The sequence below is a fragment of the Pseudovibrio japonicus genome (genome assembly GCF_014651595.1).
GTDB lineage: Bacteria > Pseudomonadota > Alphaproteobacteria > Rhizobiales > Stappiaceae > Pseudovibrio > Pseudovibrio japonicus.
The window spans coordinates 744482-800978 of record NZ_BMXE01000002.1 but is presented as its reverse complement, the minus strand read 5'-3'; the positions used below and the strand labels follow the sequence as shown (position 1 = coordinate 800978).

Genomic DNA, 56497 nt, shown 5'->3' with positions numbered 1-56497 from the left:
GACACCGCCCTGCGACAAATCACATACGATATGGCAGATGAAGTCGGTCCTCAGAGTTTCCTGAAACAGCAGAACGCCATCATTCACCGAAAAGACCAGCGACCATATCTGTCCGCAATCAAATGCCCGACCATGATCGTGGCAGGTGAAGAAGACAACTTACTCCCGCTGGACAGATGTCGCGAGATGCATGAAGCCATTCCACATAGCGAACTTCATATCATTCCTGACTGCGGTCACATGTCCACCCTGGAGCATCCGGCGCATACAAGCGAGCTGATTCAGGATTGGCTCGACGCCTAACAAAACGTTTAAATTTAACGAGTGTCTTCAGGAAAAAGCCGCTGAATTCCCTTAGAATCCAGAATATCCTTTTGCCAATATTAGCGCCTATAAACAGGAGGGTGTACGCGGCGTAAGTTACCGGCAAACGAGCTTCTTCCAACTTCCCTGATCGCTCGAAGAATATTGTCTCAAAACCTAAATCGCCGCCCGAGATCTTGATCAGAGTCCGGAGGAGACACAATGTTGAACATCGAAAAAGACATGAAAGAAGCAATGGACCGCTGGACCGTTGCATCAGAAGCGTTGCCTTGGCAAGGCTGGTTTTGGGCGCAGGGTGGAGACCAATTATCCAACACGGCTTTGGAGCAGGCAATCTCCAACAACAAGTCCATGCTTGAAAGCTGTCAGGCACTGATGAACGCAAACATGGCCTTCTTCAATAAACGGATGAAAGCCAACACCGAGTTCGTTCAGGACGCCATGGAATGTCCCACAGGCATCCAACTCTCAAAGCTCACCAGCGACTTCATGCAGCAAGCTTTTGAAGATTGCCGTGAGGAAGGCGCGCGTCAGATGAACCAGATGTCCTCAACTATGAAGGGCACGTTCTCCAAAACGCAAAAGGCAACCTCGGAAGCGCTGACAAGCATTGATGACCTGAAGGCGATGGCCTTGGCTGTTCCGCCTACAAACACCACGGCAAAGGCACCTGCAAAACCACGCCGCCGAGCAACACGCAAAGCAGCCAGCGCTGCGAGCAGTCGAGTGAAACCCGCTAATAAGCCTGCCCCACCACGCAAATCAGGCAGAAAAGGCGTTTCAGCCAGACCGCATTGAGGAAACAAACAAAAAAGGCGCCCTTCTGAAAGAGGCGCCTTTTTTAAGAGTACGATGGGTTTCGCCTGATCAGATCAATTCCGATCTTCAGGCAGCACCGGAAGCGGCATCAACTCAATGCCCTCCTCCATAAGCTCTTTCGCATCATCAGGAGTTGTCTCTCCATAAATCCCGCGTTCTTCGGTTTCGCCGTAATGGATCTTGCGCGCTTCCTCAGCAAACTTGTCGCCAACATACTCAGAGTTAGTGACAACCTGTTTGCGGAACTCGCGCAGAGCCTCCACCAGCTCTTTCGCTTTTTCGGGAACCTTCTGAAGCTCAGCGGCTGCCAACGGCGTTGAAACAGCCTGCTCGGCGCCAGCAGTTGGTACGGCGGTACCAGCACTCGGTGTGCTGGCAGTATTCTTGCTCGCCGTGGCTTGAGCCGCTGCCGCAGCAACCGCCTGCGCAGCCTGTTGCTCACCGCGCGCCTTTTTCTGGCTGCGCGACGTGGAAACATTCGGCGCCATCAAGCGCTTGTGCACGGAGGCACTGTCACAAACCGGGCAGACAAGCAGGCCCAGTGATTTCTGTTTGTCATAATCACCGGAGTTCCGGAACCATCCGTCAAATTCATGCCCGTTGTCGCAGGCAAGTGAATAGTTAATCAACTAACCATCTCCCCACCCAGGGAAACTCTGGCAACAGAAAATTCGCGTGCATTCGCGATTGCCGGGATGCGCCGACGCGCTTCGTCTACTCTCTTCATATCAATTTCGCCAAGCAGAACCCCCGGATCATCGTGATCCAATTCTGCAAACACTTTCCCCCACGGGTCAATCATCAAACTGTGGCCGTAGGTCTGGCGCCCATCTTCATGAGTACCCCCCTGCGCGGCTGTGATCACAAAAGCACCGTTCTCGATGGCGCGCGCTCTTTGCAACACATGCCAATGCGCCTGACCAGTCTGTTTGGTAAATGCAGCTGGAGCAGTCAAAACCTGCGCGCCCGCTTTCGATTGTGCACGGAACAAAGCTGGCTGGCGAATATCATAACAAATGGCCATACCGAGCTGTGCCACGCCCATATCAACAACAGGCGCCACAGCACCTGCAGTGTAGCTTTCAGACTCGCGCCAGCTTTCACCGTTTGGCAAATCCACGTCGAACATATGGATCTTATCATACCGAGCCGTGATCTCGCCCTGTGGAGAAATCAGGAAACTACGGTTGGCAAGCTTATCGCCCTCAAGGCGAATTGCCAGCGACCCGATGTGAATCCAGATGTTCAACTCATAAGCCAGCGCCACAAGGCGCTTCAAAAACGGATCGTTATCTTCAAAAGAAGAGGCAGCGAGTTGCGCCCTGCGGCTACGCTCCAACACATTGGTCATCTCGGGCGTTTGCACATAGCCAGCGCCTTCAGCAGCGGCTTCTTTTACCAACGCCTCACAGATATCAAGATTTTCGAGCGGGTTGCGCCCCGTTCTCATCTGGACACATGCAGCCACAAAACTAGTCATCAACTCTCTCTTTCAAAGCACGGGTCGCAGGGCGCGTCCCAGGCTTCTTTACAGACCAACGCTCAGCAGACCATCCAGATGTCCGCGACGTTCCAATGCAAACAGGTCGTCACAACCGCCAATATGCTCGGATCCAATGAAGATCTGCGGGAAGGTATTTGCACCGTTCGCCTTAGAAATCATTTCCTTACGGATGGTTGGATCTTCGCTGTAGTTCAATTCTTTATAATCAACACCCTTCTCATCAAGAAGTCTTTTTGCACGTGCACAGTAACCGCACATATCACGGGTGTAGATGGTAACTTGAGCCATATTTTTGTCCTTAGGATTCACAGCGAAAGCCGATAGAAATCAGCTGTCAAAACTGAAGTCTATATGGCTCACACCCAAATAAACCGCAAGTCCACCTCAACTCAAGTTGATCACTTGGTTATATCCGCAGGCCAAAATGGCATTTCGACGACGCTCAGCCGTTATCAGCAGAGAAATTTTCCGGATCGACCAGCGCAAAAACAAGCACATCAACCTGCCGCGCACCGGCTGCTTTCAAAACCCGCGCACATTCTTCAACGGTCGCCCCCGTTGTCAGAACATCATCGACCAGCACCACGTGAGCACCGGAAACCAACGGCAGAAAATGCTCTGCCACATGAAACGCGCCGCCCACATTTGCGGTTCTTGCCCCCCGCTTCAGCCCAACCTGCTGATGGGTTTTGCGTGTTCGCACCATACCATCCAGCAAAACCCGCCCGCCGAGATGGTGGCCAATCTCCTTCACCAGCAAGGCTGATTGATTGTAAGTGCGCTGGCGCAGCCGCGACCTATGAAGAGGCACAGGAACAAGGAAACTCTCGAGCGAAACCAGCTCTGCTCCTGCGTTGAGCATACACTTGGCGAGAAACCTCGAGAGCCTGACCTCTCCGTAAAACTTGAACCGCTTCACCAGCTCCCGTGCCGGTCCATTATAAAGGACGGCAGCACGTGCGCGGTCATAATCAGGCGGATTGACAAGAGCTGCCGCACTCCACGCATTCGGTCCCAGATCATAATGCAGCGGAACACCAAGCCGCTCACAATAGGGCGCTGAGATCAGTTCCAGCGTCTGCCAGCATGAAAGACACAAGCCCCCATCACATTGCACCAGTTCATTGCAGACAGGACAGCTGTGGGGAAACAGCGCATCCAGAACCACGGTCAGACCACGCCTCAGACTAGACAGCACCTCAAAGTTGCGCGAGCGATGTTGAACGGGCTGTTCTGTTCTATCCACTAGATCAGGCAGCCACTCCAGAGAAGAAAACTTGTCGCCCATCGGTGCTCACCGTATATATCTGCAGACGATTTAAGCTAACAAAGCCTCCGTTGGACATCACCCCATGTTCAATGGGGATATAATTTCCAATAGTGCAGCGACTGCACAGTCTGGCCAAAGGCGCCCCCATGAGCGAACACACTCTCTTTGATCGTAAACTCATTGCAAAACGGCGCATGACCGCATTGAAACAAGCCCAAGAGGGCTCTGATTTCCTGATGAAAGCAGCAGCTGCAGACCTTCAGGATCGCCTCGATTTCATCAGCAGAGAGTTCGACTGCGGAGTAGACCTTGGCGGCCACACTGGCCATGTTTTTGACGTTCTGAAAGCATCCGGCAAAGTCAAACACCTGCTGCGCGCCGATTTGTTCGAGGCAGACCCAAACCTGTCCGAGCCAGACCTGATCGTAGACGACGCCGTCCTGCCATTTGCACCAGAAAGCGTGGACCTCGTCGTATCCGCCCTCAACCTGCAAATGCTTGACGATCTGCCCGGAACACTCGTTCAGATTAAACGCGCCCTGAAACCAGACGGCCTCTTCCTAGGCCTCCTGCTGGGAACAGACACCCTCGCTGAGCTACGCGATTGTTTGATGCGCGCTGAGATGGAAGTCAGTGAAGGCGTATCCCCGCGTGTCATTCCCTTTGCAGATACAAGAGATCTGGGCGGCCTTCTGCAACGCGCCGGCTTCGCCCTGCCGGTCACCGATGTGGATCGGCTGACCGTCAGATACGACACCATGTTTGATCTGATCAGGGACCTACGCGCAATGGGAGCAACCAACCCGCTTCATGAGCGCTTGAAGACACCTACAAGCAAAAAACTCTTCATGAGAGCGGCAGAAATCTACGCTCAGGATTACTCCGACCCTGATGGCCGCATCCGCGCAACCTTCACGTTTGCATCCCTATCTGGCTGGGCACCTCATGAATCTCAGCAAAAACCACTAAAGCCCGGCTCTGCAAAGCAAAGCCTGGCCGAAGCGCTTGGTACAAAAGAGAGAAAGTCCTGAGGATCAGGAGAGAACGGCAGCAATCGTATCTGAAAGAAACTGGAAGTTATCCGAGATCGTAGTTCCGATTGCTGTCAGGCTTGCAACGATAGCAAGCACAATCAAACCAACAAGAATAGCGTACTCAACAGCGGCAACACCGCGCTCGTCTTCCGTCATATGAGCAATCGTAAAACCACTTTTCTGATTGTGATACGCTTTCTCATTCAACGCCATTATTGCCTCTTATTCTCCGTGATCTCCCGCTAATAAGACACAAGGTCAATCAAATGCGGGATCAGCGGCTCATCTGCTGGTGGCATGTCATAATCACGTAAGCGAACTGCTCGTACCCATTTCAGGTTTTGCCCCTCTGCCCCATGAGGTGTGCCCGACCAGCGCCTGCAAACGTAAAGTGGCATTAGCAGGTGAAAATCCTCGTAAGTGTGACTGGCAAAACTTAATGGAGCAAGGCACTCTTTTTTAACCGTAATTCCCAATTCCTCAGACAATTCACGGATTAAACAGTCCTCTGGCGTCTCGCTGGCCTCGAGCTTTCCACCCGGAAACTCCCAGAAACCCGCCATTGGTTTACCTTCGGGACGCTGAGCAAGCAAAATGCGGTTATCAGCATCAACCAGAGCACACGCCGCAACGATTACGATTTTCATGTATTTTCCTGTTTCACAACGGACCACTCTGGAAACCTTTTGGAAACCATACCAACGGTCCCGAGTGAAATTTTACCGATTTTCTTAAGGCTGTGGATCTCTGCAGTAGTGGTACGCATAGGCTTCGCGATACCCCATGGAACCGTAGAGCGCCACAGCAGCCTGATTATCTGCCACCACCTGAAGCCACGCCGTTTCTGCACCAAGCTCCGCACCCAGACGCTGTACTTCGCACATCAACGCATACGCCAGTCCCTGACGGCGATACTTCTCTGCGCTCACCACATCAAAGATGCCAAGCAGGTCGCCATCTACAACGCCCAGCAGTGCCGCAACTGGTGTACCGTCTTCCGTTTCTAGGACCAGACATAACAGCTCCACAGCCGCTCTGGAATGCGCGTCAAGCAGAGTTTGATGACCAGCACTGAGAGGATCACCCTGCCCGGCCCCAGAGACCTGCGCAAACTTATGGACCCACTCATCCAGCGAAACTTTCACGAGCCTGTAGCCGTCAGGCAAATCCGTATCCCCAAGCACCCAGATGGACCGCGTCAGCACCAGCGTTTCATCCACACGCACATAGTTCTGCGCGTTCAGCACCTGGTCCACATCCGTTGGCACAAGAGGCGTCCAGCGCACATGAAACTGCGTTGTAAGCCGCTTAAAGCGCGCACGAGCTGCATCCAGCCTCTGCTCGGCCTCTTCCCCGTCGCCTGCATCATAAAAATTCAGGGAATTATTCCGACGGGCACTGCTGCCCGGAGAAAGCCGGCAGATCCAGCTCCGGTCATGATGCGCCATCAGGCTGGGGAAGCAATTCAGATTTGCTTGCTCCAGCCTCAGAACCGTTTCCAGATCACAATTGGGTTGACGGGGTTGAACCCTCTTAGCTTCTGTAGTCACCATTGATCGCCACATATTCCTTGGTCAGATCACACGTCCAGACCGTCGCGCGGCCCTGTCCAATCCCAAGATCAACCTTCAGGATGATCTCGTCTTCTTTCATCACTGCAGACGCGTCTTCCTCGCTGTAATCAGGATCCCGCTCACCTTCTACAGCAACACGGATATCGCCAAACCAGATCGCCAGCTTGTCACGGTCAGCAGGCTCACCTGCCTTACCAACAGCCATTACAACGCGGCCCCAGTTGGCATCCTCACCAGCAAAGGCTGTCTTCATCAAAGGAGAGTTTGCAATCGCCAGAGCAATACGCTTCGCCGACGCATCACTCTCGGCGCCTTCCACCTGCACCTCAACAAACTTGGTCGCCCCCTCACCATCCCGAACGATCATCTGCGCCAGCTCAAGCATCATGCTGGAAAGGGCAGCTCGGAACTCCGCAAGGCGTGGGTCTGCACTGTCTTCAATCCACTCATCACCCACAGCCCCGGTCGCCGCTAGCAAAACGGTGTCAGAAGTGGACGTATCACTATCAACCGTGATGGAATTAAACGAACCACCCACACACTCTGAAAGCAGACTCTGCAAGGTAGACGCTTTGATCGGAGCATCGGTAAACAGGAAGCCAAGCATCGTCGCCATATCCGGCGCAATCATGCCCGCACCCTTGGCAATGCCATTAAGCGTAACGGTCGCCTCACCCAGCTTCACAGTCCGTGTGCTCAGCTTCGGATAGGTATCCGTTGTCATGATCGCCTTAGCCGCATCCATCCACTTGTCAGCAACAGCATCGGCCACCAGACCATCCGCCACACCCTCAAACTTCTCGGCTGGCAGAGGCTCGCCAATCACACCGGTAGACGCCAGATACAGCTCATCAGCAGCAAAACCCGTCGCTTTTGAGAGGATAGCGGCAGAAAGCTCCACAGAGGCGAGCCCCTTCTTGCCGGTAAACGCATTCGCATTGCCCGAGTTGACCATGATCGCGCGTACAACACCCTTGGCAAGGTTCTGCTTGCACCAGTCCACTGGCGCACTCGTGCATTTGGAGGTCGTGAACACGCCTGCAATCTGCGCGGGTTCATCAAACACAGCCAGAAGAACGTCAGTGCGTCCTTCGTACTTCAACCCAGCGGCTGCTGTAGCCAGACGAACGCCCGAAATCTCCGGAAGCTCAGGAAAGGACTTGGGTGCGAGTGGAGAAATGGTCGCAGACATGGAAACCTCCAGAAAATAACAATGCTGACTGCAGCACAAAAATAGCCCCGGAAGGCCTAAGCCATCCGGGGCTACAAAAACAAGATGTTTTATTTCAATAATCAGCTCAGCTAAGAGCCAAAGCCTGTTACTGGCTTTCCTCAGTTGTGGCCTCATCGGATTCTGGACCAATGATTTCCACAGTGTTGTTGGCTTTCAGCTGCTCAATCACCTCGCGGAATTTAGCAAGAACAAGGTCCTGACGGATCTGGCCTTCAGCCGCTTCAAGTGTTGGAGCTGGTTGCGTACGCTCTTCATTGTTCAAAATGACGTGGTAGCCAAACTGTGATTGCACAGGCTCTGTTGTGAACTCGCCTGGCTCAAGGTCAAAAGCAGCCGCTTCAAACTCAGGAACCATCTGGCCTCTACTAAAGAAGCCAAGCTCACCACCATTTGGACCAGATGGGCCAATGGACTTTTCTTGTGCAAGCTCAGCAAAGTCCGCACCACCCTCAAGTTCCTGGATGATTTCGCGGGCTTCCTCTTCATTTTCTACAAGAATATGTGATGCATTGATTTCCTGGCCACCCTGAAAGTTAGCATACTCAGCATCGTAAGCAGCCTGAACTTCATCATCTGTGACCGTATCCTGGATGAACTGCTGGAAGTAGGCGTTGCGCAGGGCTCGCTTTTGCTCAAACGCCATCAGACGCTTGAACTCATCGGTGTCTTCCAGGCTCTGTTCCGTAGCGGCTTCCGCTAGCAGGTTCATCTCAACAAGCACATCGGTTAAAACCGTGCGCCATTCTGCAGGCGGAACACTTTGTAATTGCTGAGCATAATCCTGAGCTGCATAGGCAAGATCTGCTTCAGTAATAACGCTGTTCCCAACCTTCGCTACTGGTGTGTCCGGATCTGGGACAGTTTCTGCGTCCTGTGCATGAGCAACATTTAAGCTCACAGCCAGTGCAGCAACAGCAACGGAGCTACTAAGAATCCCTGTAATTTTACGAAGCATAAGACCTCTTTCTTTCCTGTTTATGGAGAGTTTAAAAAGAGTTACAAACCAACAAAGCAATATGTTGCGATGCCAACTGCCGTTGACAACCTTTGAACCCACTCTTATCTCTCTGTCGCCTGCCTTTTTATACGCAGGTGCTTAATATGCTGTGACTCACGTCAGAACCACGCGGTTCTGACTGGATAGATCAGGAATGTGAAGTTTTTTAGGGCCCGGCCGCGACGTGAAACAACCGGCGCGCCCAACAGAGGAAGGACCGCCACATGGTGGGGCTCGGCGCACTCGCTCGAAAAATATTTGGTTCAGCTAACGACCGTCGGATCAAGACACTCAATCCTAAAGTAGATGCTATCAATGCTTTAGAGCCAGAAATGGAAGCTCTGACGGATGAGCAGCTAAGAGCCAAAACGGACGAGTTCCGTGAGCAGCTTGCAAACGGAGCAAAGCTGGACGACCTTCTCGTCCCTGCTTTTGCTGTCGTGCGCGAAGCGTCTCGCCGCGTTCTTGGCCTTCGTCAATACGATGTTCAGCTCATCGGCGGTATGGTTCTCCATGCTGGCCAGATCACCGAGATGCGCACCGGTGAAGGTAAAACCCTTGTTGCAACCGCGCCGGTATATCTAAATGCATTGACTGGTAAGGGTGTTCACGTCGTAACAGTGAACGATTACCTCGCCTCTCGTGACGTTGAATGGATGGGGCAGATCTATCGCTTCCTCGGCCTGACAACTGGTCTTATCGTCCATGGCGTCGACGATGGGGAACGTAAGGCTGCATATGCTGCTGACGTAACCTACGGTACCAACAACGAATTCGGCTTCGATTATCTTCGTGACAACATGAAGTATGATCGCGAGTCCATGGTGCAGCGTCCGCATCACTTTGCTATCGTGGATGAGGTCGACTCCATCCTCGTCGACGAAGCACGTACGCCTCTCATCATCTCCGGTCCTTTGGAAGATCGCACCGATTTCTACAACTCAATCGATACATTCATTCCTCACCTCACTGAGGAAGACTACGAGATCGACGAGAAAGCTCGCTCCGCAACCTTCACCGAAGCAGGAAACGAGAAGCTAGAGCAACTCTTGTCTGAAGCTGATCTCCTGAAAGGCGATTCGCTTTATGACGTGGAAAACGTCACTGCGGTGCATCACCTGCAGCAGGGTCTAAAAGCCCACAAGCTTTTCCAAGCTGACAAAGACTACATCGTGCGCAATGATGAAGTTATCATCATTGATGAATTCACGGGTCGTATGATGCAGGGTCGTCGTTTCTCTGAAGGCCTTCACCAGGCTCTGGAAGCCAAAGAAAAAGTTACCATCCAGCCAGAGAACCAGACACTCGCATCCATTACATTCCAGAACTACTTCCGCATGTACGAAAAGCTAGCCGGCATGACCGGTACAGCGTTGACCGAAGCGGAAGAATTCATGGACATCTACTCTCTGGATGTTCTCGACATTCCAACCAACGTTCCTGTGCAGCGTATTGACGACGACGATGAGGTCTACCGCACCGTCGCTGAGAAATACAACGCCATCATGGAGCTTGTAGATGACTGTCATCAGCGCGGTCAGCCGGTTCTCGTTGGTACAACCTCCATTGAAAAATCTGAACTTCTTGCAGAACTGCTGTTGAAGCACGGCTACAAGCAGATCGACGTTTCAGATCCAAAAGCTTTGGCAGAATACGCAAAGTCTGCTGGCAGCAAGAAAGTCTTTGCAGTTCTGAACGCACGCTACCATGAACAGGAAGCAAGCATTATTGCGCAGGCAGGTGTGCCGGGCGCGATCACAATTGCAACCAACATGGCAGGCCGTGGTACAGATATTCAGCTGGGCGGCAACGTTGAGATGCGTATTGCAGCCGAGCTGGGCGATATGCCTGAAAGCGCTGAGCGCACAGCCAAAGAAGACGCCATCAAAGCGGAAGTCGAAAAACTTAAGCAAAAAGCGCTTGAAGCAGGTGGCCTTTACGTTGTGGCAACCGAGCGCCACGAAAGCCGCCGCATCGATAACCAGCTGCGCGGTCGTTCTGGTCGTCAGGGTGACCCTGGACACTCCAAGTTCTTCCTGTCTCTGCAGGATGATCTGATGCGTATCTTCGGTTCCGACCGTATGGACTCCATGCTCCAGAAGCTGGGTCTGCAGGAAGGCGAGGCAATCGTCCACCCGTGGATCAACAAGGCGCTTGAAAAAGCCCAGCAGAAAGTGGAAGCGCGCAACTTCGACATTCGTAAGAACCTGCTGAAATTCGATGACGTGATGAACGACCAGCGTAAGGTGGTCTTCGATCAGCGTCTCGAAATGATGGACCCTGAAGTCACGCAGGAAGCTGTTGTGGAAATGCGCGAAGAGTTCGTCGAAGATCTCGTCTCAGCACATATTCCAGAACGCGCTTATCCTGAACAGTGGGACACTCAAGGCCTGCAGGAAGAAGTCCGCACCAAGCTGAACCTCGACTTGCCAATCGTTGAATGGGCAAACGAGGAAGGCATCGCGGATGAGGAAGTCACCGCACGCCTGAAGAAGGAAGCCAACGAGCTGATGGCAGGCAAGGCCGCAAACTACGGTCCAGACGTCATGCGTCAGATCGAACGCGCGGTCCTGCTGCAAACCATCGACAACCTGTGGCGTGAGCACTTGGCAAACCTTGACCACCTTCGCTCCGCTGTTGGTCTGCGTGGTTACGCACAGCGCGATCCACTTCAGGAATACAAGACTGAATCCTTCACGCTCTTCGAGAACATGCTGAGCAGCCTGCGCCAGACCACCACCTCGCAGCTGATGATGGTTGAGCTGGTGCAGCAACAGGCACCTGAAACACCGCAGATGCCAGCTCACATGGAAGCACATCACACCAACCCTCTGACCGGGGAAGATGAGATGGCCGAGGCAGATCGTCAGCTGGCAGAAGCACGCGCCGCATCTGCTCCAACGACCCGCAACGCCGATGACCCTGAAACATGGGGCCGCGTAGGTCGCAACGAGCCTTGCCCATGTGGCTCCGGCAAAAAGTACAAGCACTGCCACGGCGCGCTTGTCTGATCCGGCAAAACAAAATCTACAAAAAGGGCTGCTTCGGTGGCCCTTTTTTATTGCCTCTAAGCACCCAGCATCACTCCATGGAAATCTGCACCTGAAAGGCAGGAGTATTCCAAATGCCTGAGAGTGCTAATCTACAATCTTCCCGGCACCAACTGGTAAGACGCGGCAGAATATGACCACTTCAGGCACGCTCGATTTTCAAAAAGTCCTTCGGCAGATCACGCCAAAAACCAAACTCGAGAAAACACGAGCTTCTGTTAAACAGCACTTGGGCCAACACATCGAAGCGTTCTATGCGCCCGCCAAAAACAGCTATCTGGCCCAACTCTGTGACGTCTATGGTAGCGACAAAGGCACCAATTCGCCGGAAACCAGCCAATTCGATTGGGAGCCTCACACCTACACCGACTTCTACAGCATGATCTTCGACCACTGCCGCGATAAGATCACCAATGTGCTGGAATGCGGTATCGGCACCAACGACACCAGCTGCCTTTCCAACATGGGCAAGGAAGGCAAACCCGGCGCATCCCTGCGGGTCTGGCGTGACTACTTCCCCCACGCACAAATTACAGGCCTGGATATCGACGAAAAATGCCTGTTTTCTGACACCCGCATTCAGACCCATCAGATCGACCAGACGAGCCCAGAGAGCATCGCAAACTTCAAAAGCAATGCGAGGCCAGAGCCCTACGACCTGATCATTGATGACGGCCTGCATCACTTTGAGGCGGGAATTGTCTTCTTCGAGAACATTATCGACCTACTTGCAAACAACGGTGTCTACATGATCGAGGACGTGAACCGCCACGACATGCACCGCTATGCTGAATACTTCAAAAAGCGCAGCAGCGAATTCAATTGCCGTTGCCTTCTGCTCTACCGCCAACACATCAGCTTGCGCGATAACATGCTGGTGATGATCACCCGCAAGCAATAAGCACCTCCCTCACCTTGCGCTCGCCGATCTCCCGTACGGTAGCATTGCAACTTGAAGCAGGAGCGGAGGTCGCAGCTTCACTGAAAAAGACAGGCGCTCTCCAGCAGAAGTCCATAAGAAACAATCTATTACAGCTTAATAATTCCTAGGCGAAACTCCATTACAATCCGACAAAAAGCAAAAAGGCGTGGCAGCAGAACACGCAGCTTCCGTCTTTCAGGAGCAGAAAATGGCCCTAGTTTTCGTGAGGAGGATATTTTGCCAGCAACGACCGAGCGTATTGCTTGGCATCGTCTTGGTAGCCATAATCTCGCTACCAGAAGCAGCACTATCAGAAACAGCTCTCAGTCCAGACGAAGACCCAGCACAATCTTCTGAAACAAGCTCTGATCAACCCGCCTCCCTGCAACCCTTACAGGTCGACCCCGGCTACTACAGTCAGGTCAACCAAAACCTGGGCGCGGAACTCCCTATCTACGATTCCCCATCCACGAACGCCTCAGTCCTTGTGCAATTACCCGGCGACACAATCCTCGCGTCAGACGGCCAGCAAAAACAAGTTGGCGACACACTCTGGCAACACGTCAGCCTTCAGGAAATCGAAGGCTGGGTCCACGCTGACAAGTTAAAACTCGCAGAACCTATCTCATTCACGGGCACAGATCTGCCTGTGCTCGGCGTATGTGGCGGCACAGAACCATCATGGAGCATCGAATGGGATTCCAGCACAGTAACCTACTCCAACATCAGCGGCCTCATTCACCGAGTGCCGTTCCAGTCTGTCAAAGCAGACGGAGACAATGCAACCTCGCTTCAGGCAGGTGATGACAGCGTCGAGCTGAAGATGACAGTCACTAAAAAGCAATGCAGCTACACACCGTTGGATTCCTTCGTCTGGGGCGAAGCCGTAGCCACCATCACACAGCCGGGGCAAGAACCCATTGAACTCAAAGGCTGCTGCCGTCCTGTGTCCGACGGCTATCGTTAAGCAAACGGCATCAATCATGAAAAACCCGGGTCGCCCCGGGTTCATTTCGCTTTACATATCAACGTGTTTTAGTTCACGACCACTTTAGCGCCGATGTTCACCTGCTCATACAGGAAGGAGACGTCTTCATTGAACATACGGATGCAACCGGAAGAGACCGCACGACCGATACTCCAGTCCTCCGTCGTACCGTGGATACGGTAGATGGTAGACCCCAGATACAGCGCACGAGCGCCAAGTGGGTTGTCTGGACCACCCTTCATGTAAGTCGGAAGAATACGCCCCTTCTTCGCTTCTCGGCGGCGCATTTCTTCTGGCGGTGTCCAGCCCGGCCACTTAGCCTTTCGGGTGACACGTTCAGTACCTTTCCACTCAAAACCATCACGTCCAACGCCAATGCCATAACGCATAGCTTTGCCGTTTTCCTGCACGTGATAGAGATAACGCTCGTCCGTATCAATGATGATAGTCCCTGGCTTTTCGTCAGTCCGGTATGTGATCAGCTTGCGCTTGAATTTGCGACGAGCTGAACTGGATGCCACAGCAGGTGAATCCGGGAAGATATCCCATGTGCGTGTGTCAGGATTCCACAATTTGCCCGCGCTTGCAGGTGCTACAAACACGAAGCTAACTAGCGTACAAATGACAGCAAATATTCCCTTGCGAAGATGTCCCCACATCGTCACCCCCTGAAATTGGCGATAGCCCCTGCCCTTGCGGGACTTTTCGAATTTTCAAAAAAATCAGCACCGAGAAACAATAAACGCTACCAACAATTCTCTCGGGTCCGTGAATTCCATATGTTTGAAGTTGACAGTGATTATCAACATCAGAAAATCGATATCCAAGCAAAACCGCACGTTGTAGGTCATTTATTGTCGATTTGTCTCAATTCTGCGGTCCAAGCAGAATTTTCAGCCAAATTCAAAATGTCTCATGCTGCTAAAAAACTTTGCCTTAGCCAAAGTCACAGGTAAACCTCCCAATGAAAGGGGCATATAATACGCCCAACGGGAGGCCTTATATGAATATCGATAGTATCCAAGATGTAACGAGCCTGCCTTTCACCGCCTTTGGCCCTGAAAGCGCAGAACCAATTATTTTCATCCATGGCTTTGGCGGCGACGCCAGCACATGGCGCAATATTCAAATTCAATTAGAAAACAAACGCCGCACAATCGCGTTTGACCTGCCCGCTCACGGCCGCGCTCTGGCGGACTTCGAACCGTGCAATGCAGTTGGCTCAGCCAAGGCCGTCGTGAAGTCTCTCGATGCGTTAAAACTTGATCGCGTCCATCTGGTCGGCCACAGCATGGGCGGTGCCATCGCCTCCCTGATTGCCATGCGCTCTCCGGAACGGATCGCAAGCCTCACCCTGCTGGCTCCGGGAGGCTTTGGACCGGAGATCAACGCAAAGCTTCTGCGCCGTTATGCAGTTGGCCAGACAGAGGCAGAACAACGGGTGCTGCTGGAACAGTTTGTCGGCCTCGAATTTAAACTGCCAAAGAAGCTGGCAGAATATGTCGCCTCCCAACGCGCCACTCCGGGCGCAGCTGAAGCATTGCAAGCAGTTTCAGAGCTAATTTTGGAAGGGGAAAGTCAGGGCGTGCTCCCAACCGCCAAGCTCGGTGAGCTACCAATGCCGATCAAAGTGGTCTGGGGCACGCAGGATAAAGTCCTGCCAACACGTCAATGTCACAAACTGCCCGGACCAATCGCCTGTCACGTCTTCGACCGTGTCGGCCACATGGTGCACATGGAAATCCCGCAGGACGTAATCCGGCTCATTCTGGAAAACACGCGTTAGAGCGTGTTTCCGAAAAGCGTGCCGGAATATCATCTGGCACGCTTCAACATCCTTCAGTTTAAGCGGGCGGAAGCAGGCCCTCTTCCCATTTTTGTCCAATCACACGGCGCGCCATCATATGAGAGCGCGGATGGTTGATGCTGTCCACGGCGATCAGTTTGCCCTTCTCCAGATAAGCCACATAGAAGCTATCGGAACTCGTGTCCCCAACAAGCACAGCCTCATCATAACCATCAGACAAACCAGCAATTTGCAGTTTGATATGGTGCTGATCGGACCAGAACCACGGCAGCGGATCATAATCATGGCTGTGGTCCTGATCTGGGTCTGTCAAAGCACTGGCAACAGCCTTTGCCTGATCAATGGCATTTTGAACACTTTCCAGACGAATACTGCGGCCATACCGCTCTGAGAAGAAGCGAACACAATCACCACAAGCATAAACATCTTCATGTGATGTCTGCCCGGCTCCATCAACCAGAACACCGTCATCCACATCCAGACCAGCCGCACCAGCAAGTTCCGCATTGGGCACAGCACCAACAGCAGAAAGCACCAGATCACACGAGATCTCACTGCCATCAGCAAGCTTCACAGCAGCAACCCTGCCATTAGCGCCCTCAATACTGGTCACGCCAGTTCCGCAATACAGCTCCGCGCCTTTCCCGGCATGCAATTCATGGAAGAAGGAGGAAACATGCGGTGAAACCACGCGCTTTAGGAGCCGTTCCTGCGCTTCCAGCACAACAACATCAAGCCCCATGCCTTTGGCAACAGCAGTCACTTCCAGACCGATGTATCCGCCGCCAATAACAACCAGTTTCTTGCCGGGAACAAAGAGCTTTTTAATGAGCTGAACATCACCAATGGAACGCAGCGAAATAACGCCTTCCAGATCCGCTCCCGGCAACGGCAAGGCGCGTGCGCGAGTTCCGGTGGCAAGCACCAGCTTGTCCCAGTTCAACTCAGCGCCACTTGCAAGCGTCAGGTTTTTCTTGGTCAGGTCAATGCTGTCCACATGGGCATTCAGTTTCAGGTCGATGTTATTGGTCTCATAAAACGCCTCAGGACGAATAAACAGCGCATCCGGTTCCACATCTCCACTCAGAAACTTCTTGGAGAGCGGCGGGCGTTGATAAGGTGGCTGCAGCTCGTTTCCAAGCATCACAAGTTCACCTTCATATCCTTTTTGTCGAAGAGTTTGCGCGGCTTGCACACCTGCCTGTCCGGCACCCACCACAACAATCTTATTAATCATTCTCAAAACCCGTATTAGCCGCAGAAAGACAACGCAGCAGGTCTGTCCTGCCTGCTCAGTTCAGCAAACCCCAACTGCACAAGCAATGTGGCGCTTGGCTCCCATAAAAACCAGAGCCAGCGCCACATTTAAAATGATTATTTGTGAAGATGTTGAGGCGTAGCTCTCAACATCCCTCGTAGTCTTCAGATAAACCGTCCGAAAACCAATACCCCAACCAGCAAGTCGCCTTAAGCAGCTCGCACTTTCTCAAGGAATGTGGCCACCGTATTGTTGATGTGGTCAGCTTGACGGGACAGAGCATCAGCCAGATCAGACACCGTCCCACCGGTGCTGCGCGCTGTCTCAGAAGCATTTTCCACCATCTGCATGGCGTTGGCACCTTCCTGAGAGCTCTGCGTCGCATGTGCCACGTTCTCGGTAATCGCCTGCACAGCAGCATTCTGCTGCTCAACAGAGGCTGCAACAGCTGTCGCAATCTGGCTCATTTCGTTGATCACATCGCTCACATCACCAATTGCACCAACAGCCTCGGCAGAAGCTTCCTGAATAGAACCAACCTGCTGCGCAATCTCCTCAGTTGCCTGCGAAGTCTGGTTTGCCAGTATCTTCACCTCAGAGGCAACAACAGCAAAGCCTTTGCCGTGCTCACCGGCGCGAGCCGCCTCAATCGTGGCATTGAGCGCCAAAAGGTTGGTCTGGTTGGCAATATCGCGAATAAGACCAACAGCCTGCCCAATGCGATTGGCCGCCTCACTCAGCATGTTCATGGTCTCTGCAGTGGCTTTGGAGCCTTCCACCGCACGGTTGGCAACGCGAGTAGACTGATCCGCCTGTCCGGCAATTTCGTTAATAGACATGGCCAGCTCTTCTGTCGCAGCAGACGCGCTGGAAACATTCTGAGCCGCACTTTCTACCGCCTGCCCCGCAGACATCGCCTCGTTCGAAACGTTATCTGCAGCTGAACCCACATCGTTTGAGGCACGACCAAGACCATCCGCAGCACTGTGCAGGCTCTTGAGAGCTTCAGCAACGGTCTGCTCAAACCCGATAATCAGATTATCAACCTGCTCAACACGGGCCTGCTTCTCGGAGTTCTCACGGTCCTGCTGATCACGCAGTTTGTGCCGTTCTTCAATATTGTCACGGAACACCTGGAGTGCCCGCGCCATAGCGGAAATCTCTCGCCCCCCTTTGTTGAGGGGAATAACCGCAGAAAGATCGTCCTTCGCCAGCAGCGACATCGCATAACGCAGCGCAGTCAGGTTTCGCAAAAGGCCAACAATCAACAAGGTGCCAAGAAGGAACAGGGTCAACGCAATACCGCCAGTCGCAATGCCCAGATAAAGGTTGGTCTGCTCCGTTGTGGCTGTCAGCCGGGCCCGCGCATCATTGGCCCCCTGCACAGCAGAGCTCTTCAGCTCATCCAGCCGCGGCGGCAACAGATCAAACAGGTTCGCGAGCAGCTCAGAACTTCTTGCCCGCTTTTTATATGTCTCGGTGTAAGCCTCAAACGCCTTTTTATAGGCCACCATTTCGGCTTTGACCTGTTCAGCAATGGCCGCGTCAATCTTGGCCCGCGGAATCGTACGTTCAAAGCGGGAGTAGGCAACCTCAAACGCACCAAGCGAATCATCAACCCCCGTCAGCGCGTAGCCCAGCTGTGCCCGTGCCAGATCACTGAACGTCTGCATAAGCTTCAATGTGTTGGGGTCTTTGCTGCGAATGTACTTTTTCTGGAGGCCCGTTTCTGCCTGCGAAAGCCTGCTGGACATTTCCCTCTGCAAACCACGGTCTGCATCGTATCCAAGAGTGGACTGGTAGCCGTGCAGCATCTCAAAAGCACCACTAATCGCTTCGATGGTGTCCCGCGCATCGGAGATTTCAAGGAAGTAATCCAACGCAACCGGAAGCTGGCTCAGCTCCTGCAGCTCCGTCTGGGCTTCACCGATCAGCTGATCGAACCGACGTTTCAGGCTGTCGCTCGGCACATTCTCGTAATCTTTCTGAACCGATTGCAGCGTACCTGCGGTAATCGCTATGCTTTGACTCAACTCGGAAAGCTGAGTGTATTCTTTGGATTGCAGCAAGGCAGCTTCAGTTTGCTGCTGGCCCCAAAGATAAACAACCCCAACCCCACCGAAACCGATAAGTGTCAGAATACCAAGCATAATTGCCCGAAACCGAATACTGGTATTCCGGGTTAACGAAAAAATCTGCTTTCCCAAAGAAGAAATATCCAGCTTCCACCCTACTCGCATCGGAGACCCCTCAACCGATAAAATTACTAATAGTATTTTTTATTATTACTCACAGATATAGGTACAAATCGTTTAAAGATTACAAATACAGACTCGCAGGGTTAGCATTATTGCCCGTCCCACCCAGCGTCATCTGCTAAAGATGCATAAAAATAAGACAGACCATTGCGCATACTTCCCAAACTCATTCCCGTCGTTTTCGTTCTGCTCTGGTCAACAGGCTTCATCGGCGCACGCCTGGGAGCACCCTATTCAGAGCCTTTCACGCTCCTGAGCCTGCGGTTCCTGCTCGTTTTGCCCCTTATGGCCATCGTCGTCTGGTTGTCAGGCAAAAGCTTCGCGATGACACACCAGCAGATAGGCCACGCAGTCGTCACCGGTATCCTGCTCCACGGCGGCTATCTTGCCGGCGTGTTCTGGGCAATCGACAACGGCATGCCCGCAGGCGTCACCTCAGTGATCACCGGCCTGCAACCGCTTATCACAGGCACCCTCGCCTTCTTTCTTCTGAAGGAAGACGTGACTGCACGCCAATGGATCGGCCTTGCCGCTGGTTTCGTTGGTATTGTGCTGGTGATTCTTCCAAAAATGGGGACTGGTATTGCACAGATCCCCCTTTGGACCGTACCAGCTGCTCTTGGCGCAACCCTTGCCATCGCCTTTGGGACCATATGGCAGAAACGTCAACCGATGAATACGGATCTGGTCGTGGGGACATTCTACCAGTATTTCGGCGCAGCTCTGGTCATGCTGCCGCTGTCCTTCACGGAAGGCTGGGTACTCGTCTGGTCAGGCGAGTTGATCTTCGCCCTTGCATGGCTGGTCATTGTATTATCAGTGGGTGCCAACTTGCTACTCATGTACCTGCTGAAACACAAAGCAGCCTCCACGACAGCAACCTTGTTCTACCTGACGCCTGTCTCAACAGCCATTCTCAGCTACTTCCTCTTCGGAGAAACGCTTGATGTCATTCAGCTGCTCGGTATGGCGATCGTGGTGGTCGCAATCGCAGTGTGCAGACCCAAGTCGAAAGCCTAGCTCTGATCCTCACCATTATGACAAGGACCATCCTCCAGCCGCCGGTTTACACGGCGCACACGCATCAGCGCAGCATTAAACTCACCACCAAGGATAAAAATGACAGCTGTCAGATACATGAAGATGATCGCCGTCATGATACCGGCAAGGCCCGCATACAACGTCACATAGTTGGCCCACCGCGCCAGATACGCACCAAACGTCGTACCTGCGATAATCCATAGCACCATGGTCAGCACAATGCCGGGCAGCACTTCAAGCAAACGCCGCCGGCCAGCAGGCAGGTACATATGTGCCGCCAACAGCGCGAACAGCAACAAGAACGACGTAATCCCATAGCGAACAATATTCGCTTTGTAACTGAACTGCTCCATCACGGGCGCAAGATGCACCGCCCATTCCCACGCCAGCGGACCAAACACGATCAGAAACGTAGAGACCATCAGAACCACTGTTCCAATAAGAACTGCCAGTAAAGACTGCGTCCGACAGAAGAACCAACTGCGCGTGTCCTTCACCCGGTAGGCTCTGTTCAACCCAATGCGCATTGCCTCCACGCCATTGGACGAGAACCAAAGCGTAACAACCACACCGAAGGTCAACAAATCACCACGCGGCTGTGTCAGAACAGCGTTGATCTCACCAGAAACGGGACCCGCAACTTGCTCCGGCCACACGTCAAATATCAACGCTGAAGCACTTTGCGCAACAGAGTTCAGGCCAAGAAAACCAGAGAAAGCCGCAACGAAAATCAGGAAAGGAAACAAAGCCATAAGCGACGACAGAGCCACATGACTTGCCACAGCGTAGCCATCATCTGAGTTGAAGTGCCCCAGAGCATCTGCGAGCACCTGATATGATTTTCCCCAAAGGCTACGTTTCTTCATAAAACTGATCTGGTCTGTCACGCTATAAGTTTCAAGTTAGATAATAGATGGAGCTTCAAGAAATAATCATGAAGAAAGCTCCCACCTTTAGGGCATTGCACAAATATACATCCCATTTAAGTTTGCAGTGCACAATGACCGAGCGGATTGAGGGAGGCAAGCGGTGTCGGAAACGGTGAATACAATAGAACAAGCAGTCACACCATCGAAGGAAACACGTGCTCAGGCGCTACAATCCCTTGAAGCTTTGCTTGGTATCGCACGCAAAAACGTAAAACTACGCGTGCTGAAAGACGGACGCATCGCCTCCGCTCTCATGGAGCAGGAGCAACGCGCCACCCACGGTCTGGCTTGGCTTGCAACCTATGTCGAAGCCCTCAAGCAGCTTAACGCCTACGGCGAACGACTGGAAACCGAAGGCACCTTCGGCGAAGTGGAAAGCCTGATCCTGCGCATCGGTTTTGCCGAATACACCGCACAGGTCTTTGGCGGTCTGCCTATGAGCCAGGGCGAAATCCTGCGTCTCTCCGATCTCGGCATCAGCCGCAGCGAAGCAGAAAGCCATCACACCGAGGCGGTTGAAGCAGTCATTGCAGATGGCACCCAACCAGCCCTGCGCACCCGCCTTGCAGAACTCATGCAGCAAGCGGAAGGCCAATCCACCATCGGCGCGACCGGACTGGATGAGACCTACGAGCAAATTCGCGAAGAAATGCGCAAGTTTGCCGAAGCAAAGGTCACTCCGTTTGCTCACGAATGGCACCTGAAGAACGAATACATCCCTCTTGAGATCATCAACGAGATGGCAGAGATGGGCGTTTTTGGCCTGACCATCCCTGAAGAATTCGGCGGCATGGGCCTTGGCAAAGAATCCATGTGTGTGGTCTCAGAGGAACTTTCCCGCGCCTACATCGGTGTCGGCTCCCTCGGCACCCGCTCCGAAATCGCGGCAGAACTTATTCTCGGCGGCGGCACAGAAGAACAAAAAGCAAAGTGGCTGCCACGTATTGCATCCGGCGAAACTCTGCCAACAGCGGTGTTCACCGAGCCAAACACAGGCTCCGATCTCGCCTCCCTCAAAACCCGTGCGGTGAAGGATGGTGACACTTGGAAGGTCTACGGCAATAAAACCTGGATCACCCACCCGGTCCGCGCAGACATCATGACCCTGCTCACCCGCACCAAGCCGGAAGAGGCTGGTTACAAAGGCCTTTCCATGTTCATCGCGGAAAAGCCGCGCGGTACGGACGAAGAGCCATTCCCAGCAGAAGGCATGTCTGGCGGTGAAATCGAAGTGCTCGGCTATCGCGGCATGAAGGAATACGAAATCGCGTTTGATGGCTTTGAAGTCAAAGACGAAAACCTGCTCGGTCAGGTAGAAGGTCAGGGCTTCAAACAGCTTATGCAGACCTTCGAATCCGCCCGCATCCAAACCGCCGCCCGTGCAATCGGTGTAGCTCAATGTGCTCTGGACCTCGGCCTGCGTTATGCGCAAGAGCGCATCCAGTTTGGCAAATCGCTGATCAACTTCCCGCGCGTATCCGACAAGCTCGCAATTATCGCCTGCGAAACCATGATCGCCCGCCAGCTCACTTACTTCTCTGCTTGGGAAAAAGATAGTGGTCGACGCTGTGATCTGGAAGCAGGAATGGCGAAACTACTGGGCGCACGCGTGGCATGGGCAGCAGCCGACAACGCCCTGCAAATCCACGGCGGTAACGGCTTTGCGCAGGAATACCCGATCTCTCGTGTACTCTGCGATGCGCGTATTCTCTCAATCTTTGAGGGAGCAGCTGAAATTCAGGCACAAGTCATCGCACGCCGACTACTCGACGAGACCGAGCTGTAAGGCGTGCGCTGATATCTATTGTAACCGATCAGGAAGCGCGGCTATTTCCGTCGCGCTTCTTCATAAACTGAAAGCTCGTGGCGCTTGTCCATCAGCGCTTTTCTAAGCTCAACACGCTCGTGAGTTTTAGTCGTGGCGGAAAGCTTATTTTCCAACGAAGAGATCTCGCGGCGTAGGGCCAATTCACCCTGAATTCCACCGCCTGCTCCGTCCACAACGCTCATCCGTGCGCTCTGAGAAAAATTTGTCCCGGATCGTCTGGGGATAGGTTTGCCTTCGCCATGTAGTCGATCCATAGAACCATTCATCTGTGATCGGCGAATTTGTTGCTCGATTAAACGATCCATTCCCATAAACAGACCCCTATCTTTCTTTTGTTTTTCTTAGTTTATTTTCATAAAGGACTGTGGCTGCAACATGGTCATCTGCAATTTTTCTAAAATCTTTTACTGAACACCATTAACTTACCGCTACGAAAATTATCGATTTTAACTTTATGGCAATATTTAGGCCATCTTGAGTTGCAAATTGCAATCCATGCGGTACATTTAATTAAATTTTTAATTAAATTATATTTAATCGGAACAAGTAATGCTGCGACCTCTTTTTACTGCAGGTCTCCTGATGAGTTCTGCCCTAGCATTTGCACCCAACACCTGGGCCATGACTCAAACACGTGCGTTGGGTCCGGGCCTCACCCAGCTCAACGCCCCCGCTCAAAATACTTTGAAGCCAATCTCGGCAAGTGGTGAATTGAAGCCATATCCGGCAAAGTCATCGCTCAAACCGCTCAAAGCCAAATCAAAGCTCGTGCGGCTGGCACCCCAATCCAAGTTGATCCGTTACGCAGTGAAAACTGCAGCAAGTGAGACACCTGCCAAGCCTACAGCACTTAGCCAAACGCAAACGGCGATGACGCCCTACTCTGAAACTCAGCAGAAATCAGAGGAACTCCTCGCCCTGCTGAACAGCGGCATCTAAGAGCTCACAGAAACCCAGGCTGCCGCCGGTTCAATGCAGAAAACAACAGGGCGCGCAAAACCCCATAGCGATTTGTTGCATAAGGAGCCGTCCTTATGCCTGCCATAATAAAGCCATGTGCAGATTTGCAGAGGCGCACATTACCAGCGCGCCTCTTTGCTATGCCGCCAGCCCTTTATGCTGCCAGCGGGTAGCTCTCCTCCACCAGATACGGCCCACCCCCAACGGCTGCTTTTGCAGAAAACAGCACGAACCGCCCAGCGGTAAAGGCAGGGGCAGAAAAATCACCACGCGCCTCAAGCCAATGAGCCAGTTCTGCAGGTGATGTGCCCTTCAATCTGGCCAGTGTCACATGCGGCGTGTACTTACGCCGCTCCGGCTGCAAACCAAGCCGCTGCAGAATACGCTCCTGCTCGGCCTGAAGCTCGGTCAACTCCTGTGTCGGTTCGACACGCGCCCATAGCGCATGGGGTTTAGCGCCTCCAAATGCCCCAAGGCCGGTCAGTTTGATTGTTAGTGGAGCACGGTGTACCCGCGCTAGCTCGTAAGCAACTTCATCGGCAATGCGATCATCAATGTCGCCTATGAACCGCAATGTGATGTGATAGTTTTCGGGGTCGATCCAACGAGCACTGCGCAATCCCCCGCGCAATATGCTCAACATCGTACCGATGCTCGAAGGTAGCTCTAGGCCAGTAAAAAGACGAGGCATATCAGGACCCTCCGCGACTGCAGATGATAAATTAGCTCACGTTTATCGCCAGAGTACAAGCAGAAAATAACCACTCTACGAACATCTGGGGTTTTTCTGTCCCACATCTACAAAAACAAAAAATGCCGAAGCCATACATGGCTCCGGCACTTTTCAGTCACGACTAACCAGAGAAAATTATCGGCCAATCATGGGCAAGGATTGGTGTACTGCAGATGGATTTCGTTGATCCGCTTCGCGATCTCTTCTGTCATCTCAAAGTCTGCTGCACTGATATCTGTTTCCAGCTGCTCCATATTCGTTGCACCGATGATCACAGAGGTCACAAACGAACGGGAATGAACAAATGCCAACGCCATAACGGATGGATCAACACCCAGTTCTGCCGCAAGGTCGCAGTACGCATCAATCGCTTTTTGACCACCAGCGGTCTCATAACGTCCAAGACGCTTGAACAATGTCTTGCGAGCACCTTCAGGCAACGCACCATTGCGGTACTTACCGGTCAGGTAGCCCTGCGCGAGTGAAGAATAAGCCAGCAGGCCAACATCCTCACGATGGGCAATCTCTGCACCACCCACTTCAAACAAACGGTTCACCAAAGAGTACGCATTCTGCACAGACTGTACCCGCGGCAAGCCACGTGCTTCAGCTTCCTGCACAAACTTCATCGTGCCCCAAGGGCTTTCGTTGGAAAGACCGATATGGCGAACCTTACCGGCTTTCACCAGCTCCTGCAGCACCTCAAGGGTCTCATGGATCGCGTGCTCGTCTTCATCCCGCTCCACATCCTGCCAGATTGTGCCAACAGAACCAAAGCCCGCCACCTTACGGTCCGGCCAGTGCAGCTGGTAAAGATCGATGTAGTCTGTCTGCAACCGCTTCAGGCTGGCATCCACTGCCTCTATGATCTGCCCACGGGAAAGCTCGCTGGTAGACCCGTCTTCACGGTGCCAGTCCTGCACTGAACGGCCAACAACTTTAGTCGCCAGAATAACTTTGTCGCGATTGCCGGAGTTCTTGAACCATGTCCCGATGATCTCTTCGGTTCTGCCTTTGGTCTCCTTCTTTGGCGGAATGGAGTAAAGCTCTGCCGTATCGAAGAAGTTAATGCCCTTCTCCAAAGCGAAATCCATCTGAGCATGGCCTTCAGCTTCGGTATTTTGTTCACCCCATGTCATCGTACCAAGACAAATGCTGGAGGCGTTGAGGTCTGTGCGCCCCAATTTCCGAAATTCCATATATTCCCCGTTTGCAGCCCGATGCTGTCTTTTGTTTTTTACGCCCACGTTCGAGCACAAAGGACAAAGACCCAGGTTCGCCCAAAGACAAAGGATCTCGCCCGAATTTTCTTTTATTAAATCCGCCGATGGATGGAGGTCGGCAGGAGAAGTGGCCCAGCGAGCAAAACGACGGCGCACCTCCAAAAAGTAAGCCGTGTTTTTCCGACAATTAGATGCAGTTAGTCAATACTCGAAAGCAGGCTCTGCGTTCCAGCCTGCTATCAAAGTCCCGTTAGCTCTCGGAATTAGTCTGTTCAATCAGCATTTCAACAGAGGGCAGAATTTTCTCGACAATGATCGAAACACCTTCTCCCGTTGGGTGAATACCATCGCTAAGGGTTAGATTTGCATGCGTGGCAACACCATCCAGAAAGAATGGATAGAGCAGCGTATTATGTTTCTGCGCCAGGTCCCCATAGATGGAATTGAATGCCTCCCCATAGGAAGCGCCCATATTCGGCGGCGCCATCATTCCTGCCAACAGCACCGGGATATGACGAGAACCCAACTCCGTCATCATCGAATCGAGGTTTTCGCGGGTGATGGAAGGATCCACGCCGCGCAGCGCATCATTGGCGCCCAGCTCCAGAATGACCCCATCAACATCATTGCCCACAGACCAGTCCAGCCGTGAGAGACCGCCCGAGGTCGTATCACCGGACACACCAGCATTCACCACAGTGACGTTGTAGCCCTTCGCTTTCAGCGCTTTCTCCAGTTGTACGGGAAAAGCCTCGTCGGGTGGCAGCTGATACCCGGCCGTCAGACTATCTCCAAAAGCAACGAGCTTCACCGGTTCGGTTCCATCCTGCGCATATCCTGCGGAAGCAGCGGAAACAATAAGACCGAACGCTACAACAGCACCGCTAAAGAACCGCAGTACACCTGATTTCACTTCAACTTTTCGTGATCCTAACATTCAAATCCCTTAGATTCTTCACACTAAGCTGGACGATACGATACATCTTACCCATATGCTTCCCAAATGCGGCTGCTACAAGAGCGCCCAATTATTTTCTTATAGGATGTCGTTCAGGGATTTGCATCGACGACACATCAAGGTGGAAGCCTACACATCAAGGTGGAAGAATGACAGTTAATCCGGCACTAGACTTAAACGGCGTTCACCTCAGCCTGGGCCACGGCGCAGGCCGCACCCATATTCTCAAAGGCATAGATCTTTCCATCAGAACCGGCGAAAGCGTCGGCCTTGTCGGTCCATCCGGCTCAGGCAAATCCACACTGCTCATGGTGATGGCCGGCCTTGAGCGCGCCGACGAAGGCACCGTAAAGGCCGCCGGACAAGAGCTGGGTACGATGAACGAAGACGAACTCGCGCGCTTTCGGGGTCAGAACGTTGGCATTATCTTCCAGTCCTTTCACCTGGTCCCTAACATGACCGCGCTGGAAAATGTCGCTGTCCCCCTTGAGCTTTCCGGCAATCCAAAAGCCTTCGACCATGCCAGAGAAGAACTTGAAGCCGTTGGCCTTGGTCACCGCCTCAACCACTACCCTACCCAGCTTTCCGGTGGCGAACAGCAGCGCGTGGCCGTAGCCCGCGCGCTTGTCACCAACCCTGAAATCATCATTGCCGACGAGCCGACTGGCAATCTGGATGAAAGCACCGGTGAGCAAATCGTCGAGCTGATGTTCCTTGCCCAGCAGCGCAAGAACGCCACTCTGGTCCTTGTCACCCATAACCCGGCATTGGCAGACCGCTGTCAGCGTAAGATCCAGGTTCACTCCGGTACCATTGAGGAAGAAACACCCGCAGTGCGCGAGGTACGCGCCCGATGAGCCAAACCAAATCAAACGGTTATAAGCCCGGCTTCGGCCTTGCCGCCCGCTTCGCCCTGCGCGAGATGCGCGGTGGCCTTAAGGGCTTTTATGTCTTCATCGCCTGTATCGCGCTAGGTGTAGCAGCGATTGCCGGTGTCTCCTCCTTCTCCCGCGCACTAACCGAAGGCATCGCCTCGGAAGGTCAGGTCATTCTTGGCGGCGACCTCTCGTTCACGCTGGTCCACCAGGAAGCCTCACCAGACCAACTTGCCTACCTGCAAAGCACCGGCGAGGTCTCCGAGGTCGCCAACCTGCGAGCCATGGCCCGAACACAGACAGCGGGCAACCAGACACTGGTTGAACTGAAGGCAGTTGACGATCACTACCCACTCACCGGCGACTTTGAGCTCGACTCTGGCCAGAACCTGCAAACAGTCATCAACGGCAGAACCGACGGCCTGCGCAATGCAGTGGCAGAAATTGCTCTGCTAGCGCGCCTTGGACTGGAAGTTGGCGATGAAATCGCGGTCGGTCAAACCCAGTACCACATCGCAGACACCATCGAGCTGGAGCCCGACAAACTTTCCTCCGGCATGACCGTTGGGCCCCGCCTACTCGTCTCACGAGCCGCATTGCAGGAAACTGGGCTGATCCAGCCAGGCTCACTGGTCAACTACTCCTACCGCGTCCGTATAGGCGAAAACACTCCGGAAGATGAGCTCCAGCAGGTCATTGATCAGGCCAACAGCGAGTTTCCCAATGCCGGATGGCGCATCAGGTCCAAGCTGGAAGCAGCGCCAAGCCTGCAACGTAACATCCAACGCTTTGCCCAGTTCCTCACACTCATCGGCATCACCTCCCTCGTGGTCGGCGGTGTTGGTGTGGCGAACGCAGTGCGCAGCTACATGGATACCCGCCGCGAGGTCATCGCCAGCTTCAAATGCCTCGGCGCCTCGGGCAACTTTGTTTTCAAAGTCTACCTCATCCAGATGATGGTCCTCGCCACGATCGGCATTGTGATCGGTATGGTGCTGGGAGCGCTAATCCCGCTCATCGCCATGGCGGCCCTTCAAACGATCCTGCCTGTCAACGGTGTGCAGGCGATCTACCCGCTACAGCTACTCACCGGCATGGCCTATGGCTACCTCACGGCGCTGGCATTCGCCCTCTGGCCGCTTGGCAGAGCCCACGACATTGCCCCAACAGTACTGTTCCGCGATGAAGTGAGCACGCGCAGCCGCTACCCCAAACCACTGTATATCGCGGGAGCCGCACTCACGCTGGTGTTGCTCTCAGGCCTCGCGCTCGTCATGTCCTACGACAAGACCATCGCAATCATCTTCATTGGCGCCTGTGCAGCCACTTATCTGCTACTGCTGGGCGTCGCACGTCTCATCATGGCAGCCGCTCGCAGAGTACCAACGGTCCACTCCACCGAGCTGCGTCTCGCCGTCACCAACATCTACCGCCCCGGCGCACTAACGCCCTCTGTCGTCCTCTCTCTCGGCCTTGGCCTGTCCTTGCTCGTCACGCTGGCACTGATTGACGGAAACCTACGCCGCGACCTGAACCAGACCGCAGAGGAACAAGCACCAAGCTTCTTCTTCGTGGATATTCAGGACAGTGAACGGGACGCCTTCCAGTCCTTCATTGAGCAAAACGCGCCGGGCTCCGACTTCCAGTCCGTCCCCATGTTGCGTGGAACCATCGTCTCACTGAAAGGCATTCCGGCAGCTGATTACCCAGCACCTCCGGGCGCAGAATGGGTCCTGCGTGGTGACCGAGGCATCACTTATTCCGACACCCTCCCTGAGACCTCGGTGGTCACAGAAGGCGAATGGTGGCCAGCCGACTACAGCGGCGAACCGCTGGTATCCTTCGCCGACGAAAACGCCCGCGAACTGGGCTTGAATATCGGCGACATGGTCACCGTCAACGTGCTTGGACGCCAGATAAGCGCAAAGATCGCCAATTTCAGAACGGTCAACTGGGAGAGCATGTCCATCAACTTCGTGATGATATTCTCACCCAACACCTTTACAGGGGCACCACATGCCCATCTGGCAACCGTGGGCTGGCCGGGCGAAACAACCTTGCAACAAGAACTGGATCTGCTAGGCAAAGTCACTCAGGCCTTCCCAACGGTCACGTCAATCCGGGTCAAGGATGCCATTGAGCAGATAAATGAGATCGTCAATCAGCTGGCGTGGGCCATTCGCGGTGCATCCTCCATCACGCTTCTTGCAAGTGTTCTGGTACTGGCAGGCGCGCTGGCAGCAGGCCATCAAAGCCGCATCTATGATGCCGTTATTCTGAAAACGCTAGGCGCCACCCGCAGACGCCTCATCAAGGCGTATATTCTGGAATACCTGATCCTTGGTGGCTCCACCGCTATCTTCGCGCTATTTGCGGGCTCATTGGCGGCCTATTTCATCATTACCGCAGTGATGGATGGTACCTTTACACTCCTGCCGGTTACCGTGGTGACATCCATTATCGGCGCTCTCATTTTCACGGTTGGCTTCGGCCTGCTAGGCACATGGAGAGTATTAGGAGAGAAACCAGCGCCTGTTTTGCGCAATCTGTAAAACTCCGTGGGCTGCATCAAGTAAAAAGCCTCGATCAGCACTGATGCAGTCCACATCTCTCAGAATTATGAGTTAACAGATCAACCGTTCTATTCTCTAGCTAAGATCTTGCAACGCCAGCAACATTACAATTGGTTAATAATAAGATCCAGTTTTACCAAGTTTATACCAAAAGATCTTGCTTTACCGCGCTATTATACAAAAACGGCTCCGGACGCCCTTGTCTTATCCTGCATTTCCCACCATATTTGCTGATATGTAACTCGGGCCAATTGTCCGTGCTGTTTGGTATGCCCAACAGCGAACACGTGTTTAACGAGAGAGAGGATCCACATGGCGACCTTCGACCGCAATAATTCTACGCGGTATGGAATGGCTGGCACTCAAGCCAATGCAGCCGCATTTGACGCTGGTCTGCGCGCCTACATGCTTCGCGTTTACAACTACATGGCAATCGGTGTTGCAATCACCGGTGTGCTTGCTCTGCTCACCTCCATGATGGCAACAACAACTGATCCATCCATGGCGGCAACTGATCCAATGAGTAATGGTATCATGCTCACCAGCATTGGTGCTGCACTATACTTGAGCCCGCTCAAATGGGTTGTAATGCTTGCTCCACTTGGTTTCGTGTTCTTCCTGAGCGCACGGATCAATAAGATGAGCGTATCCGGTGCACAAATGGCCTTCTGGGGCTTTGCTGCACTCATGGGTATTTCTCTCTCCTCCATCTTCATCGTCTACACTGGCAACTCCATTGCGCGTGTATTCTTCATCTCCGCTGCTTCCTTTGGCGCACTGAGCCTGTACGGCTACACCACCAAGAAAGACCTCTCCGCTTGGGGCTCCTTCTTGTTCATGGGCCTGATCGGCATCATCATCGCGTCTCTGGTGAACCTCTTCATCGGTTCTACTGCACTGCAGTTCGCAATCTCCGTGATTGGCGTTCTCGTGTTTGCCGGCCTCACCGCCTACGACACCCAGCAGATCAAGGAAATGTATGCAGCTGTTGATGACAGCGACGTTGCAGGCAAGAAAGCCATTATGGGCGCGCTGCGTCTGTACCTGGACTTCATCAACCTGTTCATGATGCTTCTGTCCCTGTTCGGCAACCGCGAGTAATCGCAGTAGCCATCAGGCATACAAATCAAAGAAAGCCCGGAGCACCTGCTTCGGGCTTTTTTCTTGGCCATTTGCATCGTAATCGCGAAAGCCATCGACCTGTCTAAACTACTGATAGTCGCGGGAATTACCTATGTTTTGCATGTGGTATTGAGCCACATAATCAATCGGGCCAGAGAGAAACAAAACAGCGTTTACAGCACCGCATTCCCGAGAAAGAAAGCGCACGACAAAGCAAATCACTGGAAACCTCACCAGCTAAAATTGGCAGTCGTAAAACCTCTATGTCCTGATTATTAGCCATTAAAATGCACCCGGCACGCACAGATAACCCACAACGTAACCGCTTATTTTTCAGGGGTGCAACCAATTTTCACTAGCCAAGATCAATAAGAAGACCTATTTTCTTAACGTAGCGTATCATATGTTTTTCTAAGCAATTTTCTGCTTGTTCCAACAGCATTTGTAGGGGCAAAAAATGCCAAGACACTCGCCTTGTGCCATAGCCAACGAATTTCTGAGACGCCGAGGCAGCTCTGAATACCCATCGCAGATGTACATTCAAAAACTGGTCGCCATCGCGAACGGCTGGAACCTTGCGATCAACGGCGAACCATTGGTAAGTGCAGCCCCGCAAGCATGGAAAAACGGCCCTGTATTTCGGCAGATTTGGGATTTCATAAAAGAGGGCGGACACAAAGGTCCAAACTGCGAAATCGCCGATCCCGTAACCGGCCAGATTGTCACTGCCCAGATCAATGGCAGCGAGCAGGAAATCATCGATCACGTCTGGAAGAAGTACCGCAATTACACTCCACAGCAACTCTCAGATCTCACCCATCAAGCGAATTCTCCATGGGCGCATGCCTACTTTGAAAAAGGGAGAAACGCAGAAATCGATCCAGAGCGCACACGGCAATACTACATAAAACTCGCTCTGGCGGGCCGCTCACATGCAGAAGAAGAGCAGGCCTTACAAACAGCGGGCCGGATCAATGCCGCCTAACGAAACTTTCGATGAGACACTCGAAAGACCGCTCACCGTCGATGATATCGACGCAGCCGTCTCGAAGCTTCCGATTGAGGTCGACCCACCAGCGAAGATCGAAATGGAGCAGCTGCTGAAAGATCGGCAGGCTCTGTCTGACGATAACACACAGCTGCAGAATGAGCTGATGGAACTCAAGTCAAAACTCGCCACCAAACAGGAGCTGGACGCCCTCATCAAACCGTACGCCGGTAAAGCCTACTGGTTCATGTGCGTCTACTGCGGCACGGTCGCTATGATCCTTGTTCTGGCAGGCTTTAAGAATGTTTACGGCGTCTCATTCATTCTGGCAGACAGCGTTCTGGAATTTCTTGTTGGCAGCACCGCAACCACAGTCATCGGCCTTGTCGGCATGGTCCTTACCGGCATCTTTGTCGGCGCCAGAAAGTAGCCTCAGCTACTATCAGTGGCCGGAGAGCACCAGTGTCTTAACTGGGAAGGCCAGCGCCTGGAACCGCAGGATCAGCGCATGCATGATAGAGGTCGCATCCACCATGTGGTAGTAGAGGCCGCCCCAGAAGCCAAACTCACCCGCTTTAATCTGCTCACCATAATTGCTGTAGGCATTTGCAATGCACTTACTGCCCGGAGGAATACCTGCAGTATCCATTGCGTATAACGGTTCCATCGTCACCAGCAGTGTGCCCGGGGCCGAAACATCCTGCGCATCAATCAACTGGTCTGTTGGGCGAAACTGGCCTGAGGATACAAAGTCCTGCTTGTCGATCACCACCATCGGGATAACCTCAAATGGACGGGAGGCACACGTTATCTCAGCTGCCATACCTACACGGATGACTGAGGCTGTAATCTGCCCGAACCCGGCCTGAAAACGCCCACGCCCTGTCGAATCCGGCACGAGAATGCCTGCCGGACGCAAGATCGGGTTCACAATATCCCCTGGCTGAAGGACAAACTGCGTAACGATCCCATCCACACCCGCATAAACAAACTTCTTATTATACTCGGACTGAGCCTGATTAAGCCTTGCAATCGCACTGGCTCGCTGAGCAGGCAGGCTCACGCTAATTCTTTTTTGCACGATATCCCGGTTGGCCGTCGCCTCATCCAGCTGTCCTCTGCGCACAATCACCTGACTTTGACGCGTTTCGATTTCTCTTTCAGTCACAACGTCAGAGTTACGCCGTTGCAATTCCAACGTCCGCTCCAACTCCTGCACGGACTGATCATAGGCACCCTGCGCCTGAGTAATTGCCGCTTCAGCTGCCAGCAGCTCAGAGTCCGCCAACTCGATCTGTGCATCAATCTCCTCCACCTCGGCCTGCGCGGTATCGACCTCCGCCTGCTCAGTGGAAGCATCCATCGTGAAAATCAGATCCCCTGCCTGCACACGCTGATTGTTCTCCACCAGCACCCTTTCAACCCGACCGTTGGTCTCTGGCAGAATGGACACTGTACGGAACAATGACAGCGTATTGGATGTTGTCGGATGATAGAAAAACACCAATGTGATCAGCGCAATGGTTAGCATCAGCGCCGAGGTGATCCCCCAGCGCAGCTCATACCAGACCGTAAGAAACGTAATCTCATAGCCAAACCGCTTACCCTGCTTGTAACGGCGATAAAGGTAGTCGGGCAGGATCGTGACAAGCGAGCAGAGAAAGAACTCAATCATCCGGTTTCTTCCCCTTCACGGTCTTACGCAAGGAGGCTGCGATAGCTTTCAGCGGTGTCTCGTAATCCGGCAGGTTGATCGCAGCAAGCAACAGCGCCGCAATCCAGAAGTAGTTGTTGTGCGTGAAAAGTGCGAGAACCGCCAATATGGCCACGATCTGCATATGCGATCGCCCATACTTGTGGGCCATCTTTTCTGGCAAGGCATGCAAGGAAAAGTAAAACACGCCCGCCAGCAGCACCGCCCCAATGGCGATGATGATTGTTATGACCATCAAAACATCAGTACTGCCCGGCGGAGTGATAAAGATGGGAAGATGCCCAGCGAATTGCTCATGTTCGCCACCAGAAGCCATAGTCTGTACCGCTCATCTCTCAGGAGTTACATGATGCCAGCGCAAAACGCAGACGAAACTGAGCAGTATTTGTACCCCCCTCGTGGTTACCCTCAGTGAAATGAGCGAGGCGTAACGCGGCGAAAATGGAAGGTTTTGGGCCTTAGGGTAAAGGCATGCTAAGCAAAATTTGGCAAATTGGAATCAAACAGCGGCAAGTTCTTCCCGTGCTTTCAGAAAGAGCGGCGCCAGCGCCTGAGCCAGCACAAAGCTCTTTTCAGCATCCGCCGCTGTATAAGCATGATCGGCATCCAGCAGGTTCACGGTACCAATCACCTCACCCAAAACCAGCACCGGCAGATTCAAAACTGCCCCCAGCCCCATCTCCGCAATCCTCTCATGGTCGGGAAAGTAATCTCTCACGTCCGCGATAGTGCGCCCCAAGAACGGCTTTTGCTCAACAAACACCCGCTCATACCACTCGCCTTCTTTCTCGATAGGTTTGGTGCCAGACATGCCATAAGGCCCTTCCGCGCTGGAAAACAGCCGCACCACATGGCTCCCTTCAGGATGGGTCACCGTCAGAGTAAACAGCTTGTATCCGGGAAATCTGGAGAACAGCACGCCCGCTTTCCGCGCGGCATCCAGCAGGCTGGCACTGCCTGCCACCACCTGCACAAACTCATAATAATCAATCACCTTAAATACCTGCGATAATGAAATGCAGATACACTACCGCGAATCTTCAAGAAGTGGAGACTACACGGTGGTGTTTTGTATATGGGAAGTTCAGATTAGTCACCCCCCAGCGGTCGCATGCTCAAACAAATGCCAAATTTAGCCATAGAGATACTCCTACTTATAGTTCATTGAAATTAGCTAGCGTAAGGACACCTTCCTATGGTTGAGCCAACAGCAGCAGATATCATTCGTGAATTAGATATGGAGCCTCATGCTGAAGGAGGCAATTACTATCGGACATTCCGCGACACGGAAGGGCCGGAAGGACGTGGTAATTCTTCATCGATCTATTACCTTTTGCAAAAAGGAGAAATGTCTCGTTGGCATAAGCTTGATACACCCGAGCTCTGGCACTTTTACGCTGGTGCGCCTCTGACACTGTCAATAAGTGAGGGGGATGTTGCACCTACTGACATAATTTTAGGGGCAGATATCATGAATGGTCAGCGGCCCCAGGGTTTGGTTCCAAAGGGTCACTGGATGTCAGCACGGTCACAAGGCGCATGGACATTGGTCGGGTGTACTGTTGCTCCTGGCTTTACGTTCGACACCTGGACGCTGGCGGAAGAAGGGTGGGTGCCGGGAGGATAACCCAACGAGGCCACGAACAAACCTACGACAAGCCAGTTTACGTGGTAATCCAAGACCTAAGGATGACTTTAATGACCCAGCCAACTGCAGCAGATATCATTCGTGAACTAAATCTGGAACTCCATCACGAGGGTGGTCACTACTACCAGACATTTCGTGACCCAGAGGGTCCGGAAGGACGTGGCTTCTCCTCAGCGGTATACTACCTGTTGCAAAAGGGCGAAGTTTCTCGCTGGCATAAGATTGATGCGGTTGAGCTCTTCCACTTTTACGCTGGCGCACCTTTAATTCTGTCGATCAGTGATGGTGAAGTTCCTCCTGAAGACACAATCTTGGGCTCGAATATCATGAAAGGCGAGCGGCCTCAGGCAACAGTACCAAAAGGCTTCTGGATGTCAGCACGGTCCACAGGAGAGTGGACACTGGTGGGAGCAACAGTTGCACCCGGCTTTTCTCTTGAAGGATGGACGCAGGCGGAAGAAGGTTGGTCGCCCGGATGAGCATATTGATGAGCGCAAATAGTGGAGATGTCGCGGACAGAAGCGCAACAACCCCATCCGCACAAGTCAGCCCTGCTTCAGCTCTGTCGGATCACCGTCATCTGTCTGAAGCTTCTCGTCAATACAGCACTCATCGCGCAAAAAACACAGGACCGCGTCCAGCTGCTCATACTGCGCCACGCAATAAAGCACCCGCCCTTCGCGCCGTTGTTTGATCAACCCGGCAGACGCCAAACCTGACAAATGATGCGACAGCGTTGAGCCCGGAATCTCCAGTTCTTCCTGCAAGGTGCCCACAGCCAGCCCCTTATAGCCAGCTTTCACAAGCCGCATATAAATCGCCAACCGCGTCACATGTCCTAATTCTTTCAGAGCCTTAGCCGTTTTTTCGATATCCATCTCATTCACCATCATATCTAATATTTTGATATTACTAGAAATATCTTGACATGAAAAGCTTATATCCTATTATTTCCATAATTCTGGAAATGTAGAGACAAGGAATAAGTTCATGCCACTGTCCTCGGAAATGCTCATAAGCAGCCTACAGATGTTCGCCTTTCTTGCCGTAGAACTGACCATTCTCTTTTTGGCGATCAGCTACTTCGTTGGCATCTTGCAGGAATACATTCCGCCAAGCCGCGTCCAAAAAATCCTCAGCAGCCAGAACGGCAAAGGCTACTTCACTGCAGCAGCCCTCGGCGTCATCACCCCGTTCTGCTCCTGCGGTACAATCCCGTTCCTGAAAGGTTTATTCCGAGCACGCGCCGACTTTGGCACCATGATGGTCTTCTTGTTCGCCAGCCCACTGATAAGCCCGGTGATTATCGGCTTGTTTGCAGTGACCTTTGGCATCCAAATAGCGGTGTTCTACTTCGCCATCGCCCTAACCGTGTCCATCATTGCAGGCTATGTGCTACAAAAACTTGGCTTTGAAAAGTTCGTAAAGTCAGAGGCTTACGCTACTTTAAGCCCCTCTTCTTGTGGCAGCAGCAACGCAGGAGGTGCGCCGGTAGAAAGCAAATGGAAAAGAATCTGGGACGCGACATGGTCCGATTTCAAAAAAGTCCTGCCATACCTAATCGTCGGCATCTCCATCGGCTCCGTCATCTATGGCTTCATGCCAACAGATCTGGTGTCCTCATGGGCAGGTGAAGACAACCCACTGGCAATTCCGGTTGCCGCCGTCATTGGCATCCCGCTCTACATCAGAGCAGAAGCCGTCATCCCGCTGACGGCAGCGCTGGCCGGTAAAGGCATGGGACTGGGCGCAATCATGGCCCTCATCATCGGCAGCGCAGGTGCCAGCCTGACCGAGGTGATCCTGCTCAAATCCCTCTTCAAAGGCCAGATGATCGCCGCTTTCCTCGTGGTCGTCCTGGGAATGGCCGTCAGCGCCGGTGTGCTCTACACGCTGATTTTCTGACGTAGAAAACCGCGGAAACACGCCATCACATGCAAAACAGACCTTACTTACACCCAGGTAAGTAAGGTCTGTTTTGCTTAATCCCGAATGATCTCCAGAAACGCTGCACCAAACCGCTCCAGCTTGGCTTCCCCGACGCCGGAAATCTCCAGCATCTCTTCAAGTCGCTGCGGGCGATCCACGGCCATCTCGACCAGTGTCTTATCGTTGAAGATCACATAAGGCGGAACGTTACGCTCCCGTGCCAGCTCCATCCGCAGCGCCCGGAGCTTCTCAAACAGCTCCTGATCCGCCACATCCTCAATCTGAGTCCGCGTAGGCGCTTTGGCGCGGCGCTCGACCTTCGCAGAGTTGGCAAGCTGATCCACCTTCAGGTCGATGGTCCGGCGCTCCCGCAAAAACTCCATCCCCATCGCCGTCATCTTCAACGCCCCATGCGCATCATGGTCGGCGAAAATAAGGCCCGCCGCCAAAAGCTGCCGAGCAACAGCATTCCACTGTATCTTGTTAAACTCACCGCCAATATTGAACGTGGACAGATTGTCATGCCCGCGAGAGATAATCCGCTCATTGGCATTGCCAAGCAGAACATCAATCACATAGTTCGCCCCAAAGCTCTGCCCCGTACGAAGAATGCAGGACAGGAACTTCTGCGCCGCGATGGTTCCATCCATGGTCTTCGGCGGGTTCAGGCAGGTATCGCAGTTGCCACAGGGCTCGCACTCATCTCCGAAGTAGCGCAGCAATACAGAACGCCGACAGGTCGCCGTCTCACAGTAAGCCAGGAATGCACGCAGCTTATGCCGCTCAATCTGCTTCTGGTTCTCCGGCGCGTCACTCCGGTCAATCATCTGGTTCAGCAGTACAACGTCCTGCATCCCGTAGATCATCCAGGCCTCAGAAGGCAGCCCATCACGCCCAGCGCGGCCCGTCTCCTGATAGTAAGCCTCAATGTTCTTGGGCAAATCCAGATGCGCCACAAACCGCACATTGGGCTTATCAATGCCCATACCAAATGCGACCGTGGCAACCATGATCAGACCTTCCTCCTTAATGAAGCGGTCCTGATTGGCCTCACGCACGGAATTATCAAAACCCGCGTGGTAAGGCAGCGCATCAAAGCCCTCACTCACCAACCACGCCGCAGTCTCCTCCACCTTCTTTCGGGACAGGCAGTAGATGATGCCACTCTCCCCTTGAGGCCGGTCTTTCAAAAACCGGCGCAACTGCTGCTTGGGATTATGCTTGATACCAACCGTGTAGGTGATGTTGGGCCGATCAAACCCGGAAGAAATCAGACGCGGCAGGTTCAGGCGCTCCTGAATGTCCTTGCGCGTCGGTTCATCCGCTGTCGCCGTTACCGCAAGACACGGCACACCCTCAAGCCGCGCCCGCACATTGGTCAGCTCGCGGTATTCCGGACGGAAATCATGCCCCCACTGGCTGATACAGTGGGCCTCATCAATAGCCAGCAGCGCAATCAACCCGCGCTGGTTCAACTCTTCCAGAACATTGACGAACTCAGGCCGCACCAATCGCTCGGGCGCCACATAAAGCAGATCCAGATTCCCCGCCCGCAAATCCCGATAGGCCGCCTGCACCTCCTCACGCGAAAGCGCAGAGTTGATGGAGGTCGCCCTCACCCCAAGCTCGCGCAGGGTCGCAATCTGATCCTGCATCAGCGCAATCAGCGGAGAAACAACAATGCCAACCCCACGGCGGCATAACGCAGGCACCTGATAACAAAGAGACTTACCCGCCCCCGTCGGCATCAGCACGCAGCAGCTCTCACCAGAAAGCACGCTATCAATCACCACCTGCTGATTGCCGCGAAACGCGTCATAGCCGAATACTTTTTTCAGAACATCATTTGGTGAGGCAACAATATCTTGCGCGATAGTCATGAGCAGCAGCACTTACCTGAAGGAATTGGAGAGGCGTTTGTTAACGTCTACCCGTCTGGCCCAACTGCGCAAGACTTATCTGAGGCGAGAGCACAAAATCTTCACCGAGCCCTCTCAAGCTACCTGATCACCCCCCGCATCAGCGGTACTTCGCAGCCGAGATAAACTCACCAAAAGCCTCGCACCAGACGAGCACGGTGCTGTACTGGTCAATGTCAACGCCCTCAGGCACATTCACAACGAAGCCATCAAAGGTTTTGACATCACCAATCAGCTGCGCGTTCTCCTTGATCGGCAAGAACTCGTCTTCATGCTCAACAAACTCGGTGGTGAGATAGACTTTGTAGTCCGGCCCCGGCGCAAGACGGCCTTGATGAGCAATCGTGGTGGGAGAGACACTCACCTTGCCCTCGCCCCAATGCAGGAAATCACTTCCGCGCAGGCCGCGCTTAAACTCCGCTGTATACGTTGCGTTTTGCGCCTTCTCCTCCAGCACCGCGGTATCGGGAGATTCAGGTGCTGTCAAAATCGGCAGGAAATAAACCCCAAGCGCGAAACCGATCACAAGCACAACACCATGGGAAACAATCGATATAAGGAAACGGCGCATATGAGTTCTCTCGGTTTATGAGGTCAAAATCATGGTGAGCCCAAACGCAATCACGCCCAAAACTCCGATCAACCACGCCATCAGAAACTAATAAACCCGGACCGCCCAAACCAATCCCCAAATCTCATAGCACCGACAAAACCCCAACTGCGGCTATTTCCGCACGGACACAGCATCAAGCGGCCCAGCGGCACCTCCCAAACACCAGCAGTTTCAAGCGCTTAACAGCCACCAATCCGACCCTACCAGCAAGCAGATATAAACTTAACATTGATCAAGTAGTATTACCCAAAACCCGTTTAACATCAGTCTTTTACCTCCTAGGACAAAAGGCATAATCATGAGTGACAAAACATTATACGAGCGCCTCGGCGGCTATGACGCAATTGCAGCTGTCGTGAATGACCTGCTCCCCCGCCTGCAGAACGACGACCTGCTTGGCCGGTTCTGGCAACACCGCGGTGATGACGGGATAGCAAGAGAAAAGCAGCTCCTGATTGATTATCTGGCAAACAACGCTGGTGGCCCGATGTACTACACAGGCCGCGATATGGTGACCTCTCACACAGGCATGGGCATCACGGAAGCCGACTGGGAGGCCTTCCTCACTCACTTGAAAGCCACACTGAACGCCTTCAACCTGCCAGAAGCAGAGTTCAACGACACCGTTGGCTTTGTAACCAGCCTGAAAAACGAAATTCTGGTGTAACGGATAGCGCTTCCGGCCCTCTATCTGCCAGATCAAACACATGAGCATCTCCCGGAAAGTGAACCCGAATATCCTCCACCGGGCGATGCTTCCTCCCTCAAACCTTGTCATCCGCACTTTAGCACCAGTCAAAGCCCCGTTCTGCCAGCATGACATCTCGCAGAGCACCTTGCTCATTTGACTTGGCGCCGGCTTTACCTCAAAGTTTCAAAAAAGTTCGCCTGCTCCACCAGCTGCACAAGCCGCAAAGTTTCAGTATGACGTACTCATTAAGTGCATATCTCGTGCTTGGCCTTGCCATCATAAGCGTCCCGTTGACTGCGCATCGATGGGTGCCACTCATTTTATTCGGCGTAGCGCTCGTTCTGGCAATGCTCTCCGGCGTGCTGGACTGGACCGGTCTCCTGCTTGTTCTCAGCTGGACCGTGGTCAGCGCCTTCCTCTTTACGCAAAAGCATCCAGTCTGGCTCTTCTGCCTGATGGCAGGCCTGTTACTGCTCGCCGGTCACCTTGTGATGATCCACATGGTCCCTGGTTTTTACAATCTGCAAGTCTTATCAGACGTGAAAACCAACGCAGATGCAGTGCCTTACTCACTCTATCTGAATTTTGATAAGGCCGCTCTGGGCTTCCTGCTGTTCCTCTTCGCAGCCCCGCGCGTCAACTCCGCAAAGGAATGGCTCCGCTGCCTGCGCCTAACGCTGCTGTTCTTCATCCCGACAGCTGCCGTTCTCATCGGCATCACATACGTAGCAGGACTAGTAGTCTTCGATCCCAAACTGGTCTCCTTCCTACCCATCTGGATTTTCGCAAACCTGCTGTTCGTCAGCGTCGCTGAAGAAGCAATCTTCCGTCAGTTCATCATGGGGCAACTCATGGAAAAGCTCGGTGGCAGCCTCTGGGCCGGAGCAACAGCGCTCCTGCTCTCCTCTCTGGCATTTGCCTACTACCACCTGGATGGAGGCCTACCTTACGCCGCCTTCTCCTTCGTCGCAGGCTTATTCTACGGCGCAGCGTTCTGGAAATCAGGCCGCATAGAAGTCGCCATAGCCGTCCACTTCCTCGTAAACCTCACCCACATCCTCTTCTTCACCTACCCAATGCTAGCTAGGTAGGGTCAAAAGGAAATAGTCGTTCAAACAGGTAAGTCGTAAATGCGAGCCAGGCATAGCCTGCGGGCACAATGGTCTATTTGAGCTCTTAGCTAACATTAAGGTGTTGCTAGTATTCGCAAGCGCAGCATGTTGCAATGTGACCATTGCAAACATTCATCTGTCTTAGGGCGACGGAGTCAAAACATTCTTACTATTTCTGATTGTTGTCGTTTCAGATAGATTTTGGGATGGGAAGCAGCAGTCGGCCAAAGCCAACTGCTGCTAGTGGGAGACCAATCAACGATGTTCTTCTGGAACCCAATCTGCAGGCGATGAGTTCCAGAATCTATTTGGATTATCTTCATCCAAGCCTCGAATGTGCAGTGTTCGCAAACATGCTTCAACAAACACAACGGGCTCTTCATACGGGTGGGAAGAATAGATGGCTTCAACAACCCGAGTCACCAATGCATCATCGTCTAAAACAAAGAATGAGAGCTCAATACAAGGCACTTCTACGACAGTTTCGGTCGCAGTGTTTCGGCCCCTACCCAGTGATCTGAACTGCTGCACTCCCGTTGCCGTTTGAAATGTGACGCTGTCATAATCACCGTATTTGAGTGGCGTTTCATTAAGAATGCACTCCACAACTGTCTGTGCGCTTTGAGTAGGGATTTGCGTAGTAATTCGAAAGCCGTGCTCTGGGATAAACCGTTCTGTGGTGAGATTAGGAAGGGACATGTCATTCTCCGGTTGCTTCACACTCGGAGTATCTGACTTTCAAATATTTGTGTGACCAAACGGTTCGCTCGTGGGCGAACTGTTAAGGATAATCAGTGCCGTCGATGAGCTCCCGTGCAATGCCGAAATCGTGCTCAAACACCTCGTATCCGAGTTCAGTTATTAAAAGTGCTCTGCTTCCCGTGCGTCGTTCAAGCCAGTTCATTTTCAAGGTTTTTTCCATAAGCGCTGTCGCCAATGGCCCAGATATATGCTGCCTTCGCTCTGTCCAGTCTAGGCACAGCTTCAAAGGAGGTTTTAGAGATATACTTAGGTTTGGTACATCGATTTCCAATTTGCTAAAGAACGCCTCTCCCATTGCACCGATTTCAACGACTTCACCCTGTATGCGTAATACGCCCAAAGCAATCAGACGGTTGGTAATCAACACTCCCAGCCTGCCAGCAATGTGGTTATAGCAACTGCGGGCTCGCATTGTATTCGCTTCGGGCAAATATCGATTTTTGGCACGGTATAGATGATCGGTAGGGGATAGGCTTGCCAACGCCTCAAGCACACTTGCGACGTCTTCGCTTGCAATTCGGTGGTAGACGCAACGACCACTCCGAATAGAAGAGGTTAGTCCAGCTGCTTGAAGTTGTTTGAGATGTACACTCGCGGTTTGAGCGGAAATCTCGGCCGCGCTGGCCAACTCCTTGTTGGTATACGCACGCCCATCCATCATTTCGCAAAGGATGCGAGTGCGGCTCACGTCTGCAAGCGCTGCGCCTATGATGTCAAGTCTGGGTTCTACTGTCATGATAGAGCATTAGCACCACAATGCTGCTGAAGCGAGAGGAGACGGTCGGTTGGTGAACTACTGATTCAGGTCACAAAGGGCTCAAACTTCAGGTCGGCCTTATTCAGTTTTCTGCTGATACCGTTCGTTCAAAGAGTAGCCTCGTGTGCATCCTGTTTTTCGTACCATCTCGAATAACAGCAAAGTCCCGCACTCCAGTCTTTCACAGGCTTGCGCCCACTAAGGATGGCAGGGCTTTGGTGTTGTCGTGCGCAATCTCATACGGAGCTCTTTCCGAAAACCAGCCGATACCCTCAGGAGATATGCGGCAAACGGCCAGCCGGTCCCGCAGCCCTCACTCCACCACGCGCAGGTGCTTTTTCTTTTCTAGCACCTTGAGCACGTTTGCCAGATCGTGGCCGCGCTTGAGGATCACGCCGCCTGTGCCAACGACACAATAGGCGCCCTGCTTGCGCGCAAGCTTGGGGTCTTTCTCAATTTTGTAGAGAGGCATTTCGCTGGAGCGGCGGAAGATAGCGAAGATCGCTTTGTCCGTGCCGTGGCCGATGGCGTAATCACGCCACTCACCACTGGCAACCATTCGCCCGTAAAGCCTGAGGATCTGATCGAGTTCCGTTCGATGAAAAGCAATTATCGGTTTCGGGAGGTTCGGTTTTCGTTTAACGGCAGTGCTGTTTGAACCGCCATCAAGAGAGCGAACGCTCCCCGACCCTATTGCAATATCATCCCCTTCACTCATGAAGGCCTCCCTCGTTCTGATCCTGAGGTTGCGCATCTGCCAAAAAGCGAAGGATCGCATTCCGCATCCGCATTTGCATCGAGGCTATCAGCCGGGCACGCAGGGTGAACTAGAGAACCCGCAACGGACACGAAACCATCGATACAGGCATTTTACCACATAATCAGTCCATCCTGCGGCAAAGCCAAAAATAACGCAAGCCAGCCAACTTTTGTAACGTGGCGAATGCCTCCGTCAAAATTAGGAGTACACGCTAAAATTGTCACAGTAGTTTCTCTATTTCGCCGTAATTAGGTCATTGAGGAGCCACGAACCCAAGCGAAATTATCGTTGTTGCCCAAGCAGGTTCGGTTCTACGGAGCTTTGGTGAAGAGCTCACCCCTCCCCCATTTGCCACAGTAACCACGGCGCTGAAGTAGAACCGAACCGCTTCCCCTTACAACTTAACGCTGCGGCAAATTACTGGGTCTTAATCAGTGAGCCCAAGCGACAGCCCACCACCTCCAAGTAGTTTTGGCTGGCTGTTACAATCCCATATTCCGGCCAGAAGTCCGGCAGCATCCCGCGCCAGCTGATTGGCATTTTCGCTGGAACGCGCATCCACATAACCGATATGACAGGTCTTGCCCTGCCCAAGCTGGGTGATCACCAACACTTGCCCGCGATAAAACCCAGCCGCATCGGCTACAGCCTCGCCCGCGATGTCTGCTGGAATATCCGTATACCACCGCACAATGGTCGCCACGGGCGTCCCGTCCTCAAGCACCCACTCGATGGTGGAACCAAGACGATTCCATGGGCTCAGCCCTTGTGTCGCAGCAGTCTCTTCATGCGCAGCCTCGCCAAAGCTGACAAAGAAACGCAAATCATCTTCCGCCACATAAACCGGAATGCCGTTGTATCCCTCACACATCCACACAGCAGCACCCTCCACAAGATCAGGCGTTTCCTGAAGCGCGCAGGTCTCGCTTAGGTCCAGTGAGGAGTAAACACTCTCAGCCAATGCCATGGTGCAAACGAAAATTCCGCAGATGGCAACAATAAGCCGCTGAAAGTTCTTCAACATATAGCACCCTTTTATCCCAGAGTTATTCGCGCGGAATCGTTTGAACTAAATGCTCAACCCAATCAGGCGAAATATATCTTGCAAGACGCCGGTGCCCCTGTAATACAGGCAGCAAATGAAATTGGAGTATACTTAAATGCGTATCGATCGTATTCCCGTCGGTAAAAACCCACCTGAGGACATCAATGTAATTATTGAAGTTCCAGTTGGCGGTGAGCCGATTAAATACGAGATGGAAAAAGAATCCGGCGCAATGTACGTCGATCGCTTCCTCTACACACCTATGCGTTACCCAGGTAACTACGGCTTCGTTCCACACACCCTGTGCGGTGATGGCGACCCAATCGACGTTGTTGTTGTAAACCAGCGCCCAATCGTTCCAGGCGCTGTCATGAGCTGCCGTCCGATCGGCGTTCTGGTCATGGAAGACGAGTCCGGTCAGGATGAGAAAATCATCGCTGTTCCAAGCACCAAGCTGACCCGCCGTTACGAATCCGTACACAACATCGAAGACCTGCCTGAAATCACCATCAAGCAGATCGAGCACTTCTTCGAGCACTACAAAGACCTTGAGCCGAACAAGTGGGTGAAGATCACCGGCATTCACGGCGCAGACGAAGCTAAGCGTCTGATCGTAGAAAGCATCGAGCGCTACAACAAAGAAGAAGCCTAAGCCCTTCTCTCTTTGCTAAAAACAAAAAAGCCCGGAGCTGCGTAGAGCCCCGGGCTTTTTCATGTCTTCATTCTGAAGCTTCAGCTCTTACGCGGAAGCACCAGACCGCACAGCGTCACAAACACCATGCCAGCAGCATAAATCACGTTGAGGCCCGCAAACGACAGGCCAAAGATGCGCAGCTGTGCAACAGAGCAGCTCACAACCTTGGTGGTGGAAAGGCTCTGCAGCATGTTGGATGCTGATCCCAGCTCCATGCTGCCACCAGCCGCACAGTCATTCGGACCCATCCAAAATTCCCACTCAGCACCAGCCTGATAAATACCAACACCGCCGCCATACAGGAATCCGCCGGCCGCAACCAGCAACGCCACGATAGCAACCCAGCGCAGGTTCTCACTGCGCGCAAAAAACCAAGCCAGCAATCCAAGCACCACACCAGCGTAATACGGATTACGCTGAAGCAGACACAACGGACATGGCTGGAAACCGCCAAAGATCTGAAACCCCCAAGCCATCGCAATAGCAACAACGCTTCCAAGTGTCACAAGCACAGCACCAGAGGCGAGCGGGTCTTTCAGAAGCAGAGCGAAAAAGCGTCCTACCATTTCAAGTTAACCTCTCTTGCGCATCCCCCGGCCCCTTTGGCTCTCTCGAAATGCGCATCACCACAAAGATTAAAGCAGCTGCCTTGTTCTCAGAGAAACGCAGCCGCCTTAAAGAAACTTAATTACAGCAAAGCCACCGATCAGCAGCACCATAAACAAAGTGAACATCAACCCCAGCCGCTTTTCGATGAACTCCCGAATGGCTGGTCCGAATAGGTACAGCAATCCGGCAACAACAAAAAACCGGATCCCCCGTGAAATGATGCTCGCTACGATGAACACTGGAAGGTTCAGAGCAAAAACACCACTCGCAATAGTGATTACTTTGTACGGAAACGGCGTCAAACCGGCGATAAACACAAACCACCAGCCCCAGTCAGCAAAGATTTGCGCAAACTGGTCGAACTTGTCCATATAGCCGTAGAACGTGAGGATCGGCTTTGCAACTTCCTCAAACAGCACGGCTCCAATGAGATACCCTAGCAGCCCACCCAGAACGGAAGCCACGGTGCACAGCGCAGCATAAAACCACGCGCGCTGGCGGTTGCTCACACACATCGGGATAAGAAGCAAGTCTGGCGGAAGTGGGAAAACAGAACTCTCGACAAAGGCGACAGCGCCCAGCGCTTGGGGTGCCCGCGGTCCAGCCGCAAGGGAAAGTGTCCAATCATAAAGGCGACGCAGCATACGTTATCGGTGCTCCCAACACATAATCATTCAAACAAAAATTCGGTGCACTTCACAATACGGAAAATCTCAATACCAGCGTCACACCGGACTCCTATGCCAATCATTGTAATTAAACACAAGAACTAGTGAAAAATATGACTTAATGGCCTTTGTTACCCGCAAACGCCTGAAGACTTAACCACAATTGCTGTGGTTAGCTGAATCAAAATATTGACGTCCCACCCTATCTCGATATATTCCGCCCCATACCAACCGTTGCCCCTGTGGCGGAACTGGTAGACGCGTCGGATTCAAAATCCGATTTCTTCGGAAGTGCCAGTTCGAGTCTGGCCAGGGGCACCACTCTTCTTTACCAGAAAATTTCAAACGCCTTTGTCCAACGCCACACGTGCGTGTTTCGTCGAGCGATCACGAAGAGCGTCATCTCCCACAAGTCCAAAAGTCCTGACAGATCCGGACACCGCAGAGCACCCGCACCTTTCGCGCTCTACTTCACTAATTTGAGGCACCCAAGGTGCAGGCCACTCTCACGCCTCGAGTTGAGCTGCTTTCATGGATGGGCGGAACTCCGTCACTGTATAGCGTGCAACAGAATGCTGATGGAACGGATCTTTTGTAAGGAGCTCTTCAAGCATTTCGCGTGTTTCAGCTGTCGCGACAATCACGCCACCTGTTCTTGGGACTTTCGCCCCTGAAGCAATAAACCGCCCAGCATCATAGTTCTCCCGCAGGAATTCCACATGGGCATCCAGCAGTGGCTCAATCTCATCGAAGCTCGCGGTGTAATGAAGGTCAACAATAAAGAAATTCTGATTATTTGGAATGGCAGGCATAGGTCACTCAGCAAATTGATTCCGATTATTTATTGTAGGCCCTCTGATTTTGACACCGGCGAAAAAACACAGCCCCTAAACTAGGCTTTTCTGCCTATCTCACGCCAACGGATGATGCTCTTCCACCAGCTTCTGCAAGCGCTCTTCCAGCACGTGGGTATAGATCTGCGTGGTGGAGATGTCTGCGTGGCCAAGCAGTTGCTGTACCACACGAAGGTCGGCACCGTTCTGCAAAAGGTGGGAAGCAAAGGCGTGGCGCAGAACGTGCGGTGAAACCTTGTTGCGATCAATATCCGCTGCCAGCGCCAGTGCCTTTAGGTCGCGCCCAAACGCCTGCCGCGTAAAGTGTCCACTTTCTCCATGAGAGGGAAACAGCCACACACTATCCGCATACGACCCCATGGCGGCCCGCAACCGCACATACTCAATCATGGCCGTTTGAGACCGTTGAGAGAGCGGAACAGCGCGCTCCTTGCCACCCTTCCCTTTCACGGTAATCAGACGGCTATCCCGAATAGCGGCCGACACCGGCAGTGAAACAAGCTCAGAAACACGCAGACCCGTCGCATACAGCACTTCCAGCAGCGTGTAGATACGCGCAGCTCTGATCTGCTTGGCATCACTGTCATAGGTGGCCTGTGCCAGCTCTTCCGCCTTGCCGATAAGCCGATCCACCTCTTCCTCGCTCAAAACACCCGGCAAAAGAGTAGCCTTACGCGGAGAGGCAACAGTCCGTGTCGGGTCATCATCACGAATGTCTTCGGCATAACAGAACTGATAGAACTGACGCAGAGCAGACAGCCGCCGCGCCTGAGAGGACGCAGCAAAACCTCGGTCCGTCAGATCAGAAAGATAGGCGCGCACATCGCTCACCTGTACAGCAAGCAGGTCCACGCCTTGTGTTGTCAGGAAACTATCAAAATCTTCCAGATCGGTGCGGTAGCTTTCCAACGTATTGAACGCACTGACGCGCTCAACGCTTAGCATTTCAAAAAAGCGTTCTGTCTCAAGAGTTCGACGCATAAAAAGCCTATTCGAAGCCTTCCTTCTGGATTTCGACAATAATTTCGCGTGGCTCTGGCTCAACATAGCTGACAAGCAGATACATACTCAGCACAGCGCAAGTAACGATCAAACCGATAATAGACAGCAATCGCGTCAATGTTGGCATGGCAGAACCCGATGCTCCCCTGTAAAACTGGAACCCTCTTAAGAGGTAGGGTGTAGCAGTATACTTCACAATCAAAAATAGACCGTTTCACTGCGAAGGTTCAACCTAAACACGCCTCGTGGACCGCGTAATTCGCGATATCCTCCAAACCCATGCAAGATGACCCGCACGTTCTATAGAAAAATAGCAGTTAAAGGCGATCAAACACTCTTGGTGTAGAACCTTGACAGAACACCGTATGATGATGTCAAAGCGTTAGGAAGAGTAGATGAATCGGCGAGGGCGTGGCGTGACTGCAAACGACACAAAGTCAGACAAAAAACGTCAACGACAGCAAAACATTTTAATGCGCCTTGGCAATAAGCCGATTGTCCTTGTTGGCATTATGGGGTGTGGCAAATCCACGGTAGGTCGCCGTTTGGCACAATATCTCTCTCTCAACTTTGTTGATGCAGACGCAGAGATTGAAAAAGCGGCAGACCGTTCTATCTCGGAAATATTCGCTGAACATGGCGAAAGTTATTTCCGTCAGGGCGAAAAACGTGTCATCGCACGTCTTCTGGATGAAGGCCCGCAGATATTGGCAACCGGCGGCGGTGCGTTCATAAACAGTGAAACCCGTGCCCGCATCAAGGAGAAGGGCGTCTCCGTCTGGATGAAGGCAGAACTGCCTGTCATCATGACCCGCGTGCGCAAGCGCCCCACACGGCCATTGCTGCAAACGGCAGATCCTGAAGCAACTATGAAAAAGCTGATGGATGAGCGTTACCCGATCTATGAAGAAGCCGACATGACAATTTGGTCGCATGATGTAACCCATGAAGCGGTCATGGAAGAAATCCTGATCGCTCTGGAAAAAGGACTACCGCCTCTGACGGATGAGGCATCGGAAAATAACGAGGTTGGAAAGTGACAGAAGTAAATAACGCCACAGTCGTCAATGTCGATCTGGGCGACCGTAGCTATCCAATCCTCATTGGCCGTAACCTTTTAGAGCGCGCTGGCGAGGAAGTCTCCAGCCGCCTTCCCGGTTCCAAAACAGTCATCATCACCGATGAGACCGTCAAGAAACTCCACCTGAAAACGCTGGAAGACAGCTTCCAGTCCGCAGGTGTCGAGTACAGTACCCTTGTTGTCCCTGCTGGTGAAAAGACCAAACGCTTCGAAATCTTCGAGCGCCTCTGCGATGATATCCTCGCCCTGCGCCTTGAGCGCGGCGACGCTGTAGTGGCTTTGGGCGGCGGCGTTGTCGGCGACCTCTCCGGCTTTGTCTCCGGTGTTGTTCGTCGTGGCATGAAGTTCGTTCAGATCCCGACCACCTTGCTTGCGCAGGTCGACAGTTCCGTCGGCGGTAAAACCGGCATCAACTCCCGCCATGGCAAAAACCTTCTCGGCGTCTTCCATCAACCGGCTCTGGTTCTGGCAGACACATCCGTTCTGGACACCCTCAGCCCGCGCGACTTCCGCGCCGGCTATGCAGAAGTTGCCAAATACGGCCTGATCAACGACCCCGAGTTCTTCGAGTGGCTGGAAAGCAACTGGCAAGGCATCTTCGAAGGTGGACCAGAACGCGAACAGGCAGTCGCACACTCCTGCCGCGCCAAAGCAGCCGTTGTTGCAGCCGATGAGCTGGAATCCGGCAACCGCGCCCTGCTCAATCTCGGCCACACCTTCGGCCACTCGCTGGAAGGTGCCGTTGCTTATGAGACCGAGCGACTGGTCCACGGCGAAGGCGTATCCATCGGTATGGTGCTGGCCCACGAGTTCTCAGAGGAACTGGGTCTATGCCCGGCAGAAGACACCAAAAGGGTCATTGCCCATCTGGAAGCCGTCGGCCTGCCAACGCGTATTGACCAAATTCCGGGGCAGTTACCTCCAATTGATACTTTTATGGACTTAATTGCGCAGGACAAAAAAGTAAGTCGCGGTCAGCTCACTTTTATCCTTACAAAAGGCATCGGCACTTCCTATGTCGATAAAACCGTAAGCGCGGAACCTCTTCGCGCGTTTCTTAAGGAGAAACTCGACAAATGACGGACTACGCTTTTTGGGCTTCCGTTGTCGCTATTGCAATTTTGCTTGTCCTATCGGGCTTTTTTTCCGGGTCGGAAACGGCCCTGACAGCAGCATCACGCGCGCGCATGCATGCGCTGGTCAAGTCCGGGAATAATCGAGCGTCTATTGTCGCAAGACTGATCGAGTTCAGAGAGCGCCTCATCGGTGCCCTGCTGCTCGGCAACAACCTTGTCAATATTCTGGCCTCTGCACTGGCCACCTCTTTGTTCCTGAAGCTCTTCGGAGAAGCAGGCGTCGTCTACGCAACACTGGTCATGACCCTGTTGGTTCTGATCTTCTCTGAAGTGCTGCCAAAAACATGGGCAATCGCGAACGCGGAAAAGTTCGCACTCAGCGTTGCACCCGTTGTCCGCGTGCTGGTGGTTCTCTTCGGTCCGATCGTTGCTGCCATCGAGGTGATTGTGCGCCTCGTCCTGCGCATTTTCGGCATCCGCATTGACGAGTCCACCGCTGTTCTGTCAGCCCACGAAGAGCTGCGCGGCACACTGGACCTTCAGCACTTGGAAGGTGGCCTGATCAAAGCGGACAAAGACCGCATCGGCGGCCTGCTGGATTTGGCGGAGCTGGAAGTCTCCGACGTCATGGTCCACCGCACCAAGCTGTTCGCGCTGAATGCAGACCTGCCACCGGAAGAGCTGGTGGAAGAAGTGCTGGCAAGCCCGTTCACCCGTATCCCGCTGTGGCGTGATGATCCGGACAACATGGTCGGCCTGCTTCACGCCAAAGATGTTCTGCGCGCCATCGCGACCATCAAAGGCGATCTGGAGCAATTCGAGCTGGCAAAGGTCATGAGCCCACTCTGGTTCATTCCGGACACCACAAGCCTCCAGAACCAGTTGAATGCCTTCCTCAAGCGCAAGACCCACTTCGCACTCGTGGTAGACGAGTACGGCGAAGTAATGGGCCTTGTCACACTGGAAGACATTCTGGAAGAAATCGTTGGCGAGATCGCAGACGAACACGACATCGAACTGCCGGGCCTCAAGCCTCAGGCAGACGGCTCCGTGATTGTAGAGGGCTCCGTTCCGATTCGAGACCTCAACAGAGCGACCGACTGGAACCTGCCGGACGACGAAGCAACCACCATCGCAGGTCTCGTCATCCACGAAGCGAAGATGATCCCGGAAGAGCGTCAGATCTTCACCTTCCATGGATTCCGCTTCACGGTCCTGAGCAGGGAGAAAAACCGCATCACGCGTTTGCGCATGATGGCACTCCCATCACTCAAGGACCGAAAAAACTAAGCATATTAAAATGGGCCCTCCGGGGCCCATTTCCTGTTCCACATGCACCCAAAAGAACGCAAAAAACACGAAAAGCGCTCAAATCAACGCACAAAACAACGCAAACGGGTAAAACGCGAGTGTCTGCAACGTGATAGCCATTTGCCGCATTGATTTTTGCTGCCAATGCGCCGATTATTCTCCGAAGCGTATTTCCGAAAGGTGATCATCAGTTTCGGGTTAGGATACACGCAGAGTTAACAATCAACTGTGAGATTTGGCTTCAATTGCAAGCGCATGAACGCCGTTGGCGATCTCTTCGGCCACACACTCGTTCACTGCGCGATGCATAGCGACGCGAGACATACCCTCAAAGGCTGTGGATATGATCTTGATCCGGAAGTGGGTTTCTCCCCCTTCACGCCAGCCTCCATGGCCACGGTGACTCTCGGATTCGTCGGTGACTTCAAGAAGCTGCGGCTTAAACGCGGCTTCCAATTTGGTAATCATGATATCTCTTGTACTCATGTTTTCTGTATCTCTCACGAAGGAAACCGTCGTCAAGGCCTTGCCTAACAGGGTCACTTTTTTCTATTTATGTCGGCTACCTGCTTTAAAGCAGGTGCTGTTCCAATCGCAAGGCAACTGAAAACCGAAAAATGAAGCAAACTTCCTCCATTTTCGACAGTATTCGCGTTAAACCAAAAAAAGATCGCACTCAGAATGCCAAGGGCCCGAAGTGCGATTGGGACGGTTGCGACCAACCTGGTACCCACAAAGCACCAAAAGGTCGTGATCGTGAAGGCGAATACTTTCACTTTTGCGTAGACCACGTAAAGGCCTACAACAAATCATATAATTACTTTTCTGGAATGGATGACGACAGCGTCCGCGACTACCAGCGCGATAGCATGACCGGACACCGTCCAACCTGGAAGATGGGTGTCAACTCCAAAGCCGACGCAGCCAACGCCCGCGATGGCAGCCGCACCAACATCGGCGGAGAAAACATCAATGACCCGCATGACTTCCTCGGCGGAGCCGCCGGAGGCCGCCATCAGCCGGAAGAGCCACAGCGCAAAGTTCTCGCACTTGAGAAAAGGTCATTTGAAACATTGAACCTTCGCGTAACTGCCCGTGGCGCCGAGATAAAAACCCGTTATAAAGAGCTGGTAAAGATTCATCACCCTGACGCGAATGGTGGCGACCGCTCTTCGGAAGACCGCCTGCGCGAGATTATTCAGGCCTACAACGTACTCAAGAAGTCTGGTTACTGCTAAGGTCATCCGTTCGGCTAGTTTCCAGATCTCTCTCGAATTTCTAGATTTGCATTACCCCGATTTCGACGTGGGGCCGCGGAGGAAAAATGATAGACACCATGCAGACCGCTCAATCCCTGCCGACCGAAACAATTTCTGTACGTGAAGTATTTGGAATCGACAGCGACTTGGAAGTTCAGGCATTTGCTGAACCAAACGAACATGTCCCTGACATCGACCCGGATTATCTCTTTGATCGTGCCACCACGCTCGCAATCCTTGCAGGTTTTGCAAAGAACCGCCGCGTGATGGTCTCTGGCTACCACGGTACTGGTAAATCAACCCACATCGAGCAAGTCGCTGCCCGCCTCAACTGGCCTTGTGTGCGCGTAAACCTCGACAGCCACATTTCCCGTATCGATCTGGTTGGCAAGGACGCCATCGTGATCAAAGACGGTCACACCGTCACCGAATTCAAAGATGGCATCTTGCCTTGGGCCCTGCAAAACAACGTCGCACTTGTGTTCGACGAATACGACGCAGGCCGTCCGGACGTAATGTTCGTGATCCAGCGCGTGCTCGAGGTTTCCGGTCGTTTGACCCTCCTCGATCAGAACCGCGTGATCAACCCGCACCCGTCCTTCCGCCTGTTCGCAACAGCCAACACAGTTGGTCTTGGCGACACCTCCGGCCTCTACCACGGCACGCAGCAGATCAACCAGGGCCAGATGGACCGTTGGTCTATCGTAACCACGCTGAACTATCTGCCGCACGACAATGAAGTCGAGATCGTTCTCGCCAAGTCTCCGCACTACAACGGCGCTGAAGGCCGCTCCATCGTCTCCAAAATGGTTCGCGTTGCCGACATGACCCGTAGCGCGTTCATGAACGGCGAGCTCTCCACCGTGATGAGCCCCCGTACAGTGATCACATGGTCAGAGAACGCTGAAATCTTTGGCGATATCGGCTTCGCCTTCCGCCTGACTTTCCTGAACAAGTGTGACGATACCGAGCAAGCGCTGGTCTCCGAGTTCTATCAGCGCTGTTTCGGGGAAGACCTTCCTGAATCCGCGGCAAACATCGTCATGAGTTAAGGGGAGTTACATGGCAGGTACCAGCAACTCCTCAGCCAAGAACAAACCTGCCAGCCAGCCATTCAAGCAAGCGATGGGCTCTACAGTAAGAGCCATCGCGGGCGAGCCTGAGCTGGAGGTTGTTTTTTCGCCGGATAAACCGGGAATGACCAGCGGGCGCGTACGCCTGCCGGAACCCTCCCGCACGATGACAAAGGATGAAGTCGCCGTTACCCGCGGTTTGGGCGACTCCATGGCGCTACGCCTTGCCTGTCATGATCCCGCAGTTCACACCAAGCATATTCCTCAGGGCGAAAACGCACGCGCCATCTTCAACGCAGTTGAACAAGCCCGCGTCGAAGCCCTTGGGGCTGTCCGTATGCCCGGCGCTGGCGACAACATCGACGCCATGCTTGAAGATCGCTACTTCAAAGGCAACTTTGCTGAGGTCACCGCCAAAGACGAAGCACCGATGCAGGACGCCATCGCTCTGCTCGTCCGCGAACGCTTGACGGGCCGCAAAGTCCCTAAAAGTGCACAGCGTATGGTGGATCTGTGGCGGCCGTTCGTTGAAGAAAAAGCGGACCATGATCTGAACAAACTCATCACCCGCATGGATGACCAGACCGCATTTGCCAAGCAGATGCGGGATCTTCTCACGTCTCTCGACATGGCTGATGAGCTGGGTGAAGAGCCGGAAGACGACGAGAACAACGACGAAAACCAGCAGGACCAGGACGACCGCTCTGACACCTCCGGCGACATGCAGGAAGATCAGGGCGATCAGGAAGGCGCTCCTGAAGAGATGGAGCTCACCGGCGAAGAGCAGGAAAGCGGTGAAACCGAAGGCGCCGACAGCGAGATGCAGGACCTTTCCGAAGAGGATATGTCCGATCAGGCTGAAGAGCCGGGCGAACAGGAACGCCGGGAACACCCGTTCACCAACCAGCCCTCAGCCGATGCCTACCGCATCTTCACGCAAGCCTTCGACGAGATTATCGCAGCAGAAGACCTGTGCGATCAGGAAGAACTGGACCGCCTCCGTGGCTTCCTCGACAAACAGCTGGCTTCCCTGTCTGGCGCGGTTTCCCGCCTTGCCAACCGCTTGCAGCGTAAGCTGATGGCGCAGCAAAGCCGGTCCTGGGATTTTGATCTGGAAGAAGGCATCATCGACAGTGCCCGCCTTCACCGCGTGGTCATTGATCCATTGCAACCGCTTGCGTTCAAATGGGAAAACGACACCGAGTTCCGCGATACCGTTGTAACACTGGTGATCGACAACTCCGGCTCCATGCGTGGTCGCCCGATCACCGTTGCAGCCACCTGCGCAGATATTCTGGCCCGCACGCTGGAACGCTGCGGCGTGAAGGTAGAAATCCTCGGCTTCACCACCAAAGCGTGGAAAGGCGGCCAATCCCGCGAAGCGTGGCTTAAGGATGGTAAGCCGTCCAATCCGGGCCGTCTGAACGATCTGCGCCACATCATCTACAAGTCCGCAGATGCCCCTTGGCGCCGCGCCAAGCGCAATCTCGGCCTGATGATGCGCGAAGGTCTGCTAAAGGAAAACATCGACGGCGAAGCACTGGACTGGGCACACAAGCGCTTGCTCGGACGCCCGGAACGTCGCCGGATCCTGATGATGATTTCAGACGGCGCACCGGTAGATGACTGCACACTTTCAGTGAATCCGGGC

60 protein-coding genes and 1 tRNA gene (2 of these 61 cut by a window edge) are annotated in these 56497 nt (G+C 53.2%); 28 read left to right on the top strand and 33 right to left on the bottom strand.

Going from position 1 to position 56497, the window contains the following annotated elements:
- On the top strand, positions 1-303 hold the 3' portion of the coding sequence (locus tag IE076_RS08535) for an alpha/beta fold hydrolase (RefSeq protein ID WP_209008948.1). 405 nt of this gene lie to the left of the window's left edge; the window shows 303 of its 708 coding nt (coding positions 406-708); its start codon lies off the left edge, out of view; the stop codon is at positions 301-303.
- A gap of 222 nt (positions 304-525) precedes the next feature.
- Entirely contained in the window at positions 526-1122 is a 597-nt protein-coding gene (locus tag IE076_RS08530; protein ID WP_189436314.1) for a phasin family protein, read from the top strand.
- Between the two features lie 74 nt (positions 1123-1196).
- Here the strand turns inward: IE076_RS08530 and IE076_RS08525 are convergent, their stop codons facing one another.
- The 4 genes from IE076_RS08525 to IE076_RS08510 all read right to left on the bottom strand — a co-directional run bounded on the left by IE076_RS08525 (position 1197) and on the right by IE076_RS08510 (position 3935).
- Positions 1197-1772 carry a DUF1178 family protein gene (locus IE076_RS08525; protein WP_189436313.1) on the bottom strand — a complete coding sequence of 192 codons (576 nt, stop codon included), beginning with the start codon at positions 1770-1772 and terminating at the stop codon, positions 1197-1199.
- Entirely contained in the window at positions 1769-2623 is an 855-nt protein-coding gene (locus tag IE076_RS08520) for a carbon-nitrogen hydrolase family protein (RefSeq protein WP_189436312.1), read from the bottom strand. Before IE076_RS08520 ends, IE076_RS08525 begins: the two co-directional genes overlap by 4 nt.
- Before the next feature lie 48 nt (positions 2624-2671).
- A complete protein-coding gene (grxC, locus tag IE076_RS08515) occupies positions 2672-2935 on the bottom strand; it encodes a glutaredoxin 3 (protein ID WP_189436311.1) in 264 nt (87 codons plus the stop codon).
- 154 nt (positions 2936-3089) lie between these two features.
- Positions 3090-3935, bottom strand: coding sequence for a ComF family protein (locus tag IE076_RS08510; protein ID WP_189436310.1), 846 nt, complete (start codon positions 3933-3935; stop codon positions 3090-3092).
- Positions 3936-4063: 128 nt separating this feature from the next.
- Between IE076_RS08510 and IE076_RS08505 the strand changes: the two genes are divergently transcribed.
- A complete protein-coding gene (locus IE076_RS08505) occupies positions 4064-4948 on the top strand; it encodes a methyltransferase domain-containing protein (RefSeq protein WP_189436309.1) in 885 nt (294 codons plus the stop codon).
- Between the two features lie 3 nt (positions 4949-4951).
- Here the strand turns inward: IE076_RS08505 and IE076_RS08500 are convergent, their stop codons facing one another.
- From IE076_RS08500 to IE076_RS22825, 5 genes are all read right to left on the bottom strand, one after another.
- Positions 4952-5164 (bottom strand): Flp family type IVb pilin, encoded by a 213-nt coding sequence (locus IE076_RS08500; RefSeq protein ID WP_054662924.1) that lies wholly within the window; start codon positions 5162-5164, stop codon positions 4952-4954.
- A gap of 29 nt (positions 5165-5193) precedes the next feature.
- Positions 5194-5598, bottom strand: a complete 405-nt coding sequence (mutT, locus tag IE076_RS08495) for an 8-oxo-dGTP diphosphatase MutT (RefSeq protein ID WP_189436308.1) — start codon at positions 5596-5598, stop codon at positions 5194-5196.
- A gap of 84 nt (positions 5599-5682) precedes the next feature.
- Positions 5683-6504 carry a GNAT family N-acetyltransferase gene (locus IE076_RS08490; protein WP_189436307.1) on the bottom strand — a complete coding sequence of 274 codons (822 nt, stop codon included), beginning with the start codon at positions 6502-6504 and terminating at the stop codon, positions 5683-5685.
- The gene (argJ, locus tag IE076_RS08485) at positions 6485-7717 is read right to left on the bottom strand and encodes a bifunctional glutamate N-acetyltransferase/amino-acid acetyltransferase ArgJ (RefSeq protein ID WP_189436306.1); all 1233 of its coding nucleotides are present in this window, start codon (positions 7715-7717) and stop codon (positions 6485-6487) included. Before argJ ends, IE076_RS08490 begins: the two co-directional genes overlap by 20 nt.
- Positions 7718-7844: 127 nt before the next feature.
- The gene (locus IE076_RS22825; protein ID WP_189436305.1) at positions 7845-8714 is read right to left on the bottom strand and encodes a peptidylprolyl isomerase; all 870 of its coding nucleotides are present in this window, start codon (positions 8712-8714) and stop codon (positions 7845-7847) included.
- 266 nt (positions 8715-8980) lie between these two features.
- Here IE076_RS22825 and secA point away from each other — a divergent pair, with 266 nt between their 5' ends.
- The 3 genes from secA (at position 8981) to IE076_RS08465 (ending at position 13695) form a co-directional block, all read left to right on the top strand.
- The gene (gene secA, locus IE076_RS08475; protein ID WP_189436304.1) at positions 8981-11767 is read left to right on the top strand and encodes a preprotein translocase subunit SecA; all 2787 of its coding nucleotides are present in this window, start codon (positions 8981-8983) and stop codon (positions 11765-11767) included.
- A gap of 172 nt (positions 11768-11939) precedes the next feature.
- On the top strand, positions 11940-12707 hold the full coding sequence (locus tag IE076_RS08470) for a class I SAM-dependent methyltransferase (protein ID WP_189436303.1): 768 nt from the start codon (positions 11940-11942) through the stop codon (positions 12705-12707).
- A 229-nt stretch (positions 12708-12936) separates the two neighbouring features.
- On the top strand, positions 12937-13695 hold the full coding sequence (locus IE076_RS08465; protein WP_189436302.1) for an SH3 domain-containing protein: 759 nt from the start codon (positions 12937-12939) through the stop codon (positions 13693-13695).
- Between the two features lie 68 nt (positions 13696-13763).
- Here the strand turns inward: IE076_RS08465 and IE076_RS08460 are convergent, their stop codons facing one another.
- Positions 13764-14375 (bottom strand): L,D-transpeptidase, encoded by a 612-nt coding sequence (locus tag IE076_RS08460; protein ID WP_189436301.1) that lies wholly within the window; start codon positions 14373-14375, stop codon positions 13764-13766.
- 344 nt (positions 14376-14719) lie between these two features.
- Between IE076_RS08460 and IE076_RS08455 the strand changes: the two genes are divergently transcribed.
- Entirely contained in the window at positions 14720-15502 is a 783-nt protein-coding gene (locus IE076_RS08455) for an alpha/beta fold hydrolase (RefSeq protein WP_189436300.1), read from the top strand.
- Positions 15503-15560: 58 nt separating this feature from the next.
- Here IE076_RS08455 and IE076_RS08450 read toward each other — a convergent pair whose 3' ends face one another.
- Together IE076_RS08450 and IE076_RS08445 are read right to left on the bottom strand one after the other, a co-directional pair.
- Complete coding sequence (locus tag IE076_RS08450; RefSeq protein WP_189436299.1) at positions 15561-16760, bottom strand: NAD(P)/FAD-dependent oxidoreductase; 1200 nt, start codon at positions 16758-16760, stop codon at positions 15561-15563.
- A 230-nt stretch (positions 16761-16990) separates the two neighbouring features.
- On the bottom strand, positions 16991-18931 hold the full coding sequence (locus tag IE076_RS08445) for a methyl-accepting chemotaxis protein (RefSeq protein ID WP_209008947.1): 1941 nt from the start codon (positions 18929-18931) through the stop codon (positions 16991-16993).
- Between the two features lie 255 nt (positions 18932-19186).
- On the opposite strand from IE076_RS08445, the gene IE076_RS08440 reads away from it, so the two are divergent.
- On the top strand, positions 19187-20059 hold the full coding sequence (locus IE076_RS08440; RefSeq protein ID WP_209008946.1) for a DMT family transporter: 873 nt from the start codon (positions 19187-19189) through the stop codon (positions 20057-20059).
- Here IE076_RS08440 and IE076_RS08435 read toward each other — a convergent pair.
- The gene (locus IE076_RS08435) at positions 20056-20946 is read right to left on the bottom strand and encodes a YihY/virulence factor BrkB family protein (protein WP_189436297.1); all 891 of its coding nucleotides are present in this window, start codon (positions 20944-20946) and stop codon (positions 20056-20058) included. The genes IE076_RS08440 and IE076_RS08435 overlap by 4 nt on opposite strands.
- A gap of 175 nt (positions 20947-21121) precedes the next feature.
- Between IE076_RS08435 and IE076_RS08430 the strand changes: the two genes are divergently transcribed.
- Positions 21122-22795 (top strand): acyl-CoA dehydrogenase family protein, encoded by a 1674-nt coding sequence (locus IE076_RS08430; protein WP_189436384.1) that lies wholly within the window; start codon positions 21122-21124, stop codon positions 22793-22795.
- A gap of 41 nt (positions 22796-22836) precedes the next feature.
- Here IE076_RS08430 and IE076_RS08425 read toward each other — a convergent pair whose 3' ends face one another.
- Positions 22837-23148 carry a DnaJ family domain-containing protein gene (locus tag IE076_RS08425; RefSeq protein WP_209008945.1) on the bottom strand — a complete coding sequence of 104 codons (312 nt, stop codon included), beginning with the start codon at positions 23146-23148 and terminating at the stop codon, positions 22837-22839.
- Between the two features lie 271 nt (positions 23149-23419).
- Here IE076_RS08425 and IE076_RS08420 point away from each other — a divergent pair, with 271 nt between their 5' ends.
- Positions 23420-23776, top strand: coding sequence for a hypothetical protein (locus IE076_RS08420; RefSeq protein ID WP_209008944.1), 357 nt, complete (start codon positions 23420-23422; stop codon positions 23774-23776).
- A 175-nt stretch (positions 23777-23951) separates the two neighbouring features.
- Here IE076_RS08420 and thpR read toward each other — a convergent pair whose 3' ends face one another.
- From thpR to IE076_RS08405, 3 genes are all read right to left on the bottom strand, one after another.
- Positions 23952-24488 (bottom strand): RNA 2',3'-cyclic phosphodiesterase, encoded by a 537-nt coding sequence (gene thpR, locus IE076_RS08415; RefSeq protein WP_189436296.1) that lies wholly within the window; start codon positions 24486-24488, stop codon positions 23952-23954.
- 188 nt (positions 24489-24676) lie between these two features.
- A complete protein-coding gene (locus IE076_RS08410) occupies positions 24677-25729 on the bottom strand; it encodes an aldo/keto reductase (RefSeq protein ID WP_189436295.1) in 1053 nt (350 codons plus the stop codon).
- Between the two features lie 274 nt (positions 25730-26003).
- A complete protein-coding gene (locus IE076_RS08405) occupies positions 26004-26690 on the bottom strand; it encodes an arylesterase (protein ID WP_189436294.1) in 687 nt (228 codons plus the stop codon).
- 170 nt (positions 26691-26860) lie between these two features.
- Here IE076_RS08405 and IE076_RS08400 point away from each other — a divergent pair, with 170 nt between their 5' ends.
- From IE076_RS08400 to IE076_RS08380, 5 genes are all read left to right on the top strand, one after another.
- The gene (locus IE076_RS08400) at positions 26861-27568 is read left to right on the top strand and encodes an ABC transporter ATP-binding protein (protein WP_189436293.1); all 708 of its coding nucleotides are present in this window, start codon (positions 26861-26863) and stop codon (positions 27566-27568) included.
- Positions 27565-30138, top strand: coding sequence for an ABC transporter permease (locus tag IE076_RS08395; protein WP_189436292.1), 2574 nt, complete (start codon positions 27565-27567; stop codon positions 30136-30138). The genes IE076_RS08400 and IE076_RS08395 overlap by 4 nt, the downstream gene beginning before the upstream one ends.
- Before the next feature lie 333 nt (positions 30139-30471).
- A complete protein-coding gene (locus IE076_RS08390; RefSeq protein ID WP_189436291.1) occupies positions 30472-31260 on the top strand; it encodes a Bax inhibitor-1/YccA family protein in 789 nt (262 codons plus the stop codon).
- A 478-nt stretch (positions 31261-31738) separates the two neighbouring features.
- Complete coding sequence (locus tag IE076_RS08385) at positions 31739-32266, top strand: Panacea domain-containing protein (RefSeq protein WP_209008943.1); 528 nt, start codon at positions 31739-31741, stop codon at positions 32264-32266.
- Positions 32256-32699, top strand: a complete 444-nt coding sequence (locus IE076_RS08380; protein WP_189436290.1) for a hypothetical protein — start codon at positions 32256-32258, stop codon at positions 32697-32699. The genes IE076_RS08385 and IE076_RS08380 overlap by 11 nt, the downstream gene beginning before the upstream one ends.
- A 12-nt stretch (positions 32700-32711) precedes the next feature.
- Here the strand turns inward: IE076_RS08380 and IE076_RS08375 are convergent, their stop codons facing one another.
- From IE076_RS08375 to IE076_RS08365, 3 genes are all read right to left on the bottom strand, one after another.
- Positions 32712-33944 carry an HlyD family secretion protein gene (locus tag IE076_RS08375; RefSeq protein WP_189436289.1) on the bottom strand — a complete coding sequence of 411 codons (1233 nt, stop codon included), beginning with the start codon at positions 33942-33944 and terminating at the stop codon, positions 32712-32714.
- Positions 33937-34299: a hypothetical protein gene (locus IE076_RS08370; RefSeq protein WP_189436288.1), complete on the bottom strand. Its 363-nt coding sequence runs from the start codon at positions 34297-34299 to the stop codon at positions 33937-33939. The genes IE076_RS08375 and IE076_RS08370 overlap by 8 nt, the downstream gene beginning before the upstream one ends.
- 183 nt (positions 34300-34482) lie before the next feature.
- A complete protein-coding gene (locus tag IE076_RS08365; RefSeq protein ID WP_209008942.1) occupies positions 34483-34977 on the bottom strand; it encodes a GAF domain-containing protein in 495 nt (164 codons plus the stop codon).
- Positions 34978-35178: 201 nt separating this feature from the next.
- Here IE076_RS08365 and IE076_RS08360 point away from each other — a divergent pair, with 201 nt between their 5' ends.
- Entirely contained in the window at positions 35179-35610 is a 432-nt protein-coding gene (locus tag IE076_RS08360; RefSeq protein ID WP_189436287.1) for a cupin domain-containing protein, read from the top strand.
- Positions 35611-35681: 71 nt separating this feature from the next.
- Positions 35682-36110, top strand: a complete 429-nt coding sequence (locus IE076_RS08355) for a cupin domain-containing protein (RefSeq protein ID WP_189436286.1) — start codon at positions 35682-35684, stop codon at positions 36108-36110.
- Between the two features lie 66 nt (positions 36111-36176).
- Here IE076_RS08355 and IE076_RS08350 read toward each other — a convergent pair whose 3' ends face one another.
- Complete coding sequence (locus IE076_RS08350; protein WP_189436285.1) at positions 36177-36509, bottom strand: ArsR/SmtB family transcription factor; 333 nt, start codon at positions 36507-36509, stop codon at positions 36177-36179.
- Between the two features lie 112 nt (positions 36510-36621).
- On the opposite strand from IE076_RS08350, the gene IE076_RS08345 reads away from it, so the two are divergent.
- Positions 36622-37536 carry a permease gene (locus tag IE076_RS08345; RefSeq protein WP_189436284.1) on the top strand — a complete coding sequence of 305 codons (915 nt, stop codon included), beginning with the start codon at positions 36622-36624 and terminating at the stop codon, positions 37534-37536.
- A 77-nt stretch (positions 37537-37613) separates the two neighbouring features.
- Here the strand turns inward: IE076_RS08345 and recQ are convergent, their stop codons facing one another.
- Both recQ and IE076_RS08335 read right to left on the bottom strand, forming a co-directional pair.
- Complete coding sequence (recQ, locus tag IE076_RS08340; RefSeq protein WP_209008941.1) at positions 37614-39440, bottom strand: DNA helicase RecQ; 1827 nt, start codon at positions 39438-39440, stop codon at positions 37614-37616.
- Positions 39441-39579: 139 nt separating this feature from the next.
- A complete protein-coding gene (locus IE076_RS08335) occupies positions 39580-40050 on the bottom strand; it encodes a DM13 domain-containing protein (RefSeq protein ID WP_189436282.1) in 471 nt (156 codons plus the stop codon).
- 340 nt (positions 40051-40390) lie between these two features.
- On the opposite strand from IE076_RS08335, the gene IE076_RS08330 reads away from it, so the two are divergent.
- The gene (locus tag IE076_RS08330; RefSeq protein ID WP_189436281.1) at positions 40391-40759 is read left to right on the top strand and encodes a group I truncated hemoglobin; all 369 of its coding nucleotides are present in this window, start codon (positions 40391-40393) and stop codon (positions 40757-40759) included.
- Positions 40760-41016: 257 nt separating this feature from the next.
- The gene (locus IE076_RS08325; RefSeq protein WP_189436280.1) at positions 41017-41874 is read left to right on the top strand and encodes a CPBP family intramembrane glutamic endopeptidase; all 858 of its coding nucleotides are present in this window, start codon (positions 41017-41019) and stop codon (positions 41872-41874) included.
- A gap of 276 nt (positions 41875-42150) precedes the next feature.
- Here the strand turns inward: IE076_RS08325 and IE076_RS08320 are convergent, their stop codons facing one another.
- The 4 genes from IE076_RS08320 to IE076_RS08305 all read right to left on the bottom strand — a co-directional run bounded on the left by IE076_RS08320 (position 42151) and on the right by IE076_RS08305 (position 45198).
- Complete coding sequence (locus tag IE076_RS08320) at positions 42151-42594, bottom strand: YqfO family protein (RefSeq protein ID WP_189436279.1); 444 nt, start codon at positions 42592-42594, stop codon at positions 42151-42153.
- Between the two features lie 82 nt (positions 42595-42676).
- Positions 42677-43393: an ArsR/SmtB family transcription factor gene (locus IE076_RS08315; RefSeq protein ID WP_189436278.1), complete on the bottom strand. Its 717-nt coding sequence runs from the start codon at positions 43391-43393 to the stop codon at positions 42677-42679.
- Positions 43394-43727: 334 nt separating this feature from the next.
- Positions 43728-44132, bottom strand: coding sequence for a DUF2794 domain-containing protein (locus tag IE076_RS08310; RefSeq protein WP_209008940.1), 405 nt, complete (start codon positions 44130-44132; stop codon positions 43728-43730).
- 469 nt (positions 44133-44601) lie between these two features.
- Positions 44602-45198: a hypothetical protein gene (locus IE076_RS08305; RefSeq protein ID WP_189436277.1), complete on the bottom strand. Its 597-nt coding sequence runs from the start codon at positions 45196-45198 to the stop codon at positions 44602-44604.
- A gap of 136 nt (positions 45199-45334) precedes the next feature.
- On the opposite strand from IE076_RS08305, the gene ppa reads away from it, so the two are divergent.
- Positions 45335-45871, top strand: coding sequence for an inorganic diphosphatase (gene ppa, locus IE076_RS08300; RefSeq protein ID WP_189436276.1), 537 nt, complete (start codon positions 45335-45337; stop codon positions 45869-45871).
- An 80-nt stretch (positions 45872-45951) separates the two neighbouring features.
- Here the strand turns inward: ppa and IE076_RS08295 are convergent, their stop codons facing one another.
- Together IE076_RS08295 and IE076_RS08290 are read right to left on the bottom strand one after the other, a co-directional pair.
- A complete protein-coding gene (locus tag IE076_RS08295; RefSeq protein WP_189436275.1) occupies positions 45952-46479 on the bottom strand; it encodes a disulfide bond formation protein B in 528 nt (175 codons plus the stop codon).
- A 108-nt stretch (positions 46480-46587) separates the two neighbouring features.
- Positions 46588-47166 carry a YqaA family protein gene (locus IE076_RS08290; RefSeq protein WP_189436274.1) on the bottom strand — a complete coding sequence of 193 codons (579 nt, stop codon included), beginning with the start codon at positions 47164-47166 and terminating at the stop codon, positions 46588-46590.
- Positions 47167-47426: 260 nt separating this feature from the next.
- Here IE076_RS08290 and IE076_RS08285 point away from each other — a divergent pair.
- Positions 47427-47511, top strand: a tRNA-Leu gene (locus IE076_RS08285).
- A 185-nt stretch (positions 47512-47696) separates the two neighbouring features.
- Here the strand turns inward: IE076_RS08285 and IE076_RS08280 are convergent.
- From IE076_RS08280 to IE076_RS08270, 3 genes are all read right to left on the bottom strand, one after another.
- Complete coding sequence (locus IE076_RS08280) at positions 47697-48002, bottom strand: YciI family protein (RefSeq protein WP_189436273.1); 306 nt, start codon at positions 48000-48002, stop codon at positions 47697-47699.
- 99 nt (positions 48003-48101) lie between these two features.
- Entirely contained in the window at positions 48102-49025 is a 924-nt protein-coding gene (locus IE076_RS08275) for a site-specific tyrosine recombinase XerD (protein ID WP_189436272.1), read from the bottom strand.
- Between the two features lie 7 nt (positions 49026-49032).
- The gene (locus IE076_RS08270) at positions 49033-49173 is read right to left on the bottom strand and encodes a hypothetical protein (RefSeq protein WP_189436271.1); all 141 of its coding nucleotides are present in this window, start codon (positions 49171-49173) and stop codon (positions 49033-49035) included.
- Between the two features lie 268 nt (positions 49174-49441).
- Here IE076_RS08270 and IE076_RS08265 point away from each other — a divergent pair, with 268 nt between their 5' ends.
- From IE076_RS08265 to IE076_RS08255, 3 genes are read left to right on the top strand one after another with little or no spacing between them, the layout of a single operon-like run.
- Entirely contained in the window at positions 49442-50086 is a 645-nt protein-coding gene (locus tag IE076_RS08265; protein WP_189436270.1) for a shikimate kinase, read from the top strand.
- Positions 50083-51207, top strand: coding sequence for a 3-dehydroquinate synthase (gene aroB / locus IE076_RS08260; RefSeq protein WP_189436269.1), 1125 nt, complete (start codon positions 50083-50085; stop codon positions 51205-51207). The genes IE076_RS08265 and aroB overlap by 4 nt, the downstream gene beginning before the upstream one ends.
- Positions 51204-52493, top strand: coding sequence for an HlyC/CorC family transporter (locus IE076_RS08255; protein WP_189436268.1), 1290 nt, complete (start codon positions 51204-51206; stop codon positions 52491-52493). Before aroB ends, IE076_RS08255 begins: the two co-directional genes overlap by 4 nt.
- A 243-nt stretch (positions 52494-52736) precedes the next feature.
- On the opposite strand, the gene IE076_RS08250 is transcribed toward IE076_RS08255, so the two are convergent.
- Complete coding sequence (locus IE076_RS08250) at positions 52737-53000, bottom strand: BolA family protein (protein ID WP_189436267.1); 264 nt, start codon at positions 52998-53000, stop codon at positions 52737-52739.
- Positions 53001-53131: 131 nt separating this feature from the next.
- Here IE076_RS08250 and IE076_RS08245 point away from each other — a divergent pair, with 131 nt between their 5' ends.
- The 3 genes from IE076_RS08245 to cobT all read left to right on the top strand — a co-directional run.
- Positions 53132-53752 carry a J domain-containing protein gene (locus IE076_RS08245; protein WP_189436266.1) on the top strand — a complete coding sequence of 207 codons (621 nt, stop codon included), beginning with the start codon at positions 53132-53134 and terminating at the stop codon, positions 53750-53752.
- Positions 53753-53838: 86 nt separating this feature from the next.
- The gene (cobS, locus tag IE076_RS08240; protein WP_189436265.1) at positions 53839-54825 is read left to right on the top strand and encodes a cobaltochelatase subunit CobS; all 987 of its coding nucleotides are present in this window, start codon (positions 53839-53841) and stop codon (positions 54823-54825) included.
- Between the two features lie 10 nt (positions 54826-54835).
- Positions 54836-56497, top strand: the 5' portion of a protein-coding gene (cobT, locus tag IE076_RS08235) for a cobaltochelatase subunit CobT (protein ID WP_189436264.1). It continues 225 nt past the right edge of the window; 1662 of the gene's 1887 nt are visible here — the first part of the coding sequence; the start codon lies at positions 54836-54838; the stop codon falls past the right edge of the window.

Coding starts and splice junctions, on each gene's coding strand:
- IE076_RS08405 (WP_189436294.1), bottom strand. CDS start 26,690: ATGTTAGGATCACGAAAAGTTGAAGTGAAATCAGGTGTACTGCGGTTC.
- IE076_RS08505 (WP_189436309.1), top strand. CDS start 4,064: ATGAGCGAACACACTCTCTTTGATCGTAAACTCATTGCAAAACGGCGC.
- ppa (WP_189436276.1), top strand. CDS start 45,335: ATGCGTATCGATCGTATTCCCGTCGGTAAAAACCCACCTGAGGACATC.
- IE076_RS08245 (WP_189436266.1), top strand. CDS start 53,132: ATGAAGCAAACTTCCTCCATTTTCGACAGTATTCGCGTTAAACCAAAA.
- IE076_RS08315 (WP_189436278.1), bottom strand. CDS start 43,393: ATGACAGTAGAACCCAGACTTGACATCATAGGCGCAGCGCTTGCAGAC.
- thpR (WP_189436296.1), bottom strand. CDS start 24,488: ATGCCTCGTCTTTTTACTGGCCTAGAGCTACCTTCGAGCATCGGTACG.
- IE076_RS08460 (WP_189436301.1), bottom strand. CDS start 14,375: ATGTGGGGACATCTTCGCAAGGGAATATTTGCTGTCATTTGTACGCTA.
- IE076_RS08400 (WP_189436293.1), top strand. CDS start 26,861: ATGACAGTTAATCCGGCACTAGACTTAAACGGCGTTCACCTCAGCCTG.
- IE076_RS08280 (WP_189436273.1), bottom strand. CDS start 48,002: ATGCCTGCCATTCCAAATAATCAGAATTTCTTTATTGTTGACCTTCAT.
- IE076_RS08455 (WP_189436300.1), top strand. CDS start 14,720: ATGAATATCGATAGTATCCAAGATGTAACGAGCCTGCCTTTCACCGCC.
- IE076_RS08445 (WP_209008947.1), bottom strand. CDS start 18,931: ATGCTTGGTATTCTGACACTTATCGGTTTCGGTGGGGTTGGGGTTGTT.
- IE076_RS08275 (WP_189436272.1), bottom strand. CDS start 49,025: ATGCGTCGAACTCTTGAGACAGAACGCTTTTTTGAAATGCTAAGCGTT.
- IE076_RS08395 (WP_189436292.1), top strand. CDS start 27,565: ATGAGCCAAACCAAATCAAACGGTTATAAGCCCGGCTTCGGCCTTGCC.
- IE076_RS08250 (WP_189436267.1), bottom strand. CDS start 53,000: ATGAGTACAAGAGATATCATGATTACCAAATTGGAAGCCGCGTTTAAG.
- IE076_RS08265 (WP_189436270.1), top strand. CDS start 49,442: ATGAATCGGCGAGGGCGTGGCGTGACTGCAAACGACACAAAGTCAGAC.
- IE076_RS08290 (WP_189436274.1), bottom strand. CDS start 47,166: ATGCTGCGTCGCCTTTATGATTGGACACTTTCCCTTGCGGCTGGACCG.
- IE076_RS08450 (WP_189436299.1), bottom strand. CDS start 16,760: ATGATTAATAAGATTGTTGTGGTGGGTGCCGGACAGGCAGGTGTGCAA.
- IE076_RS08470 (WP_189436303.1), top strand. CDS start 11,940: ATGACCACTTCAGGCACGCTCGATTTTCAAAAAGTCCTTCGGCAGATC.
- IE076_RS22825 (WP_189436305.1), bottom strand. CDS start 8,714: ATGCTTCGTAAAATTACAGGGATTCTTAGTAGCTCCGTTGCTGTTGCT.
- IE076_RS08410 (WP_189436295.1), bottom strand. CDS start 25,729: ATGGAATTTCGGAAATTGGGGCGCACAGACCTCAACGCCTCCAGCATT.
- IE076_RS08380 (WP_189436290.1), top strand. CDS start 32,256: ATGCCGCCTAACGAAACTTTCGATGAGACACTCGAAAGACCGCTCACC.
- IE076_RS08490 (WP_189436307.1), bottom strand. CDS start 6,504: ATGGTGACTACAGAAGCTAAGAGGGTTCAACCCCGTCAACCCAATTGT.
- IE076_RS08375 (WP_189436289.1), bottom strand. CDS start 33,944: ATGATTGAGTTCTTTCTCTGCTCGCTTGTCACGATCCTGCCCGACTAC.
- IE076_RS08330 (WP_189436281.1), top strand. CDS start 40,391: ATGAGTGACAAAACATTATACGAGCGCCTCGGCGGCTATGACGCAATT.
- IE076_RS08390 (WP_189436291.1), top strand. CDS start 30,472: ATGGCGACCTTCGACCGCAATAATTCTACGCGGTATGGAATGGCTGGC.
- IE076_RS08350 (WP_189436285.1), bottom strand. CDS start 36,509: ATGGATATCGAAAAAACGGCTAAGGCTCTGAAAGAATTAGGACATGTG.
- IE076_RS08345 (WP_189436284.1), top strand. CDS start 36,622: ATGCCACTGTCCTCGGAAATGCTCATAAGCAGCCTACAGATGTTCGCC.
- IE076_RS08320 (WP_189436279.1), bottom strand. CDS start 42,594: ATGTCCCTTCCTAATCTCACCACAGAACGGTTTATCCCAGAGCACGGC.
- IE076_RS08465 (WP_189436302.1), top strand. CDS start 12,937: ATGGCCCTAGTTTTCGTGAGGAGGATATTTTGCCAGCAACGACCGAGC.
- IE076_RS08520 (WP_189436312.1), bottom strand. CDS start 2,623: ATGACTAGTTTTGTGGCTGCATGTGTCCAGATGAGAACGGGGCGCAAC.
- mutT (WP_189436308.1), bottom strand. CDS start 5,598: ATGAAAATCGTAATCGTTGCGGCGTGTGCTCTGGTTGATGCTGATAAC.
- recQ (WP_209008941.1), bottom strand. CDS start 39,440: ATGACTATCGCGCAAGATATTGTTGCCTCACCAAATGATGTTCTGAAA.
- grxC (WP_189436311.1), bottom strand. CDS start 2,935: ATGGCTCAAGTTACCATCTACACCCGTGATATGTGCGGTTACTGTGCA.
- IE076_RS08435 (WP_189436297.1), bottom strand. CDS start 20,946: ATGAAGAAACGTAGCCTTTGGGGAAAATCATATCAGGTGCTCGCAGAT.
- IE076_RS08335 (WP_189436282.1), bottom strand. CDS start 40,050: ATGCGCCGTTTCCTTATATCGATTGTTTCCCATGGTGTTGTGCTTGTG.
- IE076_RS08530 (WP_189436314.1), top strand. CDS start 526: ATGTTGAACATCGAAAAAGACATGAAAGAAGCAATGGACCGCTGGACC.
- IE076_RS08310 (WP_209008940.1), bottom strand. CDS start 44,132: ATGAGTGAAGGGGATGATATTGCAATAGGGTCGGGGAGCGTTCGCTCT.
- cobS (WP_189436265.1), top strand. CDS start 53,839: ATGATAGACACCATGCAGACCGCTCAATCCCTGCCGACCGAAACAATT.
- argJ (WP_189436306.1), bottom strand. CDS start 7,717: ATGTCTGCGACCATTTCTCCACTCGCACCCAAGTCCTTTCCTGAGCTT.
- IE076_RS08510 (WP_189436310.1), bottom strand. CDS start 3,935: ATGGGCGACAAGTTTTCTTCTCTGGAGTGGCTGCCTGATCTAGTGGAT.
- IE076_RS08295 (WP_189436275.1), bottom strand. CDS start 46,479: ATGGTAGGACGCTTTTTCGCTCTGCTTCTGAAAGACCCGCTCGCCTCT.
- IE076_RS08425 (WP_209008945.1), bottom strand. CDS start 23,148: ATGGGAATGGATCGTTTAATCGAGCAACAAATTCGCCGATCACAGATG.
- IE076_RS08420 (WP_209008944.1), top strand. CDS start 23,420: ATGAGTTCTGCCCTAGCATTTGCACCCAACACCTGGGCCATGACTCAA.
- IE076_RS08360 (WP_189436287.1), top strand. CDS start 35,179: ATGGTTGAGCCAACAGCAGCAGATATCATTCGTGAATTAGATATGGAG.
- IE076_RS08355 (WP_189436286.1), top strand. CDS start 35,682: ATGACCCAGCCAACTGCAGCAGATATCATTCGTGAACTAAATCTGGAA.
- IE076_RS08270 (WP_189436271.1), bottom strand. CDS start 49,173: ATGCCAACATTGACGCGATTGCTGTCTATTATCGGTTTGATCGTTACT.
- IE076_RS08255 (WP_189436268.1), top strand. CDS start 51,204: ATGACGGACTACGCTTTTTGGGCTTCCGTTGTCGCTATTGCAATTTTG.
- IE076_RS08500 (WP_054662924.1), bottom strand. CDS start 5,164: ATGGCGTTGAATGAGAAAGCGTATCACAATCAGAAAAGTGGTTTTACG.
- IE076_RS08385 (WP_209008943.1), top strand. CDS start 31,739: ATGCCAAGACACTCGCCTTGTGCCATAGCCAACGAATTTCTGAGACGC.
- IE076_RS08305 (WP_189436277.1), bottom strand. CDS start 45,198: ATGTTGAAGAACTTTCAGCGGCTTATTGTTGCCATCTGCGGAATTTTC.
- IE076_RS08370 (WP_189436288.1), bottom strand. CDS start 34,299: ATGGCTTCTGGTGGCGAACATGAGCAATTCGCTGGGCATCTTCCCATC.
- secA (WP_189436304.1), top strand. CDS start 8,981: ATGGTGGGGCTCGGCGCACTCGCTCGAAAAATATTTGGTTCAGCTAAC.
- IE076_RS08325 (WP_189436280.1), top strand. CDS start 41,017: ATGACGTACTCATTAAGTGCATATCTCGTGCTTGGCCTTGCCATCATA.